Raw genomic sequence first — 55,672 nt, forward strand, 5'->3', positions numbered from 1 at the left:
TGTCGACGGGGTACCTGTCACGGCTGGAGTCCGGTGAACGCCGGCCCACCCCGCGCGCCGTCACCTACCTCGCCCAGCGGCTCGGCGTCGATGTGTCCGCGCTGAGCGAGCCGTTGGGCGGCGGTTCCCTCGGTCACGCGCTCGCCGCCGCATCCTCGGCGCCACCCGGCGCGGACAGCACCGTCGGCCTGCTCCGCGCGCTGCGGGACGACGAGCGCGCCGAACCCACCGACCGCTGGCACGCGCTGTGGCTGCTCAGCCGCGTCGACAACAGCAACGGCGACCACGAGAGGGAGCGCGGCCGACTCCGCGAGCTCATCGAGTTGAGCGAGTTCCTGGCGGCACCGGAACTGCGGGCGAGGACGAACATCCAGTACGCGCGCTGCCTTCGGGCCCTGGGCGACCTGCGCACGGCGGAGTCGGCGGCCGTGACCGCGCTGGCGATCGCCCGCGAGGAAGACCTGCAGGTGGCCGACACCATGGCCGCGCTCGTGGTGCTGATCGGCGTCGAGACCGAAATGGGCCGACTCGACGCGGCCGACCGGTACGTCCACGAACTGGAGCGGGACCTGCTTCCCGCGGCCACGGCCTCCCAGACGGCCGAGGCCCTGTGGGCCGCGTCCCTGGTCAGTCACCGCCAAGGTGACCACGCCACCGCACAGAACCGCCTGGAGACGGCACTGAGCCTGCTCCGGAGCCGGGACGACCTGGCCTTGTGGACACGCCTTCGCACCGCTGCGACCGCCGCCGCGCTCGAGATGTCACCACCTCGGCTGGAGGCGGCCCGGCGCTGGCTGGACGAGGCCGAGGCGGCCATCGAACTGACCGGCACACCCTTACAGGTGCAGGAGTTGCGCGCGTTACGCGCCCATCTGGCCTTCCACCAGGGAGAACTGGACGAGGCCCGGGCGCTGTGCCGCGCCCTGCTGTCCGACGACGGACTGCGACTGCCCTACCGGGACCGGGCACGGCTGCTCGTCCTCGAAGGCCGGCTGACCATCCTGGACGGGCGCGTCGACGAGGGCATCACGACCCTGGAACAGCTCGGTCACCAGGCCGCGGGCTCGAGGAACCTGGACCTGGCAGCCCACGTCTGGCAGTCCCTGGCGACGACGCTGGCCCAGGTGTGCGTACCGGCGGCGCGCGGCGCGGTGGAATCCGTCCGCAGCCGTCCGTGACCGGTCGCGCCTTGGCGCGTGCGTCCCGGTGCGTCGGCTCCGGATCCGCGGTGATGGGGGCCGGGTCGCCGGGCCGATGCCGGAGGTGACGCCTCCGCACGTGACGAGGCCGCCGTCGTCGAGGGCCCCGGCCCGCGGCCACGCGTCCGCCCTGCGCCCGCAGGTCGTCCAGGGCGATGTGGTGCATGCTGCAGGGGCGCCCGGCGGTGAGACCGGCGGCGGACAGGCGAGGAGCCGGCCGAGCGGGTGATCGACTCCAACTGGGACTGCCCCTGGCCGCTGAACTGGCAAAGGAACTGAGCCGTGCTCCGCGACCTGGTCGCGGAGGATGGTCCCGATGTCCTTGACGAGATCCACCCCGACGTCACAGTCAACGGCGATGATCTCGGCACATGGCTCGAGCGGCAGCAGCGCGGCTGGAACCTCCTCACCGAGGCGCAGCAGGAACGCCTCGCCCGGCTGGGCCCGAGACCCGCCCAGCACCCCGTCCCTTCCTCAGCCGGGGCAGGCACGGCCAAGCGCACGGGAAAGCCCTCAGCGGCCTTCCAATGCGGCATCACAGCCCTCACCCATTCGCCTGCCGGCTCCTGGCAGACAGGCCCGGAGAGAATGCCGGCGTGGTCGGCAGGGCGGATCCGGCCGGGCCCGAACTTCTGCGCGTCCATGCCCGGCAGCATCCCAGCCATCACCGACACCCACGCCCCCGCATCGAGGCGGGGACGGGGTGGTGTCGGATAGAGCAGTGAGGACATCGGCCCCCGGCTCGCCCGGCAACGCATCCGATGGCAGCATCGCGCCGGCGGGCAACACGAGCGCCTGGCCACCTCCGTACGCTGCCGGTCACGGCTCCCCGCCCCGGGGCGTTACAGACGATCCGGTCGGCTGACCCGCTTGTAAGTGAGCGTTTGGTTCTCGGTTGTCCGTTTGGTTTGTGGTTCAGGTGCCGCGCCAGTTGGGGGTGGCTTCGCCGGTGAGGCGGCGGCTCATGAGGTCGATGGCCGCTATTTGGATCATGGCTTCGGAGCGGGCGGGCAGGGTTTCGTAGTCGCGGGCCAGGCGGCGGTGGTGCATGAGCCAGCCCAGGGTGCGTTCGATGACCCAGCGGCGGGGCTGGACGGTGAAGGTGCGGCTGGGGGCGGTGCGGTGGACGACTTCGAGGTCGATGCCGCGGGTGGCGGCGTGCTCGACGACGGTGTTCTTGTAGCCGGCGTCGGCCCAGGCCTTGGTGATGCTGCGGTGGTGGGTGGCGAGGTGGTCGAGCAGGTGGCCGCCTGCGGTGGAGTCGTGGACGCCGGCGGCGGTGACGAGCACGGTCAGAAGCAGGCCGAGGGTGTCGGTGGCGAGGTGGCGTTTGCGTACGGCGATCTTCTTGGCCGCGTCGAAGCCCTGGTCGGCGAGGTGGACGGTGGCGGAGGTCTTGACGGTCTGGGAGCCGGCAGGCAGGCGCTGGGCTCGGTGTTGCGGCCTTCGGCCTCGCGGGCCAGGCGGCACAGCAGGCCGGTGAGCCGGTCGAAGACGCCGTCGGCTTCCCACTTGGCGAAGTAGCCGTAGACGCTCTGCCAGGGCGGGAAGTCGTGGGGGAGGTAGCGCCAGGGGATGCCGGTGCGGTCGACGTAGAGGATGGCGTCCATCAGGTCGCGCAGGTCGTGGGTGGGGCGGCGGATGCCGGCCCGGGCCGCTCGCCAGGCTTCCAGGGTGGGGCGGATCAGCTCCCACCGGGCGTCGGACAGGTCGCTGGGATAGCGTCGTCGCGGCTGCATACTGCCGGGATACGGCAGGGCTTCGTCGGTGGGCAGGGCGCACGGGATGTGGTGGAGGCATCGGGGCGAGCTGGGGCATCGCTAAATGAGACGGCGCACTCCCGGGCAAAGGATCACGCCCGGCGGGTGACCACTCAGCGCTGTTGGTGGCATATCAACGCAAACCGGGTACAGTCCACCGAAGAGTCGATCGGTGAAACCGCAGCAAAGCCTGCGATATGCGAACCAAACGCTCACTTAGGTCTTGCTCCGCGCCGCCGGCGCCAACCTGGCGGCCGCCCACACCGGCGGACGGGGCGACGTCACGCAGGGACGCCGAGCGGCGGATGCTCGAGCACGCGGGGCTTGTACTCGACCAGTTGGATGCGGCCGTCGAAGGTACGGTGCTCGATCATCTCGAGGGCAACGTCCGGATAACCGTCGTAGATGCGTTCTTCGCCCGTGGCCCCGGTGATCACCGGGAACATCACGACCCGGAAGCGGTCGACGAGTCCGGCACGCAGCAGGGACCGGCACAGGCTGAGGCTGCCGATCGTGCTGAGGAGCCCCGAGCCACTCGACTTCATGGCGCGGACCGCCTCGACGGCGTCGTCGCGGACGAGCGTGGAGTTGGCCCACGTCAGTGGCTCCTCGAGTGAGGAGGAGAACACCACCTTGGGCGCTTGCGTGAGCTCGTCGACGGACGCCTCTTCCTCGGGCCTGAACTCGTTTTGGCCATTCGGGACCTCGCCTGCGGCGAAGCCCGACATCAGGCGGTAGGTGTTCGCTCCCATCAGGTAGGTGGCCTCGGGCTGCTCGCCGAGCCATGCGAGGTACTCCGGACCCTCGAGGCCCCAGAACCCGGGCCATCCCTCTCCCGATGCGTAGCCGTCGAGGGTGGTGATGAAGTCGATGAGAAGCTCCGACATGGCGGTGTCCTTTCCTGGGGTGCCACGAGCTTGGACCGGCCGGAAGCCACAAACTCATCGGCCGCGCTGCGGAGTGACGAGAAAACCCATGACGCTGCAGCCGGTCAGGTCGGCGGAGCGGCACTGCTTCGGAGGGCGTGGAGTCCTACATGATTGCACTATGCACGCAGTCGGGTAATGATCTCCACGCGATTCCGGAACCTGAAGCCGCCCTGAGGGGCGCGGAGGCGGGGGTTGTAGGTGGTACGGGCCAAAAACAGGCCCAACGGGGTGCTCAGCGCCTGCCCGACGGGGGTGTCGGTGCCCATCTGTGCGATCACGGCAGCCCAGCGGCCGGCGGTGGTGTGGTCGCCGCCTGCGTCGCGGTGCAGACAGACGGCCGCCTGCCGCGGGTCCAGCGGCTGCAGGTGGATGCCAGCGGCGCCGTTGAGCCGCACGGGGACGCCGGGTCACCGCACGGCATCGCGGTAGGTACCCGGCCGGCCGGCACCAGAGGCTGTTTGGCAGGCAGGGCCCGGTCGAGGGCATCCAGAGCCGTCGGGTGCAGGGCAGGGGGAGTTCGTCGAAACCGTCCGGCAGCGGCAGGATGAGCCGGGCATCCAGCAGGGCCCGGGCCAGATCGACCGCCTCTGCCCCGGCCACGGCCGTCGGGATGGAGCCGCGCAGGCCGGGGTGGTCTCGGCGCAGTTGCTCGGCCAGCCAGTCCTCCAGTGGTCGGCGGGGATCCCGGGAGGCCAGGGAGAACAACACCGGTACCGGTCCACCGACGATCCGCTGTGCGTCCAGGTCCTGCAGCAGGCGGACGAGGAGCATCGTCTTGCCGGACCCGGGTTCACCCAGGACCACCAGGCGACGGGTGGGCACACGCCGGGCGAACGCCTCGCCGATCTGCGCATCCGAGCCCGCCAGACCCGCGGCATCCGCAGGCCACCGGGCGGGGTCTCCCGATGGGCCTCCGGGTCAGGCCCGGGCCACCTGGGTCAGCAGGCTCCAGGGCTCTACCGGATCGGCGTCGGCGGCGCACCAGGCGACCGGCAGCGGATAGGGGTCGTTCATCCGGCGAACCGCCGCCTCCTCATCCCACTGCTTGCGCACCGCCTGCGCCAACCGGTCGGCGACCGTGCCGAGATCCATGGCGGTGGTCTCGGCCCGATCGTGGGAGAAGGCTTTCCAGACCAGGTAGGCCGGGGCCAGGGCGGGCGGCAGCGCGACGACTGTCGCGGCCCGGCTGGAAGTACCAGGCCGCCGCCAGTGCCCCGCCCACCCCCAGAGCCCACAGCAGCAGGTACCGCACTTTGACACTTCCCCGGTCCCCGGCCCATTCCCCCACGGTTCACAGTCGGCCATCCTCCCGCGCCTCGTCCCACAAGGTTGCCGTTCCCGGCCAGGACTGCCCGCCGACGGGCCACAGCCGTGTGGAAGGCCAGGGCGCCGGTGAGGATCAGACGAACCGACCGGTTCGGACGGTGGATGCCAGGGGCGAACGCCACAGCGATCAGGACGGCGGCACCACCGGCGACGGTCGGCACGAACCGCCCACCGCCTCCCCCGCCGCCGCACCCCGGAGCACCACCATGGCCACGAGGAACGTCGGCCAGAGCAGTGACATCACGCCGAGCACCCACAGCGCCCGGGCCAGAGGGACGATGCCGGCCCACTGCAGGCGCTGCACCGGTAGGGCGCGCCCAGCCCGGAGTGGCTCGTAGGGATTCCCTGCGCGGTGGTGCCGCCCTGTTCACCGGCGAGGAGACCACGGCGGGTAGCCGGCCGGGAACCGAGGAGAGCACAGACTCCTTGTGGGCCCCGGCTCCCCACCGCACCACCGCCCCGGTCTGCCACCGCGAACTCACCAGTTCTTGTACCGCACCTCTCCGAGACCGCAGAAGGTGCAAGCGCTGCTCAGGAAGTCCTCCGTGCGGCGGAACTCCTCGTCGGCCAGGTGCCACCGCAGCCATGCGGTGATGATGTGCCGGCCGTTGCGGGTGGCGTAGATGTGGTCGGTGCCGTCCAGGACGTTGAACCACACCGGTACACCGGTGTTGGTGTAGTCACGCTCCATGTTCGCGGTGGCGAAGTCCTCGTCGCCGCCGATGTACAGGGCCGGGTTGCGCAGACTGTCCGGGCCGTTGCCGTCGAAGGAGCCGCCGGCCACGTGGATGGTGGTCTCCAGCCGCGGTTCGTCGGCGACGTCGAACGTTCCGATCGACCCGCGGGAGTGGCCGCCGAAGGCCACCTCGGAGGTGTCGAGGTTCTGGTGGAGCGGGCTGGCGGGCCGGGCGTTCTGGTCCTCCAGCCAGTCGAGGGCGTCGACCATGTAGTCGCCGCTGCTGGAGGAGACCTCGCTGTAGACGACGAAGCCGTGCGAGGCCCACTGGCGCAGCATGTCCTCGTAGTCGGCGGGGTCGGATCCCGCTCCCGGGCCCCAGACGAAGACCGGATGGTCCACCCCGTTGCGGCCGGTGTCCGCCGGGTACACCAGCCACCCGTCGCCGCCGGGGCCGGCGGACCTGTCGACGGTCACCGCGTAGGGGCCGGGCTCGGTGACGTCGTCCACCGGGGGCAGCGACCCGGCCGGAGGATCGGTCGGGCCCCCGCCACTCTCGGCCTCGACGAGTACGTCGCCGACGGTCAGCGTCTCCAGAACACTGTCGGCGTCCAGTGAGAACCGCAGCCGCAGGGAGCGGCCGTCGACCGATGCCGGCAGGCGGAACGACGCGGTACCCGAGGCGGTGCGCGTCGATTCCAGTGCGGTGAACGGGCCGCCGTCGACCGAGTAGGCCGCGGTGAAGGTCTCGCCGAGGTCCAGTCCGGACGCCGTCCTGGTGTACGACACCGTCACGCTGCTGTAGTCGGTCAGATCGACGGGTGCGGATGTCATGGACGGGTCGGAGAACAGCGATCCGCTCATCCGGGCGCCGTACGCGCCGGTCCGGACGGAACCGGAGGCGGTGAAGGTGCCGAGTCCGCCGGAGAAGTCCTCGCTGTACACCGCGGTGGCGGCGGAGGCGGGAGGCGCGGTGGCGCCGACGGCTCCCACGGAGGTGATGCCGACGGCCACCGCGCCCCACACCCGCAGGCGTCTGCTGAAGCGATTCATGTCCGAGATCCCTTCCGGCCGCCTCATCGGTTACGCCGGCGCGCCGTCGCACCGGTCTCCCCGGTGGTGCGTCTGCTCCCGACCACCGAAGACCGTTCCACAAGCGGCCTGTACGGATTCAAGTCGGGGTCCGGGCAGAGGGCATCAGCGAAATCACCGGCGGCGGTACCGGCCCGGTGTCCGTTCTGCCGGAGATCGCCGCCCTCGGGGGCCGAAGGGCCAACGGCCATTCGCAGGACCGTCGGCCCGGCCCTGCCGCCGACGAACTGTCTGCGCCCGGAGCGGACCGGGCGACGGGCTCTGGCGTCATCGGTCACGTCGCGATGGCGCACTGACTGCCGCGAGTGGGAGCGCGAGGTTTCCCGGCACCGGTGGATGGCGTCATGCCTGACTGGCGGGGGGGTGGGCCGCAGGGTGTTCGGAGGGGCGTTCCCGGTCGGCGGGGCGACGGGCGAGGGGGCGTAGCCGGCGGCATGTCCCGTATGGGCCTGGCGCATATGACAACGATGCGCAAACTGCGTCCCCGGGCCAGCCCGGTGCCATTCGGCGTTCATCTGCCCTCCCGAGTGTTCCCCTCGGCAACCGCCGAGGCCTGGAACAACTCAGGAGCGCCCATGGGTACCGGACACCACCACGATCACTCCCACCCGCATCACCACCACGGTGGAGAGGCCGCGCCCGGACCGCTGCCCGCGGCCATGGACCCGTCCGTGCCCGACGGCGAGTTGACCCCCGAGCAGCTGTCGCGGCGCGGCATCCTGCGCCGGGCGGGTCTGCTCGGGGCCGGCATCGCCGGCGCGAACGTCCTCCCCGGGGTGGCCGCCCCCGCCGCTGCCGCTGCCTCCGGTGAGGGCAGGAGCAACGGCAAGCTGCTCTGGCTGGCCGGCGACCACCACATCCACACCCAGTACAGCTCTGACGGCATGTACCGGGTGGCCGACCAGGTGCGCAACGGCGCCCGCCACGGCCTGGACTGGATGGTCATCACCGACCACGGCAACGCCAACCACGTCCGCATCGGCGTGGAGAAGGTCAATCCCGACATCAGGCGGGCCCGCGCCGAGTTCTCCGACTCCCTGGTCTTCCAAGGGCTGGAGTGGAACATCCCCGGAGCCGAGCACGGCACTGTCTTCGTCCACCCCGGGGCCGGCGAGGTCTCGGTCCTCAAGCAGTTCGAGGCCGACTACGACGGCGGTGTCACCGGCACCAGCGGCAGCAGTCCGCAGAACGAGGCCCTGGCCATCGCCGGCCTGGACTTCCTGGCCCGGCAGGTACGCCGCAGGAAGATCAAGGACGCGCTGATGCTCGCCAATCACCCGGCCCGGCGCGGCGTGGACTCCCCGCACGAGATACGCGGCTGGCGCGACGCCCAGCCCGCCATCGCGATCGGCATGGAGGGGGCTCCCGGCCACCAGGCCGCCGGCATCCCCGCCCCGCACGGCCCCGGCAGCGCCCGCGGCTACTACGGCGGGGCCCCCGGCGCCGACTCATGGCCCGGCTACCCGGCGGAAAGCTACCGCACCTGGGGCGGGTTCGACTGGATGACCGCCACGGTCGGCGGCCTGTGGGACAGTCTGCTGGCCGAGGGCAAGCCCTGGTGGATCACGGCCAACTCCGACTCCCACGTCAACTGGGGCGATCTGTCCAGGCGCCCGGCGGACACCGACTTCAACACCAACGGCCACCACGGCGATCCGGTGTACTCCGGCGGGCCCAACCTGACCGCCGGTGACTTCTGGCCCGGCCAGTACAGCCGCACCCATGTCGGCGCCCGCAACTTCTCCTACGCGGCGGTGATGGAGGGCCTGCGCGAGGGCCGGGTGTGGGTGGACCACGGTGGTCTGATCTCCGGTCTGGACGCGCGGCTGCGCAGCGGCGGCAAGTCCGTCACCCTGGGCGGGATGCTCCAGGTCAGGCGCGGTGCCCGGGTGGAGCTGGTCGTCGACATCGCGCTGGCCAACGGCGCCAACTGGGCACAGTTCACGCCCGTCCTGGCCCGAGTGGACGTCATCCGGGGCGCGGTGACCGGTCCGGCCTCCGACCCGGACACCCTCAGCGCCCCGAACACCCGGGTGGTCGAGTCCTTCGAGGTGGGCAGGTCCACCGGCAGTGTGCGGCTCACCTACGACCTGGGCAGGGTGAGCAGCCCGCTGTACGTGCGGCTGCGCGGCACCGACGGCAACCGCAGCCAGCCCGGCCTGGGCGGCCCGGAGGTGGACCCGCACGGCCCGGCACTGGACGTGGTGGGCGATGCCGACCCGTGGCTGGACCTGTGGTTCTACTCCAACCCCATGTGGGTGATCCCCACGTGACCGGAACCGTCCCGACCGGCGTTCCGACCGGCACCGTGATCGGTCTGGACCCCGGCCCCGGCGGCCTGCGCGAGGCCGACCACCTGCTGCACGCCCTGGCGCGGCACCTGCCGCTGCCGGAGACCGCCTTCGCCTGCACCCACCGGGTGCCGGACGCGCCCGGCCGGGTCTCGCTGTCCCTGGCGCTGCCGGACGCGGCGGCGGCCGAGGCGGCCCTGGACCGCCTCGCCGCGGCCGGCGGCTCCCTCGGTGCACTGCCCGCGGATGTACGCGCCGTGCTGGGAAGCCGTCGGCTGCCGCTCCCGGACACCACGGACGGGTACGGAGCGGCGCCGGAGGGCTGGACCGCCGCTCGCGCCGCCGCGGCGGAGGGCACCGCCCGTACCGGGGGGCGGGCGGTGGTCTTCCCCGGATCGGCCGGGCTGCCGACGGTGCTCACCGTCGGAGAACTGCTGGAGCGAAGCGCCGTCACCGCGGTCGAGGTGCTCGGCGGCACCCCGGCCGATCCGACGGTCGAGCTGGACACCCGGAGCCATCTGCGCCCGGAATGGCGGGCCGGTGTGCTGGTGCTGAAGCTGGTGCCGGCCCGCGGGGGTTACCTCCCCTTCGACCTGCCCGACCCACACCCGTGCTGCGCCGTGCACGGCTGATGCCGGACGAGTCGTTCCCGTGCGCACGGTGCCGCTTGACGTCGTGCTCCGGCACCGTGCGCACGGGTCACCGTGCACGCCCAGCGCCGTGTATTCGGACGTCGCTCACCGGTGCGGCCCCGGGCGTTGCCCGCCCGGCCACGGCGCCGGTCGAGAGCCGCTCTCCCCGGCCGCGGTGGAGTCGGATCGGTCAAACGAGGACCCGCCTGCGCGCGCCCCGATGGGATCGCGCTCAGCACCCCGCTGTCTACCGGACACGGGAAGACCGGCAACGATGCGGAGCTCATCGGGGTGCTTACGAGTTGGTGCGTGATAGCGACTGAGGCGTGCTGGCCTGCTTGAAGGGCCTTGTTCAGGCTTGCGCGGTGCGGTCGAGACGAGGCCGGCGATGGCGCGGTAGGTCTCGGGCAGGCGGTCGCGGCGGTGGGTGCGGGCGGCCGGAGGCGGAGGCGGGAGGCCCTTCGACGGGCGACCCGCCGCTCCCGCAACGGCTGCGGGAGCGGCGGGCGTGTAACGGCTCAGCAGCTGTTGGAGACGTTGCCCGTCTCGTTCCCCTTGAGGAGGCCGCCCCAGATGTACCTGCCGTCCGCGAGGCGCACCCACTTGTTGTGGTAGACGCCGTTGGCGTTGACGTAACCGCCGTACAACCAGCACACCGCGGTGAGGTTCTGGTTCGCCGCGACGGTGTAGGCGATGGCGTAGTCCGTGGACGGCCCGTACCGGACATTGCCCTGGATCCAGGTGGTGACGGTCTGGGCTTGGACGCCGACGCTCTGGGACGTCGACCGGTCCGCCGGCTGGGCTTCCGCCGCGACGGCCGGGGCGGCCATGCCTGCTGCCGCCATGATCCCCACCGCTGCTGTGGCCACGAGCTTGGCCATCGAGCTCAAACTCTTCCTCTGCATTCCCGTCTCTCCCTGATCGGTCATAGGAAAGCCGCCCGAGACAGACGCGTCCCTTGTGGCTTCATCGTTGCTTGACATGAGGGGCCGCTCCAGCTCTTCAGGTTCCTTCGAAACGTCCCCGTGCCTGTCCACCGGAAACGCCACCTCACGTAAGGCGCTCCAGCGCCTTCATTCCAATCCCCCTTCGGCCTGCCCCGCGCAGAGTCGGGTCCGATTCGACGGTGGTCGGTTCGGCTGACCGGGCGCCCCTAGACATTCGCACGGCGAGGCAGCGGATGTCAGGCGGCAAACGATGAGAATTACGGCGCGTTTGATAAGCTGCTCTCCATGACCGCAGGTGAGGTGGCAGATGAGTCAGCCAAAGCGGGTGTGACACCATCGGCGGAACCCAGCACTCACCAACTGCGATTATTTCTGGCCCTGAGCGAAGAGTTGCATTTCGGCCACGCCGCAGCGCGCTTGTTCATCACACAACCCGCTCTGAGCCAGCAGATTCGCAACCTCGAAAAACGCCTCGGAGTTGACCTTTTCGAACGCACCAGCCGGACGGTCGCTCTCACCTCGGCCGGCCGGGCATTGCTGCCCGACGTCAAAGCGGCCGTCGAGGCGATGGCGCGTTTACGCCGGGCCGCGGACGCGCAGGGACGTCACCTGTCCGGCCAGTTGAGGGTGGGCACCATCGGGGCGGAGGCAGCCATGCCGCACACGCGTGCCGTTCTCCAGGCACTGCGCCGTCAGCACCCCCGGCTGGAGATACAGATTCTCAGCCTCAACTTCGCCGCCCATCTGGCCGCTCTGTACCGGCAGGAAGCCGACGTCGTCTTCCTGCGGCCGCCAGTGCCGGACGATATCGAGTTGCACCACCTCGCGACCGAACCCCGGGTGGCCTGCCTGCCGAGCAGTGATCCCCTGGCGGCCCTCCCCCGGCTCGCCCTCGCCCAGCTCAACGGATACCCGGTGGTGGACGTCCCCCCTCAGATACCGCGGGTGTGGTGGAACTTCTGGGCAGTGGACCCGCGTCCCGACGGCACTCCCGTACGGTACGGGCCAATCGCCGCGGACATGGAAGCACTGCTGCACACCGTGGCGCAGGGAGAGGCCATGTCCTTCCTGCCTGCTGCCGCCCGTGACTTCTTTCGCCGCCCCGGAGTCAGCTACATCGACGTCGACGGCCTCCCTCCCTGCACCTCAGCCCTGGCGTGGGTGGCCCAAAATCGCGACAACCCCGTCGTCGCTGCCGTACGGCAGGCCGCACGGTCGCTCCCGCAAGACCACGCCCGGCCGTGACCGCCGCCGGTCGGGGTGTCTCCGCACCGTGCCCAAGTACGGCCCTTGGGCGGCCGTTCCTGCTCGGGGACGGGAAGGGCAGGCCCGCACGGCCCCCGGCTGGCTGCGACAGGTCTGTCCCCGCTGGTGGTGGCCGAGGCTCGGTGCACTGCGGATGGACCCGGTAGCGGCCGGTGGGGAGTGCCGGCCGCTACCGCCAGTGAGAGTCTCCTTCCCGCACAGTTCCGTGTCTCCGCGTCCGCGGGGACACGGAACTCCACCGTGGCGGAGGCCTTGGCGGCTGGGCCTCAGGCAGGGTTGATCTTCCACATCTGGACGGTCGCGGGGGTGCCGCCCTGCCGGCGGGTGACGTTGACATGGACGTCGGCCGCGGCCAGGCCGCGGTGGGGGCCCAGCGCGTAGTCGGGGTCGTTCGCGGGGACGATGGTGTGGATGTAGGAGCGGCTGCTGGTCTCACCGATCCACCAGGACTGCCGCGAGTCCGCGCCGGCACAGCGCCTGACCCACACGGCCCCTTCACCGCTGCTGCCCGGGGTCTTCTCGTTGGACAGGCAGAACTGCGGGGTGCGGCCGTACGGCTCGCTCGGGGAGATGCTGTAGCTTCCGTCCGCGCGGGCGGTGAGGCGCCAGATGCTGCCGGCGCCGTTGTTGGCCATCGGGTCACGGTCCCAGATCTGGACACGCTGGTTCTCGGCCACCGTCTGGTGGTCGGTGGACAGATACCAGTTGCTGGCGTAGTTGCTGATGATCACATCCTGGCCTACCGGGGGTGCGGCGTGGGCCGGTGATACCGACAGCCCCGTGGTGGTCATGGCGGCCACCGCAGCGGTCAGCAGAATCCGAAGACGCCCTCGGAGCAGCAAGATCTTCTCCGTCCCTTCCCTGATCGACATCGGCGGCTGCCTGGTGCAGCCCCCGCGGTGACCAGCCTGCCTCCGCCATCGCAGCCCCGGTCAGAGCGCGGACGACCGCGCGGGGAGCACATTCGTGCCACCCTCCGCACACGGAGGCGCGCGTCCGGGGCGACCAATCCCGCCGGTCGAGTGAAAACCAGCTTCCAAGCCCGTCAACCACCCCGGCACCCGGATTCTCAGCGCCTGCCGAGTGGTTGCCCTACCACGGCAATCAGGCCCACCACGCCGAGAGACACGGCGAGTTGGAGGCCACCTTCGTCACCGTCCGCTTTACCTTGTGCCGGGGCGGCGGGCGGGGCGAGGACGCAGGGCAGGTGGGCGTGCAGGTACCGAACCTCGGTATTGCGGCCTTGGGTGCGGATGCGACGAGCGAGGATTTCGACGAGGGCTCAGGCACGGCGCTTTCCGCCCGCGCAGCCGATCGTGGTGCTGCCGGCCCGGCCACCCGAGACGACGTCCAGGGTCGCGAGGTCAGAGACGAGCAGCAGCGGCTCGCGCACTCCGGCGTTGGACACGTAGGGCCCGAGGCCGATGCGTTCGATGCGTTCGGTGACCGGCGCGGCGGCCGCCAGGGCCACGAACGGGGAGTCTGCCGTCCCCCTGGTGGCCGGGGCTTGAGGGCCGGGCCCGGCGGGGCCGCCCCTCAAGCCCGGCGAGACAGGTGACTTCGCGGAGCGGATCGCCGGCCAGGGTGTGCCGGTTCCCGGTCATCCAGAGCGCCTGGCAGGCAGTGGCCTCGGCGGCGAGGGGTGATCAGGACACTCCGGAGTCGTTCGTCAACTGTCCGGCCTGGCTGGCTCCTTGCGTCTCCGTCCGGGGTTGACGCGCGCCCGCGGTGTCGGACCGGAGGTTCGCGTTGCCGTGGTGCGATCGTCTGTCGGTCGCCCAGACGACCAGCGCGCAGGCCGCGAACCCGGCCCCGAGGAGGCTGGATCCGGTCCAGCTGCCGGCGGCGAAGACGGCGGTGGTCCCGGCCGCACCGAGAGCGGAGCCGAGTGAGTAGAAGACCATGTAGCCCCCGATGACGCTGCTGACGCGGTCCGGATGCGCGGTGGTGAGCAGGTGCTGGTTGCTCACGTGTACGGCCTGGACCGCGAAGTCGAGGGCCACGATGCCGGCGATGAGGAGCCACAGCGACCACGGCAGTTGCGCGATCGCCGCCCATGAGAGGACCAGCAGGGCGAGCGCGAGACCGGTGACCGGGACCGCCCGTCCCGCGTCCGCCCACCGCCCGGCACGTGCCGCGCCGAGCGCGCCGGCCAGTCCGGCGATGCCGAACAGTCCGACCTGGCTCTCGCTCAGCTGCCACGGTGTGTCCGCCAGCGGCAGGGACAGTCCGCTCCACAGGGTTCCGAAGGACGCGAACAGGAAGAACGCGATGAGCCCGCGTGTCAGGAAGAGGCGCTGCCCGAACAGTCCGCCGAGCGAGGCGACGACCTGCCGGTACTCCGTGGGCGGGCCGGGGCGTTCCTCCGGCGGCAGTGCGGCGAGGACGAGGGCCGCCAACCCGAGTGACAGCACCGCGAGCACGGCATAGACGCTCCGCCAGCCCCACACGTCGGCGAGCGCACCGGTGACGACCCGCGCGCCCAGGATGCCGACCACGACGCCCGAGGTCACGACACCGATGTTCCGTCCGCGTTCGGCGGGCTCCGAGACCGACGCGGCGTAGGCCACCGTGGTCTGCACCACGACCGCGAACACCCCGGCCGTCGCGAGCCCGGCGAAGGCCGCCCACGCGGCTGACGCCGAGGCTGTCAGGAGCATCCCCCCTGCGGTGATCGCCAGGTGCACGGCGATGAGTCGGCGCCTGTCGACCACGTCGCCGAGCGGCACCAGCAGCACCAGTCCTGCCAGGTAGCCGAACTGTCCGGTCGCGACGATCCACCCGGTGAGTTCTTCCGGCAAACCGAGGTCGCGTCCCATCGGCTCCAGGACCGGTTGTGCGGCGTAGACGCTCGCCACAGCGACACCACACACCAGCGCGAGCAGCAGCCGCCGCCATGCGTTCATTGCGCCCCAAACTCAATTAGTAGCAAAATGAAACTGATTTGACGGTACGGCATGCTGGTTTCAATCCGCAACCTATGGGAGGTGGCATGTCACGCAGCACCGGGCGCGCACCGGACACCGGCTGGACCGACCCCGACTGCCCCGTCGCCCGCACGCTCGACCTCGTCGGCGACCGGTGGAGCCTTCTCGTCATCCGCGACGCGATGGACGGAGCACGATCGTTCACCGAGTTCCGGCGACGCACCGGCATCGCCCGCAACATCCTCACCGACCGCCTCCGCAAGCTCACCGCTCACGGACTCCTCGCCCAGCACACCGCACCGTCGGGCCGCCGCCAGGAGTACGTACTCACCGACGCCGGCCGTGCCCTCTTCCCCGTCATCCTTGCTCTGCGCCAGTGGGGGGAACGCCACGCCTTCGCCCCCGGGGAGGCCCACTCCACCCTCGTCGACCGGCACGGCGCCCCGGTACCGGAATTCACACCGATCACCACCGACGGCACCCCCCTCGACGCCGACACCACCCACGTGCAGAAGGCCCGGTAGAAGCCCCCGGCCCCTCCAGATCTCGCGGACACCGCACCCTCCACACACCCGCCCGGGAGACGGCGGTCTCGGGAGAGCCGGCCGCAGCGGCGCAGCCACCGGCCGAATCGCCGACCCGGCATGCCGCCGCGCGACGGACGGCGGCGCTCACCGGGAACGGGGCGCCCGCCGCGGCTGCGAGCCGGCAGGCGGCTTCGGGTTCCGCGCCCCCGGCGGTGCCGCCCATCTCCTCACTGACCAGTCCAGCACAACGACGGTCCCCAGACCGGCCGGGGTGAGGTTCCACAGCCGCTCGCCGCCCTTCCCCATCCGGATGGCCTTGCCGACCGACTTCGCCAGGCCTGCGACCGCGAGGTCCTTGCACGCGTTGCGCGCGGTCTGCAGATCCGCGGTCCCCGGGCACACCATCTGCCGCAACCGGGCGGCGGTGGCCATTCACCACCCCCAGCGCCGCCGACACCCGCTGCCGCATCTCCTCCGTTGTCCGGGCACGCTTCGGCTGCCTCCTGGGGCGTCAGGCGCGTTGAACGGGGGGCACTCGCTCCGTTGCGAGGGAAGCCACCTGGTAGCCGGGCGGAGTTACTCACCGGAACGGGGGCAGATGATCTTGGTCAGCTCGTTCTCCCACTCATCGAGGGTGTCTGCCGGGGCGGTTGTGGCCGCCTGTTCTGCCAGTGGTGCGCCGGCGTCGAGGAAGGCGATGGCGTCTTCGCGTGCCATCGACAGCAGCGCCGTTCCTTCGGCGGAGCGCAGCCGGACGAAGATCCGCCTGCGGTGGTCGGCGGGGTGCGGCTCGTCAGGTCCGGGCCATACGATCACGTCGCCGATGCCGACGCTGTGGTGCAGGCCGTCGGCCAGCAGTTCGCGGGCGAAGAGCCATGTCCTTTCCTCGTCGGTGCCTGCGTTGAAGACGGCTGTGATCGCGTACCTGTCCGCGGCTCGGTAGATCAGGCGGACCGGAAGCCGTTTGCCGCGGTCGTCTTCTTCCTCGTGCAGGCGCAGCCACAGCTGCGCGTGCTTTTCGGGTCCGCCGCCGCCCTGCTCGCTCCACAGCAGGATCCCGCCGTCGGTGCTGGAGGGCGGCGGTTCCTGCGGGAGACGGGCGGTTCTCGGCAGGGTGTCGACAGCGCCGTCCGCGGCGGCGCGGTGCCCTGTGCCGCGCGGAGGGCGGCCCGCGGCGGTGGGTACCAGCAAGGCACTGCTGGGCCGGGGAGCGTAGGCGTCCATATCCGGCAGCGGAGGTGGCTGGGCCGGAATGGCACGGCGGTGTGCCGGGGCCAGGTCCACCGCGAGTTCGGCGGCTACCAGCAGGTGAGCCGGAGAGAACGCGGGGTGCGCCGCCCGGCCGTGTCCTCGTGGAAGCTTTTCGACTATCGGGTTCACCTTCCGGTAAGCGAGGTCTCCTGCCGCGGCGTCCGGGCATGCCTGCTGGGCCAGCTCGCTCATGATGCGGTGTGCTGCGTCGATCTCCCACGCGTCTGCTGCGCGGCCTGGGCGGAGGAGTCGCGGGCAGGCGTGGTCGCACGGTAGCGGTGGTGCCACCCGGAGAAGGTCGGTCAGGCGTGCGGAGGGCAGCCGGCTGCTCCCGCTCTTCTCGGCACGGCCGGGCGGCAGGCCGGCCTCCGCGACCGCGCTGGCCGATGTCCCGATCTCCTGGCCGGCGGGTGGCTGTGCCACCAGCCGGCGCCAGGCCGTGGAGAGCCCCAGGACGCTGGGCCGTATCCCGGCCGACGGCCAGGGCCACAGGGCGCTTCCGGCTGCGATGGCCGTGGCGGGCCCGTGGCCGCAGCCGTTGGCGAGCACGGCAATAGCGGGGTCGTCTGCGATGGGAGCAGAGCCCGTCGACGCCTGGGAGGCCGCCGTTGTGAAGCCTCCGCCCATGGCCGGCGCAGTGGGGCAGAGGCCCGGGTACTCGGCCACCGGGTGGAAGGCGGTCCGCCCACCATGGGTTCGCCTGCTGCTCATCACCAGCCACAGCGCAGCAGCCACCAGCGCGGTGTTGCCTGAGTCCGCAGTGTGCGGCTTGCCGAGGTGCTCGATGGCCCGGGAGTCCGTGTAGGTGCGCAGAAAGTCCAGCGCAAGCCTGGCAGCGATGCCGCGCGGCCGCGGCGGGTTGAGGCGTGCGGTCAGCAACCGGGCGGCCAACGAGCAGTCCCCGGGCGCAGCCACACCCTGGTCCGGCAGAAGACCGTGGCCGTCCGCCCGGAGCAGGCGCCACAGGCCAGGCAGCGGCACGCGGCCTGATCCGGCCGCCTCGGCGAGCGTGTCCGCCTCCGGTGTGCTGCCGGTGCCCTCGGACGGGGCCTGCTCCTGGGAGGTGCCGCTGTCGTTCCCGGGTGCGGCTGGGTCCTCGTCGGCATCGCTGTCGCAGGTGGTTTCCCAGGCGGCGGCGTGCAGCCGGCGCCTGGCCTCCTCGGGGATGGCCGCGCCGAGGGCGTGTACGTGGGGCGCGCCCAGACTGGAGGCGGCCATGAGGGCCGCGAACTCGGCGTCGTCAGCGGTGGTGGTGTGCATCGCCTCGTCCTTGTGAACACTCATCGTGCTCCCCCCTCCTCCGGTCGGCTCCGGTGGAAGCCGCCGGCGGAAACCTTGGTGCGTGCGCGGGCCAGGCGCCTCTCGAGTGCCTTGGGTGTCAGGCCGACCTGCTGTGCGGCCTCGGTCTGGGTGTAGCCCAGGGCCATCCATACGAGGGCCTCGCGCAGCTGCTCGTCGGGCAGCAGCGGGCGCAGCCGGCGGATGTCGTCGTAGAGGGCGGCGGCGTGGACGGGGTCGGTGGCACGCTGGTCGGGGATGTCGCGCTGGGCGTGGAGGAGGCCGTCGCCGTTGTCGGGACGGCGGTCCAGTTCGGCCTGGCCCATGCGGTGGGTTTTGCACCAGCGGGTGTAGACGGCGGGGAAGGTGAGGATGCCGGCACCGACGAAGTAGGTCGTCAGGCTGGCGCCGCCGTGCGGCGTCCACTTGCCGCGGATCAGGCCGTGCTCGCGGAACAGGGCGCTGCCCTTGATGACGGTGTCGGTGACGACCTGGGTGCGGTCCTCGTACTTCCACGTCCAGGTGGTGGGCAGCATGTCCGGCGGTATGGGGCGGCCCATGTCGGCTGCGCGGTCGAAGATACGGCCGGTGGCACTCCAGGTGCTCAACGTGCGCCACCCGTACTCCATCAGTTCCTCGGTGAAGGTTCGGTAGTGGGGGCCTGAGAAGTCCCGGCGGCGCAAGAACTCCACCAGGGCGGCATCGGCTTCGCGGCGCTGAACGCGGGCCGACGCGCCCTCCGCACCGGCGAGGTCCTCTTCCAGGGTGTACAGGAAGCCGTTCGTCTCGGCGGTCGCCTGCCTGCTGTGCGGCGTAACGCCGCGGGGAGCACGCCCCTCACAGATTCCGTCCGGCACACTTCGCTCCCTCGCCTCGCCCCTCCGACGGGCCCCGAACCCGCCGCCCGTCTCACAACGAGGTCATAGACGCGCCGTGCGGTTCTCCCCCCTCCCCACCTCCACTCAACAGATGTGACGTGCATCACGCGGGGGATGGCGGGGGGTGGTCCTCTACACCCACACCAAGCGGCCACCGCAACCGCGGCGGCCACCCGTCACCTCACCGGAGGACACCATGACCGCGCATCCCTTCCCGGAGCAGGACCACGGCCACACCGGCGGCCAGGCCACCGGCCGCCCCTCCCCCGCACCGGGCGTCCCCGCCGGCCACGCCCCGCAGGCCGTGCCCCACCAGCACACCCCGGTCGGCTCGCATCCCCCACAGCCTCCTGCCCCCGGCGGGGGACAACCCCTGCTGTGTCTGCGCAGCGCCCTCATCCTGCTGCTCGGCACCCTCGCCGCCACCGGTACCGCCGTGCTGACCTACCTCGCCCAGCACAACACCGCCACCGCGCTCTTGGCCGGCGGCGCCGCCTTCGCCGGCGCCGTCCTGTTCTTCCACACCATCATCGCCACCTGACACCCGGCGGCGCCCCGCACACCCCGGGGCGCCGCCCCACCCCAGGCCACGGCAAACCGCTCCCCCACCCACCATGGGCACGGCCACCACCCTGGCTGTCCCCACCGCCCCGTCTTCGCTCACCACGGAGCGAGTGGACGTGCGGGCGCCGTCACCTGCTGGTTCGTGTGCGTGGGATGTGGCGGTTCAGGCGGGGTGGGCTTCTTCCCATGGCGCGGGCCCATGCGCGTACCGCCTGGGAGTCGATGCGCCGCCCGCTGCCGGGGGGCGATGCCGGCGCGGGAGCGGGCCGGGCGGGGGCCGGAGCGAAGGAGACGCCCCGTCGGGGAGGTCGTCGGGGAAGACGGGGACCTGGGCATGTCCGCCGAGGACGGCGGTGAGGAAGTCGGTGAGGGTGCCGTCGAAGGTGTACCAGTCGCGGTCGCGGGGCTGGTTGACGGTGATACACCAGGTATCGGGGGCGGTTCGGGGTGTGGTGATCCAGAACAGGTGGTTGCCGTTGTCGGTCACTCCGGCGGCGAACAGCGCCTGGGGGTCGTGAGGGACGGGGAACTGGTCCTGGTCGCGGTCCTGGGTGAGCTGGTCGCGCAGGATGGCGGGCATGGGGCCGGTGAGGCCGGCCCATGGGGTGGGGGGCGTGGGGGTGGTAGATGCGGAGGAAGTCGCAGAACGCGCCGGGTCCGTAGGCGGAGGCCAGATGTTTGTAGTCGCCGGGCAGGCGCAGGCCGAGGGTGGCCTCGACGGCCGGCCAGTCCACGGCCGGGGGTGTGGCAGGCGGGGGGGCAGAGCCGGGTCAGGTCGTCGGGGCCGGTCATGGCCGGCGTCCTTGGCGGTGTCGCTGCTGCTGTGCGTGGGCGGGGTTGTCCAGGGTGGTGCCACGATCGTTTTTCCTTTTTGACCGTGGGCTTCGAGCCGGATGCACTCCGGTACGGAGTCCCTCTGGTGGTCGCTGTACTCGAGGTGGACGTCGCAGGTGACGATCTTTCCGTCTTTTTCGACCGCGTCGTGGATCGCTTGGAGGAGATCTTCGCCGCGCCGGATGAGCAGACCGTCACCGTTCCGGGGACCGAGGCGGCCGCGCTGATCGTCCCGAGCCTGGCCGGATCGCTGACCGCCGTCCTTGACCTGCGGAAACTGTTGGCCAGACGGATCGAGGAACTCCTGGAGGTCCGCCCTCTTCCCAAGACCCTGACCTCGGTGCCGGGGTCGGTGTCAGGACCGGGGCCCGCATTCTGACCGAGGTCGGCGGCGGCAGCACCTTCCCGACCGCCGGCCACCTCGCCGCCTACGCCGGTCCCGCCCCGGCAACCCGCAGCTCGGACTCCTCAATCCGTGACGAGCAATCCTCCGGGAGGGGAAGACAGGGCCGTCTACCCCGCCAGGGGGCTGGTCTCCTGTTCTTGGGAGACGCGGCCGCGGTGGCGGGCCCAGGTGGCCAGGGCGGTTCCGGCGGCCAGGGAGCTGGCGAAGCCTGCGGCCATGTCGGCGATGGTGTCGTCGTAGTGCGCGGCGATCTGCGCGCCGAGCACGTCCTTGCCGAACCACTCGTACAGCTCCCACAGCAGTGCCACGGTGCAGCCCAGCGCGGTGGTCAGCAGGGGAACCGAGGTGGTCCGCAGTTCGCGCGCCTTCAGCGGAGGCAGCAGGCGCCATCGGATCAGCAGCAGGTGCAAGGTCGCGGCCACCACGCCGGGGACCACCGCGTGCAGGAGCGTGTCGTACCAGGGGGCGAGCTCGTACCAGTTGGCCGGGGAGGACCAGGCGGCCACCGTCAACACCGCGCACACCAGCAGGTCCACCGGAGCGCGCAGCCCGGCCAGTCGGGGCACCAGCAGGGCCAGGAACAGCAGGGTGAAGCGGAACACCCCTTCTAGGGACAGGAAGGCTGCGGCGATCGCGGAGATCGCGGCCCCGGCTCTGATCAGGTCGGCGCCGATGCGGCAGGTGCGGCCGAGGACGGTCCTCGCTGTGGTCTTCTGGTCGGTTGTGGCGGTCGGCATGGGTGGGCGGGTTTCCCGTCCGCGTGGAGCCAACCACGCCTCTGCGGGAGGCGGGCGGGGTTTCATCGCGGGAAACCGGGTACCGGACGCTCTCACGCCGCATGGCCCGCTGGGAGGCGGAGCCGGCGGTGTCCTCGTACACCCATGTTTCCCCGGGAGAAGGGACAGTGCGTGCCGGCACGACTGGGACGGACCGAAGGGCGGGCCGGCGCGCGGACCGAGAGGCGGTCCGAGAGGCGCAGTGCCGTGGTCTGGTCGGTGGTGCTGGTGGCCGGGCTGGGGTTCGTCCTGCTGCTGTTGCTGGTCCGCGCCCGGTGGGCGCCGTTGCGGCGCACCGATCAGGCCGTGGCCGACGCCCTGAACTCGGTGGTGGCCGAGGGCGCGGTGCTCGCCCGGGCCATGGGAGTGCTCACCGATTTGGGCGGCACACCGATGCTGCTGTGGCTGCTGGGCGTCGGTGTGCTGTGGCTGGTGCTGCGCCGCCAGGGGTGGGTCGCCTTGTACGTGGCGGCCACCGCGCTCGGCGCGATGGGCCTCAACGCGCTGGTCAAGGAGCTGGTGGGCCGGGCGCGGCCGGTGGTGGAGGAGTCGCTGTCCGTCCAGTCGGGCATGAGCTTTCCCAGTGGGCATGCGCTGGGGTCGACGGTGTCCTACGGGGTGTTGCTGCTGGTGTTCCTGCCCGTGGTGGGTCGCCGGGCGCGCCCCGTGTTCGCCGCGGTGATGGTGTCGGCCGTCCTCGTGGTGGGTCTGACCCGGATGGCGCTGGGGGTGCACTACCTCAGCGACGTGGTGGCCGGGTGGCTGCTGGGCCTGGTGTGGCTGGGTCTGACCGCCATCGCCTTCCGGCAGTGGCGATGGGGGGCTCTGCCGGGGGCGCGCGGGACGCCTCCTCTGTCGGCCGGGCTGGAGCCCGCGCCCTCGGGGGGCCTGCGGCCGGTGCCGCGGCGGCACTCCCCCGCGCTGCCTCGGCCCGCGCACGCGCTGGTGGAGTTGCTGGTGGCCTGGGTCCTGATCGCCGCTTTCTTGTACGGCCTGGGCTACTTGTTGGTGGAGGCGGGATCGGACCCCGGGCCACCGGGCTGGGACCGTGCGGTGGCGCTGTGGGCAGCCGACCTGCGCACCCCGTGGCTGGATACCGTGGCCGGCCGGGTGGAGGTCCTCGGCGGCACACCGGGCATCATCACCGGGGCACTGGTGATCGCTCCGCTGGGGGTCGCCGTGACCCGTGACTGGCGGCCCGTGGCCGTGGTGGGTCTCGGGCTCGCCGGTGAACTCACCCTGTACCTGGCCCTGACCATTGCCGTCGCCCGGGAACGCCCGGAGGTCGCCCAGCTCAACACCGGTCTGCGGCCGATGGCGAGTTTCCCGTCCGGGCATGTGGCCGCCACCGTCACGCTCACCTTGTGCGCCGCGATCACCGCCTTCCGGGTGACCCGGGGGCGGTGGTGGCGGCTGGCTGCCGCGGCCCTGGTGGTGCTGGCCCCGGCGGCTGTGGCGTTCCAGCGTCTGTACGCCGGAGTGCACCACCTCAGCGACGTCCTGGCCTCCGTCCTGCTGGCCGCGCTCTGGATGGCGGCGTGCTGGTGGGTGACCCGGCCGCCGTCGGTGACGCCGTTGTGCGCTGTTCCCGAGGAGACGGCCGGGGCGCGATGAGGGCCTGTAAGACGTTCGGCTCTGCCTCACCTTCGGTGGTGACGGTGAGTGCTCACCTGTGATCATTGAGCGTGCATGCTGCGAGCGCGCTCGTGGGAACGGTGTTCTCGGGGTTGCCGGAGCCGTACGACGAGACGGTGGGGAGCCGGCTACCGTGCGACTGCCGCGCGATCGGGTGTGTTCACACCAGGAGCGCGGGGAGCCCCGTCGGGGCAGGGTGACCAAACGGGTCCCCTGCCCCCACGGGGCTCGGTCGGCCGGGCGGCGGGTTACCGGCGCCCGGTCAAGGGCGGTGCCGTGTGCGGCGCTCTCCGGCTCAGCCGAAGTTCACGTCGCTGCACCACATGTAGGCCTGGTCGAGGTGCGAGGCCTGCCAGATCACGAACAGGATGTGGTGTCCGGTGTAGCCGGAGGTGTTGACGTTGAACCTGATGTCCTGCGCCGGGGCGAAGCGGCCGGTCTGCGTGATGAAGTCGAGGTTGCCCCAGCCCAGGGTCTGGGTCTTGGGGTTGAAGCCCTGCTTGCTCACGTAGACCCTGAAGTAGTCGGCACCGTGGGACGCCTGGTCGTGCAGCTGGATCGTGAAGTTGTTGCTGACGTTGGTCGTCTTCCACGCCCCGGGCTTGTTCAGGCTGGCGTTCCTCGAGAGGTTGTTGCTGCAGAGCGTCCCGTCGGGGGTCCGCGCCTGGAACTGGCCACCGAGGCCGTCGCGGAGCGCGCTCATCCAGTTCCACATGGTGTCGGGGTTGGCCTGGAATGCCTGGTAACACATGGGGTCTTCGGTCTGCATGGCCGGGCTCGTGTGGTTGCTGCCCCACGTCTTCCAGCACTGGTAAGCGCGGGTGGCGGGGTTGACGATGGTGCCGTGAGCCTGGGCGGGGGCCGACCAGGTCAGTGCGCCGACGACCACGGCGAACAGCATGACGAGCGTCTGGAGGGGCCGGCGGAGGGACGACCGCGAACGCCCGTTTAACGGACTCTGCTTGCGCATGTGGGGGGAACTCCTTCCAGTTGCAACGCTGCGATGGGAGCGCTCCCAACGGTACGTCTTCTGAGTGAAATGTCAATGAAACGAACGGAGTTGATTACAGGAGTGGGCGGCGAGCAGGGAATCTGCCGTGAGCCGGGAGCCGGAACCGTTCACGTGTTCCGGACAGGGCTGCCCCGCGGTGAGCGGGCGGCATGGGCTGCGGCTCGGCCGTCGCCGGTTCCCCACTGATGGTGGTTCTCCCGCCGAGCCCTCCGCCCTCACCCACGTAGCGGCCACCGGCTCGACGATCCGCCGGTAGTCCACCGCGAGCACCTCCGCGGTCGCCGCCTCGTGCCAGTGCGACACGACAGTCCCCGCGCCAAGGGCCTCTTCGGCCACCGCCGATACCGCCCCGCGCACCCGCAGCGGGCACTCCCGCCACGTCCGGAGCGGCCAAGGGCCACGATGAGCTCCTCCCGGTCGATCACCCGGCCCTCCAACACCGCTTCCACCTCGGCGAATCCGACCCCGATTCGTTCCGCCCGAGAGCGAAGCCCCTCCGCCCGCACCCGGGCAGCCGCCTTCCGCTCCTCCGGCAATCCCGACCATCGAATGCGTCGGCCGACTCGACTTCACCGAGCCGGAGTTGAGCCAGCGACCCCTGCCACGGCGACACCGGGAACACGCCTGACCAGAGAAGCCCAGCCACCACATCCGGAGAGACATCGGCTTACCATGACGCCGCGTCAGCTCGCGGTCTTGCAGATCCGGACCGGCAGGGGAGACTGCCTTTACGACCGGGCCCGCCCGATCCCCGGCAGCACGCCAAGCAGATCGGTCCACCGTCACTCCACCGAGATGAGGCTTCATGAACCGAAACCGAGCCACCGTCGGCGCGGTCGCCGTGACCCTGTTAACCGCCGGCCTCGCCGTCGGCCCGGCAGCCGCCGCCACCGCCGCCGAGGCGAAGGCCCGCGTCGGAGCCGACTGGGCAACTCAGTCGATCGTCTTCACCGCCGCTGCAGGACAGACCAACAACCTCAACATATTCTCCATGTACACCAGCGACGGGATCCGGCGGATCGGCTTCAGCGACGTGGTCCCGCTCGAACCGGGCGACCACTGTGCGTACTCCAGAGCCGAGGACACCACCTCCGTCGTCTGCGAACTGCCAGCCGACAGTCCCCGGCCCGACAGGATCGACGTCTTCCTCGGCGACGGCAACGACACGATCGCCGCCTTCACCCCCGGGATCGGCACCGTCAGCGGCGGCCCCGGCGACGACGAACTGCACGCCCACACCGCACGCACGGTGCTGGGCGACGCGGGGAACGACATGGTCATGGGACCCGCAGCCCTGCACGGCGGCGACGGCATGGACCACCTGATGGGTGACGGCGGCAACCAGCGGATGTGGGGCGGCCGGGGCGACGACATGATCGAGGGCTACGGCGGTGACGACATCGTGCACGCCGGCCCCGGCGACGACCACGCCATGGGCGGGGACGGCCGCGACATCGTCCTCGGCGGCCCCGGCGACGACACACTGGACGGCGAAGGCGGCGACGACCTCGTCTGCGGTGGCCCCGGAGAGGACACCCTCGAAGGCGGACCCGGCCGCAACATCGTCCTCCCGTAAGAGCCTGTCCCATGTGGTGGTCGGCTCGTTGGGAGCGTCGGGAGTGCTGCGCAGCGGGTCGGGGACGAAGTTCTCGGCGGCTCCGACGAAGTCGACGGGGAAGGAGCGGACGGGGCCGGCACCCTGCTCCTTCCAGGCCTTGGCGGCGAGCGCGGTGACGGCCGAGGAGTCCAGTCCACCGGACAGGAGACCGCACAGCGGGACGTCGGAGATGAGCTGCCGGGACACGACGTCCTCGAGGAGTTCCCGGACGGTGCGCACGGTCCGGTCAAGGGAGTCCGTGTGCTCCACGGCCTCGAGCGCCCAGTACCGGTGCTTGCTCGGCCCCTGGCGGCGCACGCGGCCAGGGGCCCGGGGCGGAACTCCGACATGCCCGTGAAGACGGCGTGTTCGGGGGCCTTGGCCATGTCCGGTGTCTCGCGGACCCCGTCGGCGTTCACACGGCGGGGGATCTCCGGATTGGCCAGGACCGCCTCGGGTTCGGAACCGAGAAGGACGCCGTTGGGGGTGGGGTGGTGGAGCGGCTTGACGTCCAGGCGGTCGCGGACCGGGACCGGTTCCTCATCCGCTCAACCGACGGTTCCGCACATGTACGTCGTCCTCTCCCTGGTGTGGTCGCTCGCGGCCCTCGGGTCCGACCAACCCCGAGGGCCGCGCACCGTGCGACCGGGCGAGTTCCGGTATGTTTCGGGCGCCCGGGGCCCTTGTGGCGGTCAGGTGCCGTCCGGCCATGTCAGGCGCCGGGCGAAGTGGGCCCCCACGGCCACGACCATGAGGGTGGCGGTGATGCCGCCGAGAGTCATGACCGTGGACGGGGAGGTGCGGTCCAGGGCGAAGCCGCCCACCAGCGCACCGAGCGAGATCGTCGCCTGGAAGGACGCGGTGAACAGCACCGAGGCCGCCTCGGGCGCACCGGGGGCCGCCTTGGCGAACCAGGTCTGGGAGGAGACGGGAACCGCGCCGTACCCGACGCCCCAGACGACCAGCAGGGCCACGACGCCGAGTTCCCAGCGCCCCAGGACCGGCAGCAGCAGGGCAGCGACCGCGATCATGCCCGCGGCGGCACCGAAGACGGCCCGGGGGCGGCGGGCGACCATCGCTCCGCCCAGGAAGTTCCCGGCGATGCCCGCGGCGCCGTAGATCAGCAGGAAGACGGTGATCACCTGGGGGCCGATACCGGTGACCTGCTCCAGGAACGGCGTCACGTAGGTGTAGGTGCCGAAGTGCGCCAGCACGACCAGGAAGGTCAGCAGCAGCGCGAAGCGCGTGTTGACGCTGCCGAACATGCCCCGCAGCACGCTCAGGCGGGTCGCCCGGTCCGGCGGCAGCGGTGGCATGACCAGCATCAGCATGACCAGCACACCGACCGTCAGGACGCCCATGACGACGAACGCCGTGCGCCATCCGGCCAGATCGCCGATGAAGGTGCCGGCCGGCACGCCGAGCACCGAGCCCAGCGGCACCGCGGAGAAGATCACCGCTGTGGCGCGGCCGACCGACTCCGCGGGCACCAGGCGTTCGGCCAGCCCCGCACCGATCGACCAGAAGCCGCCGATGACGATGCCGACGACGGTCCGGGAGAGCAGAACGAGCCAGTAGTCCGACGCCACGGCGGCCAGGAAGTTCGCCACGGCCAGCAGGAACATGAACACGCACAGCATCAGACGGCGGTCGATGCGCGCGGCCGCCACGGTGACCACCGGTGCGGAGACGGCCGCGAGGAAACCGGGCATGGTCATCATCAGACCCGCCATCCCGTCCGAGACGGTGAAGCTCGATCCGATCATGGTGAGCAGGCCGATCGGCAGGATCTCGGTTGTGACGATCGAGAAGATTCCCAGCATCACCGAGACCACGGCCAGCCATCCGACCAGCGGGGATCGGGCCGGCAGATCGGTTCCGCCGGGGCGGCGCGTGACGGCGGTGTTTGTCGGGGCCATGGGTTCCGTCCTGTGAAGGGCCTGTCGTTGCGCGGTCAGTCCAGCAGGCCCCGGGCGGCGAGGGCTGGCGGATTCGCGACATCACCCTTGCGGTACGAGGACGGTGTCACGCACCTGCCGAACCGCCGTCGGATCGTCACCGCCGGTCAGAGGAGCCGGTTCCGGAACTTCACAGCAGCGGCCCGTACCGGGCGGGCAAACCCCAGCCATGGGCGACTTCGGCAAGTCGGCCGCCGCCGCACTCCGGAGCGGTTCCAGGGGAAGGCGCACCCGCCCGCCCTCTCCGAGCCCGTCGGCGAGGACCGTATCCTCACCGACGTCCTGTCGTGGGTGACACAGCGCCTGGACAGCCAGGTGACGGTGGACGACATGGCGCAGCGCGTCCAGCCGGCTCGGCGCCGGCTGGAGACCACACGTCTGAGCGTGGAGCGGATCGCCGTTCGGACCGGCATGGGCACGGCCGCGACCCTGCGCCGGCACTTCGGCCGCACCGCACGGCGGGGGTCCGCCCGAGTCCCGCCGGCGCTGGTTCCGCGCCCGGGGAGAGGCGGGAGGAGCCGGACCGGCGGGCGTCCCCGCCGCCCCAGGACAGTGATGCCCGCCGTCCGGGGAACGGGCCGGGACGCCGCGGGCGTCCACCAGATCAACCAGATCAAACCGGCCGGATCACGGCCGGTCCCACGTCCGAGTCCGTCGTCGATGAGGAGCACACCCTGTGAACACCGCGGACACCTCCGCTCCGGCCGTTCCCCCGGAAGCCTTCTACCGCGATCTGGGACACGGCCGGTATGCGAGCGGTCCGGCCACCGCGGGGCCCTGGAGCCCCGATTGGCAGCACGGCGGGCCACCCTCGGCGCTGCTGGGAAGAGCGATGGAACGGCACGAGCCGCGGCCGGGCTTCCGGCTCGCCCGGATGACGGTGGAACTACCGCGTCCGGTGCCCGTCGCCGACCTCCACGTCAGCGTCCGGACCGTGCGCTCGGGCCGCCACGCGGAGCTGCTGGAAGGGGAGATCGGCTCCGGCGGGGAAACGGTGATGCTGGCCCGTGCGTGGCGGATGGCCGCCGGTCCGCCGGACACGCCGTCCTTGCGCTCAGCGCCCCCCCGCGCCGCCCCTGCCCGAAGCCCAGCCGGCGCACACCATGGCAGGCGCATACCTGGCGGGCTACGTCGCCGCCATGGAATGGCGTTTCGAGCCGGGCACCGGATTCGACACCCCGGGGCCCGGCACGGCCTGGGTGCGTCAGCTCGTCCCACTGCTGGCCGGATGCGAGGACACACCGCTCACCCGTGCGCTGACCGTGGCGGACAGCAGTTGGGCGGTCGCCTTCGAGCTGGACCACCACCGCCGGCTCGTCATCAACACCGATGTCACGCTCGCCCTGCACCGCGACCCGGTGGGCGAGTGGCTGTGCCTGCGGTCGGCCACGGACGCCAGTCCGCACGGATCGGGGCTGGCCGTGGGGCGCCTGGACGACACGGCCGGCGACTGCGGTCGCGTGGTGCAGACGCTGCTGGTCGGCCGGCGCCGGTGAACACCGACCGCACGCGGAAGCCGCCGGTCCTCGGAGTGCGCGAGGACCGGCGGTCGGGGGTGATCCGGGGAACGCGCAGCGGTTCGAGGGAACGGCGCCTGGAGCCCGTCACTCGGGCCAGTGGGCCAGGAGCTTACGGGGACCGCGGAAGGGCACGTCGGCCGGGAGGTCGAAGTCCTGGTCCTGGACCATGCGCATCCCGGACGCCCGCTGGGCCAGGAGATCGAGGGCGATCCGCGCCTCCGTCTGCGCGAGCGCGGCACCGACGCAGCAATCGCCGTCCGACTCCACTCACGGCCGGCCGGACAGGCCCTGGCAGGGGGGCTCCGACGGGGTACCGGGAGGGAGATCCTCGCGCTCCTCCTCGGTGAAGGCGCGGCCGACGTTCGCGCAGAGGTGGCCGAACCACGCGTCCGGGCGCACGTCGAACGCGGAGCGCAGCCCCTCGCTCTCCATGACGAGCCGCGTGCCTCGCAGAACCGAGGAGGAGTCGGTGTGGTGGGGAATGGTGCCGATACGGGGCCCTGGTCGACACCGCGCTGCGCGAGACCGAAGCCGGCGTCGCGGAGCCGGACCCCGACCCGGAGGTGCTCCAGACCGCCATGTGGCAGGCCGCCCGCCACGGCCTGAACGAGGACCTCATCAGCCCCGGAGGCCGGCGCGTCCGCGCCGGCGACGCCGTGAGCCGGCTCCTGGCACACATCGGTCCCGCCCTCGACACGGCCGGCGACACCCGTGAAATCACCTCACTCGTCCACCGCCTGCTGCAGCAGGGCACCGGCGCGGACCGCCAGCGCCAGAGCCTGGCGGAAGGGGGGATCGACGCCGTCATCGCCATGGTGATCGATGCCAGCGCCATGCCGTGAGGGGCATGCCTGTGCGGGGCGCGGGATTTCCGTGCGGGAGGGATTCCTCGGAACCCACTCACCCGGTCCGGAGCCGGCGGTGGTTCAGTGGAACGCGAAAAGCCGTGCTCCTCACGCAAGGGGGACGCGGCTTGGATGCTCCTTCAGGGCGCCGGCCCGACGGAAGACGGCGACCTGCTCGCGCACGATCACGAGGGTGGGTACCGACCTGGTCTCGAACGCCTGCGCCAGGTCTCGCCGTGCCTCAGCGTCGGCCTTGGCGGACACGACGCCCTCGTGCTCGCCCGAGACCTGCTCGAAGACCGGCCCGGACTTGCGGCAAGGTTCACACCGTTCGGCCCGGAAGTCGATGACCACGAGGTCGTTTCCGGAGATGGCCTCGTTGAGGTTGTCCGCGCTCGGCTCGATGGTGCTCACGAGTGCCACTCCTGCATGTGATCGGAGGTATCGGGTTGCGCTCAGGACGCTGTGCGGCCGTCGGGCACACCGCGACGTCGCGGTGTGCCCGACGGCCGTCTGCCGTGCGGGCGGCGTCGCGCTCCATGCGCACGGGGTTCCCGCGAGTCAGCGAGCGGCGACGCTCTCCGCGACCCCGGTCTCCGGGGCTGCCTCGGCGTCGGGCTGGAGGGGTGCGGTGTTCTTCGGGCCGCGCAGAACGACGTAGAGGAGCAGCGCGGCCATGACGGCGGCGCCGATCCACATGGCCTGCTGCCAGCCGTCGACGAAGGACTGCTGTGCGGCGCGGACCAGATCCCGGGAGTGGCTGCCGGTGGTGGGTGCGACCTCGATGGCGTTGGCGATTCCCTCGCGGGCAGTGTCCGCGGCCCCGTCGGGGACGCCCTCGAGCTTGCCGTCGATGGCGCTGCGGTAGCCGTTCGCCAGGAGCGCGCCGAGCATGGCGACGCCCAGAGCGGTGCCGAACTCGCGGGTGACGTCGTTGAGTGCGGAGGCGACGCCCTGCTTGGCGCGGGGCAGTGAGCTGGTGATGGCCTGGGTGGAGGGCGTCATCGACAGCCCCATGCCGATGCCCATGGCGAGCATGCCGGCCAGGATGGACGGGTAGCCGCCGTCGACGGACACGAACAGCGCCATCAGCGCCAGACCGAGGGCGGCCAGGGCGACGCCGACAGTCATGGTGGAGCGGACGCCGATCCCGGCGGCCATCTTCGGGGCCAGGCCGGAGGCCGTCATCATCACGACGGCCATCGGCATCATCGCCGCCGTGGACAGCAGCCCCGACCAGCCGAGCACTGCCTGGAAGAACGGGAAGAGGACGACGGCGATACCGGCCTGGACGCCGAAGACGACGAGCAGGGTGATCGAGCCGGAGGCCAGGCCGCGTTCCCGGAAGAGGCGTACGTCCAGCAGGAATGCGTCGCGGCGGTGCAGTTCCCAGGCCACGAAGGTGATGGCGGCGGCGACGCCGACAGCCAGGCTGATCAGGGTGACGGGGGCGGTCCAGCCGCGTTCGGGGCCTTCCTGCAGGGCGAAGATGAGACCGATCACGGCGACGGCGGAGACCGGCGCGCCGATGGTGTCGAAGGAACGGGTGGAGCGTTCGCGGGAGTTGGGCACCGACTTCAGAGTCATCGCCAGCGCGACGGCGACCAGGACCACGGGCAGCACGAACAGCCGGCGCCAGTCGGCGGTGTCGGCCAGCAGAGCGGAGAGGAACATGCCCAGGATGCCGCCGCCCCCGGCGACACCGGTCCACACGCCGATCGCCTTGCCGCGCTCCTCCTCGGGGAAGGTGGAGGTGATGACCGCGAGGGTGATCGGCATGATCATCGCGGCGCTGATTCCGGCGGCCACGCGGGCGCCGATCATCACCGCGGCCGACGGGGCGAGTCCCGCGACGACGCTGGCGGCGCCGAAGACGACCAGTCCGGTGATCAGCATGGGCTTGCGGCCCAGACGGTCACCGATCGCGCCGAGCGGCAGCAGCAGCGCGGCCAGGGCGAGGGTGTAGATGTTGATGATCCACAGAACGGTGGTGTGCGAGGCGCCGAACTCGACGGCCATGTGGGTCTGGGCGACGTTCAGCCCGGACACCGATGCGATGACAGCCATCAACGCGATCGAGACGGCGATCAGGATCGCGCGCAACTGACGCGCATCCGGTGTTCCCGCGCCGCCGGCCGACGCGGTCGCCGCCTGGGGAGGCTGATTGGTACTCATGGTTCCCTTCCCGAAAGGGCATGCGGAATCAGCGCCGGGACAGGACCGGTCGCCGGATTGGTGGGACGGGGAGTCGGTGAGACGGGGATTTGCACACCGCGCGGACCGCTGGACGGCGGTCGCGCGGTTCTTCGGCAGCGGGGCTCAGGTGTCAGCCGGTGGTCTTCCGCACGGCGGCGAGCGCGGCGTCGGTGTCCGCGGCGGCCAGAACGGCGTTGATGTGGGAGCCGGCCAGGGCGCCGGCCGCGGCAGAGGCACCGACCTGGGCGGTGAGGTCGGTGGCGTTGCCGGCCACCCACACGCCGGGGGTCTCGGTGGTGCCGGCCGTGGCGGAGGCGATCCGGCGGCCCATGTTGTCGGGCAGGTCTTCCATCGGCAGCTTCAGGCCTTCCAGGCCCTCGGTCCGGGCCTGCATCCGTGTGGCCACAGCCAGAATCCGCCGCCCTGCGAAAGTGCCGTCGGCCAGGCGGACGCCTGCGAGGGCGCCCTCGTCGTCGTTGACGACTTCCTTGACGTCGGTCTCGATGATGCGGATGTCGCGGGCGGCGAAGCGGGCGCGGGTCTCGGAGTCCAGGCCGGTGCCGCGAGTGAAGTAGACGAGGTCGTCCGTCAACTGGCGGAACAGCCAGACGTGGTGGACGGAGGCGGGGCCGGTGGCGAGGATGCCGATCGGCTCGTCGCGGACCTCCCAGCCGTGGCAGTAGGGGCAGTGCACCACGCTGCGGCCCCAGTGCCCGGCCAGGCCGGGCACCTCGGGCAGCACGTCGCGCAGGCCGGTGGCCACCAGTACCCGGCGCGCCGTCAGCGTGCGGCCACCGGTCAGGGTGACGGTGAACCGCAGGTCGCCGTCCGCTGAGGGGGCGGTGGGTTCGGCCGTGGCCACTTGCCCGAAGACGATTCGGCCGCCGTACTCGCGTACCTGCCGGCGTCCTCGCTCGAGGATCCCGGAGGGCGGGGTACCGTCCAGGACGATGAAGCCGTGCATGGCGGCGGCGGGGGCGTTGCGCGGGGTGCCGCTGTCGATCACGACGACCGAGCGGCGCGAGCGGGCCAGCATCAGCGCGCCGTTCAGGCCCGCGGCGCCGCCGCCGATCACCACTACGTCCACGGTCTCGGTGGGCAGTGCGTCGCTCTCGTAGTGGGAAGTCTGCGCAGACATGTCGCGCCCTCTCATCGTACGTGGCCCTCGTGCTGGGCCATCTGTTTGCGACGTTAAGCCCACGTTGCATTCAAGGCATACCATGTTGCCTATGGCGCAAGAAGATGGGCAGCTGGACAGCCTCGTACGCAAACGGATCCGCGCCCTGCGCGTAGCGCAGGGCTGGTCGCTGGAGGAACTGGCCGCGCGTGCCAACCTCAGCCAGTCCTCACTGAGCCGCATCGAGAACGGTCAGCGCCGCCTCGCCCTGGACCAGCTGGTCACCCTCGCCCGCGCACTGGACACCACCTTGGACCAGCTCGTGGAGAACGCCGCCGACGACGTCGTCATCAGCCCGATGATCGACGGCACACACGGCCTGATGCGCTGGCCCATAAAGGGCGACCCCGGTATGAGCGTGGTGCGTCAGCGGATGACCGACCCGCCGCCCGACAACCCGGCCCGCATGCGCGCCCACCCCGGCCGCGAATGGCTGGTGGTGCTGTCCGGCACCGCCGTCCTCATGCTCGGCCACCGGCGCTTCCGCATCGAGACCAACCAGGCCGCGGAGTTCCCCACCATGATGCCGCACGCCATCGGCGCCGAGGGCGGCCCATGCGAGATCATGGGCATCTTCGACCGCGACGCCCGCCGCGGCCACCGGAAGGAAGCCGGCGCCGACGGCTCCGAAGCCGACTGCGGAGGCACCCGGGGCCCCTGCGAATAGCGGGCCATGGTCGCGCCGACGGCCCACGGCGCGGTGGGCGATATTGCGTGGCGGGCAGCGCATCAGGCCACCTTCTTGCGCATTACGCAAGGACCCGTGCGGCAAGCGCATGACCGGCTTACGGTGATGCCATGGCCCGAACGCATCAGCACACCCCCCGCCACGGCGGAAACGGTCACCACCCCGACCACGACCACGGCGGCCACCAAGAGCACAGCGACGGCGGTCAGGCGGAGATCCTCGACCTGGACGCCGAGGTGCTCGCCGAGCACATGGCGTCCATCACCGCCTGGCTGCCGCTGAAGAGCGAGCCGCGCCGGATCGTGGACCTGGGCTGCGGCACCGGCGCGGGAACCTTCGCGCTTCTCGAACGCTTCCCCGACGCGCACGTCACCGCCGTCGACACCTCGGCCGGTCACCTCCGACTCCTGCGTGAGAAGGCATGCGCCCGCGGTGCCGAGGGGCGCGTACGGACCGTGCGGGCCGACCTCGACACCGACCACTGGCCCGACCTCGGCACGCCGGACCTGGTGTGGGCCTCGGCCTCGATGCACCACATGGCCAACCCCGGCCACACCCTGCGGAGCGTGCGCGAACTGCTCGCCCCCGACGGCCTGTTCGCCGTCGTCGAACTCGCGGGCTTCCCCCGCTTCCTGCCCGCCCACGCCCCGGAGAACCGGCCCGGCCTCGAAGAGCGCGCACATGCCGCGACCGACGGCTTCCACGCCGAGCACGTTCCGCACCGCGGCGCCGACTGGGGCCCGATACTGACAGCCGCCGGCTTCACCGTCGAGGACGAGCGCACCGTCACCATCAACATCGAAGGTGAGCGCAGCGAAGCGATCGGCCGCTACGCCTACGGCAGCCTGCGGCGCATCCGCGGCGTCGCCGCACCCGCCCTCGGCCCCGAGGACCTCGCCGCACTCGACGAGCTCCTGGACACCGAAAGCCCGAACTGCCTTCTGCGCCGCGCAGATCTCGCCGTACGCACCGAGCGCACCGTCTGGGCCGCCCGCCGCGCCTGACACACGGCGCAACCCGCGGTTGCCTGCCGAGCAGCCCCGGCACCCGATCGCTCCACCGAAGCGGAAGACCTGACCGTGACGGCCGAGGCCCCGCGGCACTACGGGTTCTTCCGGCGGATGATCCGCAGCCAACTGGGCCTGGGGCCCTCCTCCGGCTTCCGCCGGCTTGTGGCGCCCTACCTGAGCCGCCCCCCTGGCCCCTGACGGCAGGGACCGGGACCGCGGTGACGCCTCCGTGACGCCGATGGCAGTTCCGGGGAGGCCGCTCGGCTCCGCACGGACTTGGCGGCTTCCTGCTCAGTCGCGTTCTCACTGGTCGTCGATGCATCTTCCATGATCGGGAGTCACACCGAACGTCTTACAGTCCCGTCCCGACTCCGCGCGCGCCCCGGCCGGCGGGGAGCGCGGAATCTCAGGAAGGGGAGGGCCCGAGCCGGTCCGCCAGCGCGGCAAGGGCCTGTGTGCCCACCAGGTCCCCCGGCAGCAGCGGCACGTCGAGCAGGGGAACGTCCGGGACCCGCTGCCGCAGCCGGGCGAGGTGCTCGTCCTCCAGCCTCCGGCGGCGGTCGAGCAGCTCACCGGCGTCCGCCGGAGAACGGCGGTTGGCGACGAGTGCGGCCACGTCGACACCGAGGCCGGTGAGCTTCTCGTACACCTCCATGGTCTCGGCGATCGGGAGCAGTTCGGCGGTCAGCACGAGCACGAATCCGGTCCGCGCCGGGTCCGTCACCACCTCGCGCAGCCGGGAGAAGCGGTTGCGCCGGCGCAGCAGGATGCGGCGCAGCTCGGCGTCGCGGTCGGTCTCCCCGCCGCCGCCGAGACCGCGCACCGCGGCGCCGAACCGCTCGGACCGGTCGCGGTTGGCGAGCAGGGTCTCGGTCCAGGAGGTGAGCTGCTCGGGCAGCGCGAGCAGCCGCAGTGTGTGGCCGGACGGCGCGGTGTCGAAGACGACCAGGTCGTAGGCCTCCTCCCCGAGTTCCACCGCCTCGGCGATCCGCTCCAGCACCGCCGACTCGTGGGTGCCGGGCGCCTGCCGGGCCAGTTGGAGGTGCCGGGCGGCCGGTGCGTGCATCCGCTCGGGGAGCAGCCGCCGCATCGTCTCGGCGACCGCGGACAGGTGCTGCTCGACCGTGCGCTCCGGGTCGATCTCCAGCCCGTCGACACAACCGGCCGTCCCCGCCCCGGGGACGAGGTCCCCGGGGCCGGCGAGGCGCACGGGCTCGTCGCCCACGGGACGGCCCCAGAGGTGGCCGAGGTTGTGGGCGGGGTCGGTGGAGACCAGCAGCACGCGGGCGCCCGACCGGGCACGGCCGAGGGCGAGCGCCGCGGCGACGGACGTCTTGCCGACCCCGCCCTTGCCGCCGACGAAGACGACCCTGCGCGAGGTGATGAGGTCTAGCAGCACCCGACGTGCTCCAGTGGCGAGCGGTCCATGCCCATACGGCGGTGCCAGGCGTGGAAGTCCTCGTAGAGGGCGGGCATCAGTTCGGCGGTGTAGTAAGCCGCCGGGTCCGGTACGCCCAGTGCCTCCGCGAGGACCACCATCCGGAAGAGATCGTCCTCCTCGCGCCGGGCGCGGGCGAGGGTACGCCGGTAGGGACCGGCGTAGAACTCCTCCAGCCCGGCCCGGAACGAGGCCCAGCGGGACGTCACTTCGTCAGCCCGGCCTTCTCCGTCACATCGGCGTCGAGAGCCTCCGGCGGCTCCCGGGACGCCCGCCGCATCGCGACGACCGCCTCGAAGGCGACCCACAGGGCGGCGACGATGATGACGAGGTCGATGATCAGCAGCAGCCAGTCCTGGGCCTCGTAGAAGTCGCCGAGCTGCACGACCGCGGCCCAGAACGCCATGACGAACACGACCGCGAGCGGGATCAGCGCAGGCGCCGGGTTGCGCCGCTTGCGGATCAGCATGACGGCGACGATGGACAGCGTCAGGGAGGCCAGCAGCTGGTTGCTGGTTCCGAACAGCGGCCAGATGCGGAGGCCGCCCTCGCCCCCGGCGCCCTGGCTGAAGGTGAGTCCCGCGCCGACGGCGAGCGTGATGAGGGTGCCGGCGACGTTGTTGATCCTCACCTTCGCGACCTCGCCGGCCTCCTGGACGACGAAGCGCAGCAGACGCACGCCGGTGTCCATGGTGGTGGCGGCGAACAGGATCGCCATGGTGGCCAGGACCGTGGAGCTCAGCGACACGGGCAGGCCCAGGCCGCTGTTGAGGATCGCGCCGCCGCCTTCGACGAACGCCGCGACGCCGCCCTGGCCGAAGGCGCTGTAAACGGCCTCCCAGTCGGCCAGGGTGCGGTAGCCCGCGACGGCGGCGATGATCGCGCCGAGCGCGAGCAGGCCCTCGCCGACCGCGCCGAAGTAGCCGACGAAACGGGCGTCGGTCTCCTTGTCCAGCTGTTTCGAGCTGGTGCCGGAGGAGACCATGCCGTGGAAGCCGGAGATCGCGCCGCACGCGATGGTGACGAAGAGCAGCGGCACGAGGTCCGGGGTGCCCGCGGGCACGGCGTCGTTGAAGGCCGGGGCGACGATCGTCGGAGTGCTCAGCAGCACCGAGGCGAACAGGATGCCGAGGCCGACGAAGAGCTGGACGCCGTTGATGTAGTCACGGGGCTGGAGCAGCACCCACACGGGCAGCAGGGAGGCTATGCCGGCGTAGACGAAGAGGGCGATGATCCAGAACGTCGCCGGGGACATGCCCAGGATCGGGTCGGGCAGCTCCACCGGGACGGCGTCGCCGAGGAGGATCAGGCCGTAGAGCGCCGCGACGCCGACCACGGTGACCAGGCCGAGGCTCATCTTGTAGCGGTAGACCGCCTGGCCGACCAGCAGCGCCACCGCGACCGCGCCCCAGGCGGGGATCACCGCCGAGGGTGTGGAGATCAGCAGGTTCTTGATCACCACCGCGAAGGCCGCGACCACCATCAGGAGCAGCAGGAAGATCACGACGAGGAAGAGGTTGGCGCCCCGGCCGCCGATGTAGCGGCCGGAGAGCGTGCCGATCGAGCGGCCCTTGTTGCGCGCCGAGGCCCACAGGGCACCCAGGTCGTGCATGCCCGCGAAGAAGACCGTGCCGAGGGTGACCCACAGGAACGCGGGCAGCCAACCCCAGATGACGGCGACCGCGGGGCCGACGATGGGCGCCGCGCCCGCGACCGAGGTGAAGTGGTGTCCCCACAAAACGAACTTGTTGGTCGGGACGTAGTCCACGCCGTCCTGCAGTTCGTGCGCGGGCGTCTGGAAGGACGCGTCGAGCTTGTAGACCCGGTTGCCCAGGAATCTCGAGTACAGGACATATCCGCCCGCGAACATCGCGAGGCCGATCAGGAGCAGGGGAAGTGCGTTCATACGAGAGTCCCTCTGAGTTCTGGAAGACGGGACGCCGGTCTACACGAAGCGTGCGCCTGGCAGGCAGACGGCAAAGACGGTGGAGCGTGGCCCTCCTCTGCCGGGGCAGGCCGACGGCCGGGACGGGGGAACCGGCTGTGTGCGCCCCTTTCACACAGCTTGGCGGCGAACCCGGACGCGGTGCGCCGCGCCTGGACGGCGACTGTGCCGCAGCCCTCGGTGAGCAGCTCGCCGGGACGAAGGCCGGCCTCGACCGACTCGGGGACACTGCTTCCGCCGTGCACGCCGTGGTGGGTGCCGCCGACGCCGACTTCGATGCCGGACTTACCGATGTTGACCGAAAACGCTCCCTTCATAGCCCGTTCATGCTAGGCGACCGATCAGGCGATGAGGAGTCCCTGGGGACCGGCGACGACCAGCACACTGGGCGGGCGCCGCACCCTCCGTCCACCCCGTTTGTCCAGTTGGCGCATGTTGGCCGATTCGGCACAAGGTGAACCGCCGATCTTGAACCGGTGGCGTCGTGAGGGATTGATGGTCCTTGATCTCTGCGGTACGCGATACCCACAAGGCGGCGGCCTGACCGCCGAACGGCAGCGGTTCCGGGAACGGCAAGGGCGACTCGAGGACGACGAAGGCCACGGCGGACGGCTGCTTCCGCTGCTCCTTCGCAGACACGTCCACCGCCCCGGCGGTCGCCTCCGCGGCGGGACCACGTCGACGTGAAGCAACCCTCGGGAAGGTCGTCCGTCCTCCAGCGAACGCAGAAGGCCCAGGAGAGCCCCCCGGCCCGGGTCTTCCCCGACCTCCGCCGTTTCCCGGCCGGCAGGCCGGTCAGCCGCTGCGTCCCTTCGCGCTCACGCTGCGCGCCGCGGACGGGACCGCGCGGGTCAGAAGACGACCCGGCCGGCCGGGCCTCCGCACGACGGCCGCGCCGCGGCAGTCGCTCCCCACGGGCCGTTTCGGGATCGTTCCACGGCCCTGGCCAGGGCTCCGGGAAGCGTAGGCCCGGCCCTTCCCCTCTTGTACGGCGCTCCGTCAACCGGGATGGTTGTCCAGGACCTGACATGTCGATCAGGTTCCTCCGGGGCCCGTGAGGGCCTCGGGGTCAGGCCTCTGACGAGCTTCGAGACAAGGAGACACATGGCGAACGGAACGGGAGCGGTGCTGCGCAGGATCGCCGCGGCGGCGGGCGCGGTTCTGGCGGTCGCGGGCATCTCGCTGGCCTGGGCGGCCCCGGCCTCGGCCGCGGACTACTACTACGAACTCCCCTACCCGGCCGGCGAGGCCTACCAGGTCACCCAGGGGCCGGAGGGCACGTACTCGCACTACGGCCCGTACAACGAGTACGCCTGGGACTTCGGGCTCCCGGCGAACTACGAGGTCTCCGCCGCGCAGGCCGGCACGGTCCTCGTCTCGGACTGGTCACCGTACTGGCAGAACGGCATCGAGGTGATCATCCGGCACTCCAACGGCCGGTGCACCCACTACGCGCACCTGAACCGGGCGATCTACAACACCGGCGACTGGGTGCCGCAGGGCCGGGTCATCGGCTGGTCCGGCAGCACGGGGGCGTCCTCCGGCCCCCACCTGCACTTCCAGGTGATCGACTGCAACACCCGCGTGGGCATCCCCGCCACGCTCCAGGGCTGGACGCCCCCCACCGGCTCCTGGCCGGTGAGCGTGAACAGCCGCGCCTGACCTCCCGCCCGGTCCCGGCGCATTCCCGCCGCGCCGGTGCAGGCGGCCGACGGGGTGCCGCCGCACCCCGTCCCCGTCCCCTGGCGCGCTCACGCCCGGCACCGGGAGCGACCGGCCGCGGGTTGCGCGGCCGGGTCCGAAGGCGCTCCGTCCCGGCCGGCGGCCTTTCCCGGGCCCGGCGGCGGAGCCCGGGAAAGGCCGCCGGTGCCCGGTGCAGCTTCCTGAAACAAGAGGGGGAAAGGCGTGTCCGGCGTCTGTAGGGTTCTCGATACGGCGGTTTTGTGGTCGAACTCTGTGGCGGCAGGGGCCATATGTGAGGGAATGATGCACGAGCGCGAGTTCAGGGCCTTTGTTTCGATCGCGGAAACCGGACGCATGGATGTCGCGGCGCGGCAGCTGGGATATTCCCAGCCGGCGATCACCTATCAGATCCAGTGTCTGGAACGGTCCCTCGGTTTCAAGCTGTTCACCCGGCACCCCAGCGGTGCGCGGCTGACCGGCGACGGGCACATGATCCTGCCCTCGGTGCGGGCGGTGCTGATGCTGATCGACAGCATCCGTGATCCGCGCGGCGGCCACACCGGCGAGCACGAGGCCGAAGCCGAGGCCGGGGAAGCTCCCGGAGGGACCGCCGTGCCGATGGTCCGGCAGCGCACCGCCTAGTACCGCCGCCGGGAACCCCCTGTACCGGAGCCCGTTCCCGGGCCGCCTCGAACGCCGAACACGCTTGGAGAGAAGACGATGAGCAGCAACCCCTTCGAGGACAACGACGCCCAGTACTACGTACTGGTCAACGAGGAGGGTCAGCACTCGCTGTGGCCCGCCTTCGCCGAGGTTCCCGCGGGCTGGACGGTGGTGCACGGGCAGGACGGCAGGCAGGCATGCCTGGACTACGTCAACGAGAACTGGACCGACATGCGCCCGCTCAGCCTCGCGCGCCGGATGGAAGGCGCCCGGTAGGACCCCGCGGCGGAAAGGACGATCATGTACACGGAATCCGCCGCTGCCGCGGTACACCGGCCGCAGCCACGGCCGCACGCCGACCGGGTGCTGGTGTGCCTGAGCTACTGCGGCGGTGGGACCGCGCCGTTCCGGCAGTGGGCCAGGACTTTGCCGGACGACGTGGAACTGGCACTGATCTGCTATCCCGGTCGGGAGTCGCGGTTCGGCACGCCGTTCGCACGTGACTGGACCGCCCTCCGCGACGACGTGGTGCGGGCCGTCCGCAGCCTCGCCGGCCGTCCCTACATCCTGTTCGGCCACAGTATGGGGTCGTGGCTGGCCTTCGAGACCGCGGCACAGCTGGAACGCCTCGGTGTCGCGCCGCCCTCGGCCCTTGTCGTCTCCGGAGGCGTGGCGCCGCACAAGCGCCGGGAGGTACGCAGCCACGTGCCGCGCTCGGACGACAGCGACGAAGCCCTCGTCCGGTGGATGCGGGAGTTCGGGCAGATGACCGCGGTGGTCGCCAACGAGCCGGAGCTCGTCAAGCTCGCGGTGGAGCTGCTCCGGGCGGATCTCGTGGTGTCGGAGTCCTACCGGTTCGCCGAGGGCTCCCGGGTCTCGGTGCCGCTGCGTGTGCTCTACGGGGCCGAGGACTGCGAGCCCTTCGATTACGTCGAGCGGCACTGGAGGTCCCTGACGGACGGCGCCTTCGAGGCGGTCGAGTTGCCCGGCGGGCACTTCTACACCCCGGACGTGTGGTCCAGGCTGCCGGAGTGGTGCTCCCTCCCCGTCCCCTGCCCCGCCCGCTAGCCGGGACCGAACGCCGAAGCCTCCGGCATGGCGTCCTCCAAGGAGGCGCCGGCCGGAGGCTTCGGCGTTCGGTCCCCGTTTCCCGGAAAGGTCCGGAGCCGGTCACAGGATCCGGACCGTTCCGGTCGGCGCCTCAGGAATCGCCGCGCAGGACACGTCTGCGGTCGTACAGGACCAGCAGGAGGGTCATCCCCATCATCACGCCCAGGACCGCGCCGACCTCCCTGGCCAGCGCGCCCGTCAGCGGGTACTCCGGGGCGGGCTGCTGCATGTCCGTGAGGGTGAGGAGGTTGTAGATGCTGTAGGAGAACAGCATGCCCGACGATACCCATGCCGCCGCCATGGGAGGCAGGAACCTCCGTGACCCGCGCCGGGTGGTCAGCACCAGGATGCCCCACGCCCCCGCGAAGGCCCACACCCCGGTACTCAACGACAGCAGGCGCCACCACACGTCGCGGTTGTCCAGCATGGCCGGGTCGAGGCCGAGGGTGCCGCCGGCCGCCCAGAACACCTTGACACAGCCGAGCAGGACGCAACCGACCGCGACGAGCCCGGCCAGGATCGTCTGCAGCGGCCGGGTGCTTCCCGGCGGTTCCCCGCAGTCGGTCGGACCGCCCAGCGCCTCCGGCCACCGCGCCTTGGCATACCCCGCCAGGGCGAGCGGCAGACCGACACCCACTCCGACCAGCGAGATCATCACCAGGATCTGCTCGTAGATCCAGAAGTCGGGGGAGCCCGCCTCCTGGTCCCGGCTCATCGCGGCCGGGCCGAGCACCGGTGCCAGCAGCAGCATGGGGACGAGCAGGCCGGTTCCCACCCACACGGGCAGGGCCACCAGCCATGCGGGCAGCCGTTCGCCCCAGGGCCTGGAGAACGCCATCGCCAGCAGGATGCCGACGGCGGCGAGGAAGGCGGTCGCCGCGTTGATCGCCCGCCAGTCGGCGCCGCCCATTTGTTCGGTCGGAATGAAGAGACCGAAAGCCCAGACGATTTTAATCAGCAGATACGGTGTCACCGCCACGGCGGCTCCATAACCGGATATTCTGCGTATTTTCGTCAATCGATCGGTCGGCCGCTCTGCCGTGACTGTCATGCCGGTATGATATCCGGGCCGCAGCAGACCGGTCAAAATCATCCGCGCATATCAGCGAATATCCGCTGTTCAATGGAATTCGGATTGAACGGGGGCGTCGAGGGCTATCGCGGTGAGATGCCCGGATTCCGAGACCGACACCACCAGTCCGGTCCCCCCGGTCCGGGCGAGCGCGATCAGCTCCAGCAGGCCCGAGACCGCGCAGTGCCGTGCCCGGCTGACCGCCCCGGCGGGGTCCCGCACCGAGCCGCCCGCCTCGGCGAGGGACTCGACGACGGCGTCGCGGACCGCACCGCCGAACTCCGCGGCGGCGGCCGGTCCGCTGACCACCAGGCGCACGTTCCGCGCCCCGCCCGCCAGAGCGGCGACCCGTCCGCAGCTCGCGGCGAGGGCAGCCGGGTCCCGGTCGCCGTCGGCGCCCCGGGGGACGAACCGGGAGATCCCGCCGGTGATCCCGGCGAGGACGCCGACGCCCTCGCCGGAGACCGGAGCCGGGTCTCTCGACAGCACGACAGCGGCGGCGGCGTCGTACCGGTCGCGTCCGTCGTCCCCGGCCGGCACCTGGTCGGCCGCCGCGGCCACCACCCGGTCGGCCCGGCCTGTGCGCAGCGCGGTCACGGCGAACTGCACGGCCTCCAGGCCCGCGGTGACCGGATTGGTGAGCGTGACCGAGAACGCGCGGGCGCCGGTGCTGATGGCCAGCTGGCTGCCGGGAGTGTTCATCGAGAACGCGGGCACCTCGGCGGGGCTGATCCCCTGGACGCCCGTGGTGGCGAGGGTGTCGTCCATCCTCCGGTGCACCCCGGCGATCGCGTACTGGGTGCCGGTGACCACGCCGAAGCGCTCGGCGGGGGCCCCGGTGAGCGGCGGCTCGTCGTGGCGCCTGCCGAGTGCCTGGTTGCCCGCCGCCAGCAGGTACCGGGTGGCCGGGCTGAGGTACTTCCAGCCCCGCCGGCCGAGGTGGGCGGCGGGATCGAACCACGCGGCGGCACCGGTGCCGTCCCCCTCGGCGGGCCGGGGCTCCTCGGCGACGGCGCCCGCCGCGGTGATCAGCACGGTCATCCGACGGCCCTCCAGGCGAGCACGGCGTTGTTGCCCCCGAAGCCGGTACCGCTCACCAGCACAGACGGCCGGGTGAGCGGGGCGGGTTCTCCCAGCGGAACCCTCAGCGGGCAATCGGGGTCGAGCGTGGCGACGTGGGCGTTGGGGGGAACCACCCCATGCCGCAGGATCAGGGCCGCGATCACACAGCCGAACACCCCGGCCGCGCCCGCGGTGTGGCCCATCACGGCCTTCGGCGCGTACCCGGCCACCTCGGCGGCGCCGCCGCCGACGGCCGCCACGGCCCGTCCGACCGCGGCGGACTCCACGGAGTCGTTGCCCGCCACCCCGGCGCGGTGCAGTACGACGGCGCCGGGGGCCTCGGTGGCGCCGGCGAGCGCCCGGACGGCCGAGCGGCACAGTTGCTCGCCGGACGGCTCGGGGGCCATCGGGTGGTGGGCGTCGCAGCTCCAGCCGTGGCCGGCGAGTGCGGCCCGCGCGGCGGCGCCCCGGTGCCGGGCGGATTCGGCGGACTCCAGCACCACGGCGGCGGCGCCCTCGCCGGTGACCATGCCCGCGCGATCGGCGTCGAAGGGCCTGCAGCACTCCGGGTCCACCAGCCCGAACCGCTGCAGTGTACCGATCGCGACCCGTGAGAAGGCGTCCCCGCCGCAGGCGATGACGGTGTCGGCCTGGCCGGTCTCGATCAGCTCGGCGCCCCAGCCGACCGCGTAGGCCCCCGCCGAGCAGGCGGTGGAGAGGGTCTGGCTGGGGCCACCGATGCCGAACCGGCCGGCGAGCACGGCGGCGACGCGGTGGGTGGCGAGATGCCGGTCGGACGCCTCGCGTGTCTCCGCCAGGTCGATGTCGCCGAGCGAGGTGCCGACGGTCAGGCCGGCGTCGCGCAGGTCCTCGGCCGTCAGGCCGGCGTCCCCGACGGCCTCCGCGACGGCGGCCGCCACCAGTGCGCTGGTCCGCCCGGCCGGTTCGCCGCCGGACGCCGCCGCGTCCGGGAGGACGGGGCCCGGGTCGGGTGCCGCGTACAGGTAGGGCCGGGTCGACAGCCCGCAGGCGTCCGGCGCGGGCACCGGCCGCCGGTCCGCGCGGAGCAGACCGTCCCACAGGGCGGCGGTTCCGCTGCCGAAACAGCTCACCGCCCCCAGTCCCGTGACAACGACCGTCACCGGTGCACCTCGCTCCTCCGGGTAGCGCGACACAATTGCCGACGCCGGTCAGGATGCATTCGTAAAGGCCGAGGCCCGTAGCCCTTGCAAGTACCTGCAGCAATCGGGCGGGCACCTCCTCGCCTTCGGCGCACTGCCATAACATCGGCGAAGATCGACGCGGTGTCGCGTTCTTCAGGAAGAAACAGACGCGGAATACCGGAGGGTAAACCGCGCGAACGGCCCGAGGAAAGGGAATTCCGGTGAGTGCCGAAACCACACTGGACGTGTCGGAACTTCGGGAGCTGGTGGCGGACACGCTGGACGTCGAGCCGTCGGAGCTGACCGACGAGGTGCTCCTCATCGAGGAGCTGGAAGTCGACTCGGTGGTGGCGCTGGAACTCGCGGTCACGCTCGAGCAGCGGTACCGGATAAAGATTCCCGAGGAGGAGCTCGGCACGGTCCGCAGGTTCCCCGACATCCAGGACCTGCTGAACCGGAAGCTGCGCGGTTGATGGACGCGCAGACGGCCCGCGCCGCGGACGCCGCTTCCTATTTCCTGATCGAGAGCAAGGGGAACTGGGCCGGCCCCAACGCGGGCACCTTCCTCCTGGACGCCGCGGCGCTCGCCGAAGCCGGCCACCGGGTGCGGGTCTTCCTCGTCGAGGACGGCGTGCTCAGCGCCGTGGGCACCGACACACCCGAGATCGAGCGGCTGGCCGCGGCCGGCGTCGAGATCCTCGTGGACGACTTCTCCGCGGCGCAGCGCGCGCTCGGCGCGACGAAGCTGTCGCCGCACGTGAGGCTGGCCGGCATGGACGTCGCCGCCGCGGCGCTGACCCAGGACGGCTGCCGGGGGGTGTGGCACTGATGGCGACCACGATGGAACGCCGCATGTGGGACCTGCTGTTGATCCTGACGGCGGCCCCGCACTCGAGCGACGTGGTGACCTCGGCGCTGCGGCTCTCCCAGGCGGTGCTCGACAACGGCGGTTCGGTACGGGTCTGGGCGTGCGGCTACGCCACGATGATGACCCAGGACACCTTCGGCGACACCAAGCTGCCGAACACCCGCGACCCCGAGGGCCACTACCCCTCGCCCTCGGCGATCGTCCAGCGGATGATCGCCGACGGCCAGGGCCGCTTCGCCTGGATCGGGTGCACCGCGTGCACCGAGGAGCGCGGCGCCACCCACCACATACCGCAGGTGCGGCACCGGTCCCCGCTCAGGCTGGCGGCCACCGTCGCCGGGGCCAAGCAGACTCTCTACCTCGGAGGGGCCTGATGACCACCACCCGCACCGAACGCGGCCCGAGCGTGCTGTGCGTCCTCGACCGCGCCTACCGCGGCGCGGTCGAGGCACAGTTCTTCCACGCCCTGTACGGCCTGCTCGACCTGCACGGCCAGTTCGAACGGATGGACGTCGCGCTGCGCGGCGCGGCGGTGACCATGGCCGTCGAGGAGGACGTCTACCGGCCGTCGGTGCGGTTGGGCACGATGGTGCTCGACACGCTGCCGGACTACCGGGGCTCGGTGCGCGATCTGGTCGCCGAGGGCTTCGGCGTCTTCGTGGACGAGGCCGCCGTGACGGCGCTCGGCTTCGCCCCGGAACAGCTCGTCGCGGGGACCACCTGCCTCGACTCGGCCGAGCTGGCGGTGCGCTGGCCGCAGTACGACCAGGTGTGGTTCGTGTGACCGGCGCCCTCCCCCCGCGGGCCGGGCGACCGGGCGGCGGACCGCCGCACCACGACCGGCACACCTTCTCGACCCCGCTGCGCGCGGTGGACCGGATCGAGGTGCTGTCCGACGGGCCGGACCTCCGGTTCCTGCTGTACAAGACCGTCGACCCCGAGGACCCGTACATGGTCGGGCACTTCCCGGGGCTGACGTTGCTGCCCGCGGTGTTCGTGCTGGAGGCCCTCCGCCAGGCGACGACCACCCTCGTCGGCGCGGACGAGCCGTTGAACCTGGTCGAGGTCCGCTCCGGGCGCTGGCTGGCGCCGATGCAGGGCGGCGACGAGATCCGCCTGGACGTCACGGCGAAGGCCACCGACGACGGACGGTGGCTGGTGACCGCCGACGGCACCCGCCACGACGGCACACCGGTCGCGGCGGTGAAGGCGGTGCTCGGCGACCGCGACGCCGGCGAGTTGCCGATACCTGCGGGCGGGCCGCTCCTCCCGGCCCCCGGTCCGTCCGGACCGGACTACACCGAGATCCTGGACCGGCTGCCGGTGCGTCACCCGATGCTCCTGGTGGACCGGGTGGAGGCGTTCGACCCCGGCCGGCGGATCACCACCGTCAAGGCGGTCTCCGGCTCGGAGCCCTGCTACCAGGGAATGGCCGACGGCCTGCCCCTGTCGCGCTACATGTACCCCAGGGCCCTGATGCTGGAGTCCTTCGGCCAGTCCTCGGTGCTGCTGTGGCTGTCCACCGACACCGCGGAGGGCGTGCCGGTGGCCGCGGCGTTCCGCGACTGCCGCTTCACCGGCGAGGTGCGTCCCGGTGCCGTGCTGCGCCACGTGGCCCGCATCGACCGGCTGATGTCCAACAACGTCTTCGTGTCCGGGCAGACCTGGGACGGCGACCGGTGCGTGATGACGGTCGGCGCCCTCATCGGTTCCAGCAGGCCCCGTGAGAAGGTCGACCGCACGATGGCCGGCGCGCCCTGACCCGCGACCGGTGTCCGACGGGTCCGCCCCGAACCGCTGAAGCGGTTCGGGGCGGACCCGTCGGACACCGGTCAGGAGGACGCGTACACGCCGATGATCTCGTTGACCGCCTCGGCCACCCGCTTGCTGCGCAGGATGTCGGTGTGGTCGACGGCAACCTCGACGGACCGCTCGGCCAGCGCGGCCCCTTCGGTGGGCTCGCGGGAACTCACCGCGGTCGCGGTGCGCCAGGCGGCGGTCGGGTCGATCTGCCGCGCCGCGTTCAGGTAGGACACGAACGACCGGAACACCGCGACGAACTCGTCCAGCAGCTCCGTGTCGAGCTCCTCGCGGGCGAACGCCGCACCGGCCCGCTCCATGAAGATCCGGACCAGCTCGTCGCCGTAGGCGGCGAAGTCCGGAGCGCCGGCCTGCGCCGCGACGCCCTCCCGCTGGGCGGCGGCCACCTCCTCGGGCGACAGCACCGAGGCGAACTGGTTCATCATGGCGGCGAAGTCCCGGTACAGGCCGGCCGGTGACGGCACCTCCGGATCGAACATCACGAACCGGGGCGCCTCGGCCTGCCGGGCGGCGATCCTGGCGGCGAGCTCACCGGCGAACACGCTGCCGGCGCAGTAGCCGAGCACCGCCCGCACCGTACGGCCGCTGCCGGCGACCTCGTCGGCCCACAGCGCGAGGTAGTCCTCCGCCGACATCCCGGCGGCGGTGTGCGGCTGCCTGGTCTCCCACACGGTGAACTCCGGGGAGAGGAGCGGGGCGAGGTCCGAGAAACTCGAGTCGGACCGGCCCGTGGTGGCGAAGTCGACGGCGAGCACGAGCCCGGCCTCCCGACCGGCGTTGAGCACTTTCCATCCGCTGGGCTTTGTCATGTGAGCTGTCCACTCCGGTCGGCGCTGGGATAGGGGTACGGAACGGGAGAGGCCGCGGGTCCGGTGCCCACACGGGAGGGCACCGGACCCGCGGCCCGTGGGGGGACGGGGCGGGGCGGTGGCCCTCAGCCGTCCGAGATCAGGATGGCCTTCGACGGACAGATGTCCTCGGCGAGCTTCTGGGCGTCCGCGGCCTCGGCGTCCGAAGGCGAGTCGTTCAGCACAACCACCAGACCGGCGTCGTCCTGGTCGAACACCGACGGGGCGTTCAGCGCGCACAGTCCGGCGCCGATGCAGCGGTCGCGATCCACGTGGACCTTCATCCGGTCACCAGCCGACCGTGAGCTTGTGGACCGGCGGCAGCCCGTCGACGAGTTCGATGGGCTCGTCGCTCTCGACCAGGTGCAGCTCGGGGAAGCGGTGGATCAGGCTGGTCAGGCACAGCTCCAGCATCAGGCGCGCGACGTGCTGGCCCAGGCACTGGTGGACGCCGTAGCCGAAGGCCAGGTGGTCCCGCGCGTCGCGGTGGATGTCGAAGGTGTCCGGGTCGGAGTACTTGGCCGGGTCCCGGTCGCCCAGGCCCTTGAGCACCAGGATGCCCTCGCCCTCCTTGATGGTCACGCCGTCGATCTCCACGTCGGCGAGCGCCACCCGGGCGATGATCTCGTCCACCAGGCTGAAGTAGCGCAGCACCTCGTCCACCGTCTTGGGCATCAGCCCCGGGGTGTCCGCCCGCAGCGCGGCGAGCTGCTCGGGGTGGTCGAGCAGTGCCTGGATGCCGAGCGCGATGCGGTTCACGATGAACTCGTAACCCGCGAGCAGCAGCATCTTGGTCATCAGGGTCAGACCGTGGTGGTCGAACTCGTCGGTCCGGCCCGCCCGGCTGATGAAGTTGCCGAGCATGTCGTCGGTGGGGTTGTCCTGCTTCTCGGTGACGAGGGTCGCGAAGTACTTCATCAACTCCTCGTTGGCGGCCAGCTTCTCGTCCATGGTGTACGAGTGGCGGGTGCCCACCATGATCGCCGCGTTGCGGGTGAAGGTGTCCCGCTCGGACTCGGGGATGCCGGCCAGCTCGCAGATCACCTGGGCGGGAAGCGGCAGCGCCAGCGCCTGGACCAGGTCGACGGGGCCGCCCTCGGCCTCCATCCGGTCCAGGTATTCGTCGACCAGCTCCTGCACCCGGGGCCGCAGCTTCTCCACGGCCTTGATGGTGAAGTCCGGCAGTGCCATCTGGCGGACGCGGGTGTGGCGCGGAGGGTCCATGGTCACCAGGAGGTTCTTGGCGTCCCTGGCGATCATGTCGAGCAGTTCCTGCGGCGCGGGGAACCGGATGGGGAACGTGGGGTGCGGCTCCACGCTGAACCGGTCGTCGGCCAGCAGTCGCTGGATGTGATCGTGCTGCGCGACCAGCCACGCCTTGCTGCCCGACGGCATCGTGACCTGCGTCAGCGGACGGCCTTCCGGCAGCTGGTCGTACTCGGGCAGCAGCGGATTGGGCCAGCCGCGAGGGGCGACGGGGCAGGTCGCCCCCCTCTCCACGGCGTCGGTCATGGCGTTACCCCTTGTCTGTCTGTGGTCTCTGACCCTGCTGGGGCCGATGCTATGGACCGGCTCTCGTTCACCGGAGCCACTTGCCACTTGCTGCAGTCCGGTCGATTCAAAGAATTTGAATTCCTATGATCCTGGGGTCGTTTCCGGAAAATGCATCTGCGCGCGACAGGGATTGCCCGATCGTGTATTCGTTTAGCTGGAACGTCGATGAACCTCAGTCCGCGAAGGCCGGAGTGCGCCGAAACAGCGCGGCGCCTGCCTTCCCCAGCAGGTGAGCCGGCCGACTCGCACTGGTGGCAGGACGACCGAAGTCGTCCGTCCTGCCGACCGTTGGCACCCTGACCGGACACCCAGATCGGCCTGGCCCGAAGAAACAGAGGACAGATGTCTGACTCGTCAGCCACGGTTCTGCCACTGACCGCCGGCCAGGCCGGAATCTGGTACGCGCAGAGCCTGAGCGGCCCGAACGCGACATTCCACGCGGCCCTGTGCCTGGAAATAGCGGGAGCCGTCGACCCGCAGCTGTTCGTGTCCGCCATGCGCCGGGTCGTCACCGAGGCCGAGGCGCTGCGCGCCCGGTTCGCCGACGACGGGACCGGCCCGGTGCAGGTGGTCGAGCCGGTCGCCGACTGGTCGGCACAGCCGTTGCACGTCCTGGACTTCAGCGCCGAGGACCGGCCGGAACAGGAGGCCGAGGCGTGGATGTGGTCGGACGCGAACACCCCGGTGGACGTGTTCGAGGGCCCGCTGTACCGGTTCGCGCTCATCAAGGTCGCCGCCGACCGCTTCTTCTTCTACCACCGTTACCACCACCTGGTGATGGACGGCTTCGGCGCGAACCTCGTCGCGGCCCGCCTCGCCGAGGTCTACACGCGGCTCGTCGCCGGTGAGGACCCCACCGCCGGCGCGTTCCCGCCGCTGCGCGAGCTGATCGACGACGAGTCGGCCTACCGGCGGTCCGCCGGCTTCGAGACCGACCGGGACTTCTGGACCGAGCGGTTCGCCGACAAGCCGACCGCCGCCAGCCTCGGCGATCGCCCGACCGGACTGCCGACCAGCCTGGTGCGGGGAACCCGGCACGTCACGCCCGGCACGGGCGCCCGGATCCGCGACGCGGCCCGTGCCGTCCGCGTCGGCTGGCCGGCCGCCGTGCTGGCCGCCGTCGGCGCGTACACCGGCCGGATCACCGGCAGCAGCGACGTGGTGATCGCGCTGTCGGTCGCCGCCCGCTCGACGACCGTGGCGCGCACCGTGCCCGGCATGGTCTCCAACGTGGTCGGTGTGCGGCTGACGGTGCGTCCGGACATGACGGCGAACGAGCTCGTCCGGCACGCGCACCAGCGCATGCGCGAGGCGTCCCGGCACAAGCGCTACCGCTACGAGGACCTGCGGCGCGACCTCAAACTCCTGGGCTCGGACGGCCGGTTGATCGGGCCTCGGGTCAACCTGAGCGTCGTCGCGCCGAACCTGTGCTTCGCGGAGCTGCCGGCGACCGTGCGGCCGATGATCGCCGGGCACGACGACGACTTCTCCCTGATCGTGTACGCCCAGCAGGACGGCGGCTTCCAGCTCGACGTGTCGGCGAACCCGGACGTGTACGCCCCCGACGCGGTCGAGCGGCACCACCGCCTGATCACCCGGCTGCTCGGCGAGCTCGCCGAGCACCCCGACCGCCCGATCGGCAGCCTGGACATCGTCGAGCCCGAGATGCTGACGCGCCTGATCGACGTGTGGGGCGGCGCGGCGTCCACGTTCGAACCGGTCGGGAAGGCGACCCTGCCCGAGCGGTTCGCCGCGGCGGTCGCCTCGCATCCGGACAACACGGCGGTGGTGTGCCCCGACGATGCCGGCACCCGGTCGCTGACCTACCGGGAACTGGACGTGCGGTCCAACCGGCTGGCCCGGCTGCTGATCGACCGCGGCGTGCGGCGCGGACAGCTCGTCGCGCTGGCGGTGCCGCGCTCGACGGACACGATCGTGTCGCTGCTGGCGACGCTGAAGGCGGGCGCCGCCTACCTGCCGATCGATCCGGAGTACCCCGCGGACCGGGTGTCCTACATGCTCGGCGATGCCAAGCCCGCCGCGGTGATCACCGCCCAGCGCGACGCCTTCGCCCAACTGGCCGTGGACGTGCCGGAGATCGGGCTGGACGACCCGGAGACCGAGGCCGAACTCGCCGCACTGCCGGCCGCCCCGGTCGAGGACGACGAACGCGGCGGTCCGATCCTGCCCGATCAGGTCGCCTACGTCATCTACACCTCCGGCTCCACCGGCCGGCCCAAGGGCGTCATGGTCGCCCACCAGAACGTGATCCGGCTGTTCGGTTCGACCGACCGGTGGACCGGCTTCGGACCGGACGACGTGTGGGCGCTGTTCCACTCCTACGCCTTCGACTTCTCGGTGTGGGAGATCTGGGGTCCGCTGCTGTACGGCGGCACGCTCGTGGTGGTGCCGTTCGCGGTGAGCCGTTCGCCCGAGGACCTCCTGCGGCTGCTGGTCCGGGAGCGGGTCACCGTGCTCAACCAGACGCCGTCGGCCTTCTACCAGCTGATCCAGGCCGACCGGGACCACCCGGAGGTCGGCGGCGAGCTCGCCCTGCGGTTCGTGATCTTCGGTGGTGAGGCGCTGGAGATCGGCCGACTGGCCGACTGGTACGAGCGGCACGCCGAGGACAGTCCGCGGCTGGTCAACATGTACGGCATCACCGAGACCACGGTGCACACCACCGAGCTGGCGCTCACGGCGGCCGACGCGACGGCCGGCACCGGCAGCATGATCGGCCTGGGCATCGACGACCTGCGTGTCTACGTCCTCGACACCGCGCTGCGCCCGTCCCCGCCCGGGGTGCTCGGTGAGCTGTACGTCAGCGGGCCCGCCGTCGCAGACGGCTACCTGGGGCGCCCGGACCTGACCTCCACCCGGTTCGTCGCCGACCCCTTCGGGCCGCCGGGACAGCGCATGTACCGGTCCGGTGACATGGTCCGCTGGGCCCCGGACGGCAGCCCGAACCTGGAGTACCTGGGGCGGGCCGACCACCAGGTCAAGATCCGCGGCTTCCGCATCGAGCTGGGCGAGATCGAGTCCGCCGTGCTGCGCCATCCCGACGTCCGGCAGGCGGCGGTCACCGTCCGCGAGGACGCCTCCGGTGACAAGCGGCTGGTGGCCTACGTCGTCGGCGGCCCCGACGGCCACGGCGGCCGGGTCGCACTGGAGACGGCGGAGCTGCGCAAGCACGCCGCCGCCGCGCTGCCCGACCACATGGTCCCGTCGTGGTTCGTCCAGTTGGACGCGCTGCCCCTGACCACGAACGGGAAGCTCGACACCAGGGCCCTGCCCGCTCCGGACCTCGCCGCCGCCGGCGGCCGGGCGCCCCGCACTCCGGAGGAGGAGATCTTCTGCGGTCTCTTCGCGGAGATCCTGGGCGTCCCGTCGGTCTCCATGGACGACAACTTCTTCGATCTGGGCGGTCACTCGCTGCTGGCGACCCGGCTGGTGAGCCGGATCCGCGCGGCGTTCGGCGTCGAACTCGCCATCCGCACCGTCTTCGAGGCGCCGACACCGGCCGCGCTGATCGCCTGGCTGGCCGGCAACGGCAACGTCCCCAGGGCCCGGCGCCCGCTGACCGTGATGGACAGGCCGGAGGAGATCCCCCTGTCCTTCGCCCAGCTGCGGCTGTGGTTCGTCGACAAGATCGACGGCGGCGCCGGCACCTACAACATCCCGCTCGTGGTGCGGCTCAACGGCTCCCTGGACCGCGAGGCGCTGCAGGCCGCGATCGGCGACGTGGTCGCCCGGCACGAGAGCCTGCGCACCGTCTTCCCCGACACCGGCGGCACGCCGCGCCAGCACATCCTGTCCGCCGAGGAGGCGACACCGGTCATGAGCGTGACCGACATCGCCGCCGACCGGCTGGCCGACGCCATGGCCGAACGCGCCGGCATCGGGTTCGACCTGGCCGCCGAGGCACCCATCCGCGCACACCTGTTCGCCGTGTCCGAGGAAGAGCACGCGTTGCTCATGCCGGTGCACCACATCGCCGGCGACGGCTGGTCCCTGGTGCCGCTCACCCGCGACCTCCAGACCGCCTACACCGCCCGCTGCCGGGGGAAGGCCCCCGACTGGGCGCCGCTGCCGGTGCAGTACGCGGACTACACGCTGTGGCAGCGCGAGATCCTGGGCGACGAGGACGACCCGGACTCGGCCATCTCCGGCCAGCTCGCGTACTGGAAGCGGTACCTGGCCGGGCTGCCGGAGGAGGTCACCCTGCCCACCGACCGGCCCCGGCCGGCCGTCGCCTCCTACCGCGGCGAGACGCTGCGCTTCGAACTCTCCAACCGGCAGTACCAGCAGTTGACGCGGTGCTCGCGCGAGTACGACGTGAGCCCGTTCATGGTGGTGCAGACCGCGTTGGCGGCGCTGCTGAGCAAGCTCGGCGCCGGGGAGGACATCCCGCTGGGCATCTCGATCGCGGGACGCACCGACGAGGCGCTGGACGACCTGGTCGGCTTCCTGGTCAACACCCTGGTGCTGCGCACCGACCTCACCGGCGACCCGCTCTTCGCCGACCTGCTGGGCAGGGCCCGCACGGACGGCCTGGCCGCCTTCGCCAACCAGGACCTGCCCTTCGAACGACTGGTGGAGGCCCTCAACCCGGAGCGCTCGGCCGGCCGGCACCCGGTGATCCAGATCGGGCTCGGTTTCCAGAACAACGAGACCCCGGTGCTGGACCTGCCCGGCCTCGACGCGTGGATCGAACCCGCGATCACCCACACCGCCAAGCTGGACCTGCTCTTCGACTTCCGCGAGGTGCGGGGCGAGGACGAGAACGGCGGCCACATGGCGTGCGCCGTCGAGTACGCGACCGACCTGTACGACCGGTCGACCGTCGAGCTGCTCATCAGCCGCCTGGTCCGGCTGCTGGACCAGGCGACCGGACGGCCGGACAGCAGGCTGAGCGAACTGGACGTGCTCGACGCCGACGAACGGCGGCGCATCCTCGTCGACTGGAACGACACCGGCCGCGCCGTGCGCGTCGACACGCTGCCCGCGCTCTTCACCGCGCAGGCCGAGCGCACCCCCGACGCCGTCGCGGTGGTCGCGGGCGACGACGAACTGCGGTACACCGAGCTGAGCGAGCGGGTCAACCGGCTGGCCAGGCACCTGGTCGGCCGAGGGGTCGGCGCGGAGGACCGCGTCCTGCTGGTCATGCCGAAGTCGGTGGACCTCGTCGTGGCGCAGCTCGCCGTGGTCACCGCGGGTGCGGCGTTCGTGCCGGTCGACCCCGGCTATC

52 protein-coding genes and 5 pseudogenes (2 of these 57 only partly in view) are annotated in these 55,672 nt (G+C 71.5%); 24 read left to right on the forward strand and 33 right to left on the reverse strand.

Annotated elements, in window-relative coordinates:
* Positions 1-1,178, forward strand: the 3' portion of a protein-coding gene (locus BMY40_RS23570; protein WP_093662796.1) for a helix-turn-helix domain-containing protein. It extends 88 nt beyond the left edge of the window; only the last 1,178 of its 1,266 coding nucleotides appear in the window; its start codon lies beyond the left edge, outside the window; the stop codon is at positions 1,176-1,178.
* Between the two features lie 936 nt (positions 1,179-2,114).
* On the opposite strand, the pseudogene BMY40_RS23585 reads toward BMY40_RS23570, so the two are convergent.
* From BMY40_RS23585 to BMY40_RS23600, 7 genes and pseudogenes are all read right to left on the reverse strand, one after another.
* A pseudogene (locus tag BMY40_RS23585) lies at positions 2,115-2,938 on the reverse strand (IS5 family transposase).
* A gap of 302 nt (positions 2,939-3,240) precedes the next feature.
* A complete protein-coding gene (locus tag BMY40_RS23590; RefSeq protein ID WP_093662798.1) occupies positions 3,241-3,846 on the reverse strand; it encodes a dihydrofolate reductase family protein in 606 nt (201 codons plus the stop codon).
* Between the two features lie 158 nt (positions 3,847-4,004).
* A complete protein-coding gene (locus tag BMY40_RS28745) occupies positions 4,005-4,283 on the reverse strand; it encodes a hypothetical protein (protein WP_245770290.1) in 279 nt (92 codons plus the stop codon).
* A gap of 124 nt (positions 4,284-4,407) precedes the next feature.
* A pseudogene (locus tag BMY40_RS28750) lies at positions 4,408-4,710 on the reverse strand (NACHT domain-containing protein); the annotation flags it as partial.
* A gap of 96 nt (positions 4,711-4,806) precedes the next feature.
* Positions 4,807-4,980 (reverse strand): hypothetical protein, encoded by a 174-nt coding sequence (locus tag BMY40_RS28755; protein WP_245770280.1) that lies wholly within the window; start codon positions 4,978-4,980, stop codon positions 4,807-4,809.
* Positions 4,981-5,341: 361 nt separating this feature from the next.
* Positions 5,342-5,518, reverse strand: coding sequence for a hypothetical protein (locus BMY40_RS28115; RefSeq protein ID WP_177214107.1), 177 nt, complete (start codon positions 5,516-5,518; stop codon positions 5,342-5,344).
* 174 nt (positions 5,519-5,692) lie between these two features.
* Positions 5,693-6,943, reverse strand: coding sequence for a poly(ethylene terephthalate) hydrolase family protein (locus BMY40_RS23600; RefSeq protein WP_093662799.1), 1,251 nt, complete (start codon positions 6,941-6,943; stop codon positions 5,693-5,695).
* Between the two features lie 614 nt (positions 6,944-7,557).
* Between BMY40_RS23600 and BMY40_RS23605 the strand changes: the two genes are divergently transcribed.
* A complete protein-coding gene (locus BMY40_RS23605; RefSeq protein ID WP_093662800.1) occupies positions 7,558-9,255 on the forward strand; it encodes a PHP domain-containing protein in 1,698 nt (565 codons plus the stop codon).
* Entirely contained in the window at positions 9,252-9,905 is a 654-nt protein-coding gene (locus BMY40_RS23610; protein WP_245770281.1) for a hypothetical protein, read from the forward strand. Before BMY40_RS23605 ends, BMY40_RS23610 begins: the two co-directional genes overlap by 4 nt.
* A gap of 518 nt (positions 9,906-10,423) precedes the next feature.
* Here the strand turns inward: BMY40_RS23610 and BMY40_RS23615 are convergent.
* Positions 10,424-10,810 carry a hypothetical protein gene (locus BMY40_RS23615; RefSeq protein WP_218158312.1) on the reverse strand — a complete coding sequence of 129 codons (387 nt, stop codon included), beginning with the start codon at positions 10,808-10,810 and terminating at the stop codon, positions 10,424-10,426.
* A gap of 327 nt (positions 10,811-11,137) precedes the next feature.
* Here BMY40_RS23615 and BMY40_RS23620 point away from each other — a divergent pair, with 327 nt between their 5' ends.
* Positions 11,138-12,097, forward strand: coding sequence for a LysR family transcriptional regulator (locus BMY40_RS23620; protein WP_093662802.1), 960 nt, complete (start codon positions 11,138-11,140; stop codon positions 12,095-12,097).
* A gap of 287 nt (positions 12,098-12,384) precedes the next feature.
* Here the strand turns inward: BMY40_RS23620 and BMY40_RS23625 are convergent, their stop codons facing one another.
* The 3 genes from BMY40_RS23625 to BMY40_RS23635 all read right to left on the reverse strand — a co-directional run bounded on the left by BMY40_RS23625 (position 12,385) and on the right by BMY40_RS23635 (position 15,024).
* Positions 12,385-12,909, reverse strand: coding sequence for an RICIN domain-containing protein (locus tag BMY40_RS23625; protein ID WP_143071815.1), 525 nt, complete (start codon positions 12,907-12,909; stop codon positions 12,385-12,387).
* 491 nt (positions 12,910-13,400) lie between these two features.
* Positions 13,401-13,589, reverse strand: a complete 189-nt coding sequence (locus BMY40_RS28760) for an LLM class flavin-dependent oxidoreductase (RefSeq protein WP_245770282.1) — start codon at positions 13,587-13,589, stop codon at positions 13,401-13,403.
* A gap of 175 nt (positions 13,590-13,764) precedes the next feature.
* Positions 13,765-15,024 (reverse strand): MFS transporter, encoded by a 1,260-nt coding sequence (locus BMY40_RS23635; RefSeq protein ID WP_093662804.1) that lies wholly within the window; start codon positions 15,022-15,024, stop codon positions 13,765-13,767.
* An 86-nt stretch (positions 15,025-15,110) separates the two neighbouring features.
* Here BMY40_RS23635 and BMY40_RS23640 point away from each other — a divergent pair, with 86 nt between their 5' ends.
* Entirely contained in the window at positions 15,111-15,569 is a 459-nt protein-coding gene (locus BMY40_RS23640; protein WP_093662805.1) for a winged helix-turn-helix transcriptional regulator, read from the forward strand.
* 147 nt (positions 15,570-15,716) lie between these two features.
* Here the strand turns inward: BMY40_RS23640 and BMY40_RS23645 are convergent, their stop codons facing one another.
* From BMY40_RS23645 to BMY40_RS23655, 3 genes are all read right to left on the reverse strand, one after another.
* The gene (locus tag BMY40_RS23645) at positions 15,717-16,004 is read right to left on the reverse strand and encodes a hypothetical protein (RefSeq protein ID WP_093662806.1); all 288 of its coding nucleotides are present in this window, start codon (positions 16,002-16,004) and stop codon (positions 15,717-15,719) included.
* Positions 16,005-16,148: 144 nt separating this feature from the next.
* The gene (locus tag BMY40_RS28985; RefSeq protein WP_093662807.1) at positions 16,149-18,107 is read right to left on the reverse strand and encodes an SsgA family sporulation/cell division regulator; all 1,959 of its coding nucleotides are present in this window, start codon (positions 18,105-18,107) and stop codon (positions 16,149-16,151) included.
* Entirely contained in the window at positions 18,104-18,958 is an 855-nt protein-coding gene (locus BMY40_RS23655) for an ECF-type sigma factor (RefSeq protein ID WP_107436788.1), read from the reverse strand. Before BMY40_RS23655 ends, BMY40_RS28985 begins: the two co-directional genes overlap by 4 nt.
* A gap of 217 nt (positions 18,959-19,175) precedes the next feature.
* Here BMY40_RS23655 and BMY40_RS23660 point away from each other — a divergent pair, with 217 nt between their 5' ends.
* Positions 19,176-19,520, forward strand: coding sequence for a hypothetical protein (locus BMY40_RS23660; protein ID WP_245770283.1), 345 nt, complete (start codon positions 19,176-19,178; stop codon positions 19,518-19,520).
* A gap of 186 nt (positions 19,521-19,706) precedes the next feature.
* Here the strand turns inward: BMY40_RS23660 and BMY40_RS23665 are convergent, their stop codons facing one another.
* Positions 19,707-20,123 (reverse strand): hypothetical protein, encoded by a 417-nt coding sequence (locus tag BMY40_RS23665; protein WP_093662808.1) that lies wholly within the window; start codon positions 20,121-20,123, stop codon positions 19,707-19,709.
* Positions 20,124-20,519: 396 nt separating this feature from the next.
* Between BMY40_RS23665 and BMY40_RS23670 the strand changes: the two are divergent.
* Positions 20,520-20,879, forward strand: a pseudogene (locus BMY40_RS23670) (transposase); the annotation flags it as partial.
* Positions 20,880-20,890: 11 nt separating this feature from the next.
* On the opposite strand, the gene BMY40_RS28120 reads toward BMY40_RS23670, so the two are convergent.
* Positions 20,891-21,520 (reverse strand): DUF2238 domain-containing protein, encoded by a 630-nt coding sequence (locus tag BMY40_RS28120; protein WP_177214105.1) that lies wholly within the window; start codon positions 21,518-21,520, stop codon positions 20,891-20,893.
* A 246-nt stretch (positions 21,521-21,766) separates the two neighbouring features.
* Between BMY40_RS28120 and BMY40_RS23675 the strand changes: the two genes are divergently transcribed.
* Positions 21,767-23,173: a phosphatase PAP2 family protein gene (locus BMY40_RS23675; RefSeq protein ID WP_177214108.1), complete on the forward strand. Its 1,407-nt coding sequence runs from the start codon at positions 21,767-21,769 to the stop codon at positions 23,171-23,173.
* A 316-nt stretch (positions 23,174-23,489) separates the two neighbouring features.
* Here BMY40_RS23675 and BMY40_RS23680 read toward each other — a convergent pair whose 3' ends face one another.
* Complete coding sequence (locus BMY40_RS23680) at positions 23,490-24,164, reverse strand: lytic polysaccharide monooxygenase auxiliary activity family 9 protein (RefSeq protein WP_459076274.1); 675 nt, start codon at positions 24,162-24,164, stop codon at positions 23,490-23,492.
* A gap of 847 nt (positions 24,165-25,011) precedes the next feature.
* Between BMY40_RS23680 and BMY40_RS23690 the strand changes: the two genes are divergently transcribed.
* Entirely contained in the window at positions 25,012-25,782 is a 771-nt protein-coding gene (locus tag BMY40_RS23690) for a calcium-binding protein (protein ID WP_093662811.1), read from the forward strand.
* Positions 25,783-25,812: 30 nt separating this feature from the next.
* Here BMY40_RS23690 and BMY40_RS29190 read toward each other — a convergent pair.
* Together BMY40_RS29190 and BMY40_RS23700 are read right to left on the reverse strand one after the other, a co-directional pair.
* A pseudogene (locus tag BMY40_RS29190) lies at positions 25,813-26,345 on the reverse strand (asparagine synthase-related protein); the annotation flags it as partial.
* A 150-nt stretch (positions 26,346-26,495) separates the two neighbouring features.
* On the reverse strand, positions 26,496-27,722 hold the full coding sequence (locus tag BMY40_RS23700) for an MFS transporter (protein WP_093662812.1): 1,227 nt from the start codon (positions 27,720-27,722) through the stop codon (positions 26,496-26,498).
* 715 nt (positions 27,723-28,437) lie between these two features.
* On the opposite strand from BMY40_RS23700, the pseudogene BMY40_RS28990 reads away from it, so the two are divergent.
* Together BMY40_RS28990 and BMY40_RS28995 are read left to right on the forward strand one after the other, a co-directional pair.
* A pseudogene (locus BMY40_RS28990) lies at positions 28,438-28,722 on the forward strand (acyl-CoA thioesterase domain-containing protein); the annotation flags it as partial.
* 142 nt (positions 28,723-28,864) lie between these two features.
* The gene (locus tag BMY40_RS28995) at positions 28,865-29,257 is read left to right on the forward strand and encodes an acyl-CoA thioesterase domain-containing protein (RefSeq protein WP_281250799.1); all 393 of its coding nucleotides are present in this window, start codon (positions 28,865-28,867) and stop codon (positions 29,255-29,257) included.
* A gap of 108 nt (positions 29,258-29,365) precedes the next feature.
* On the opposite strand, the gene BMY40_RS23710 is transcribed toward BMY40_RS28995, so the two are convergent.
* Both BMY40_RS23710 and BMY40_RS28125 read right to left on the reverse strand, forming a co-directional pair.
* Positions 29,366-29,548, reverse strand: coding sequence for a hypothetical protein (locus BMY40_RS23710; protein ID WP_093662813.1), 183 nt, complete (start codon positions 29,546-29,548; stop codon positions 29,366-29,368).
* Positions 29,549-29,713 (reverse strand): hypothetical protein, encoded by a 165-nt coding sequence (locus BMY40_RS28125; protein WP_177214109.1) that lies wholly within the window; start codon positions 29,711-29,713, stop codon positions 29,549-29,551.
* A 68-nt stretch (positions 29,714-29,781) separates the two neighbouring features.
* Between BMY40_RS28125 and BMY40_RS23715 the strand changes: the two genes are divergently transcribed.
* Positions 29,782-30,123, forward strand: a complete 342-nt coding sequence (locus BMY40_RS23715) for a glutamate-cysteine ligase family protein (RefSeq protein WP_483883295.1) — start codon at positions 29,782-29,784, stop codon at positions 30,121-30,123.
* A gap of 111 nt (positions 30,124-30,234) precedes the next feature.
* On the opposite strand, the gene BMY40_RS23720 is transcribed toward BMY40_RS23715, so the two are convergent.
* The 3 genes from BMY40_RS23720 to BMY40_RS23730 form a co-directional block, all read right to left on the reverse strand.
* Complete coding sequence (locus BMY40_RS23720; protein ID WP_177214110.1) at positions 30,235-30,540, reverse strand: thioredoxin family protein; 306 nt, start codon at positions 30,538-30,540, stop codon at positions 30,235-30,237.
* Positions 30,541-30,687: 147 nt separating this feature from the next.
* Entirely contained in the window at positions 30,688-32,301 is a 1,614-nt protein-coding gene (locus BMY40_RS23725; RefSeq protein ID WP_093662816.1) for an MFS transporter, read from the reverse strand.
* A gap of 151 nt (positions 32,302-32,452) precedes the next feature.
* Positions 32,453-33,460, reverse strand: a complete 1,008-nt coding sequence (locus BMY40_RS23730; RefSeq protein WP_093662817.1) for an NAD(P)/FAD-dependent oxidoreductase — start codon at positions 33,458-33,460, stop codon at positions 32,453-32,455.
* A 91-nt stretch (positions 33,461-33,551) separates the two neighbouring features.
* Here BMY40_RS23730 and BMY40_RS23735 point away from each other — a divergent pair, with 91 nt between their 5' ends.
* Both BMY40_RS23735 and BMY40_RS23740 read left to right on the forward strand, forming a co-directional pair.
* Positions 33,552-34,166, forward strand: coding sequence for an XRE family transcriptional regulator (locus BMY40_RS23735; RefSeq protein ID WP_093662818.1), 615 nt, complete (start codon positions 33,552-33,554; stop codon positions 34,164-34,166).
* Positions 34,167-34,297: 131 nt separating this feature from the next.
* Complete coding sequence (locus tag BMY40_RS23740; RefSeq protein WP_093662819.1) at positions 34,298-35,191, forward strand: class I SAM-dependent methyltransferase; 894 nt, start codon at positions 34,298-34,300, stop codon at positions 35,189-35,191.
* 412 nt (positions 35,192-35,603) lie between these two features.
* On the opposite strand, the gene BMY40_RS23745 is transcribed toward BMY40_RS23740, so the two are convergent.
* From BMY40_RS23745 to BMY40_RS23755, 3 genes are read right to left on the reverse strand one after another with little or no spacing between them, the layout of a single operon-like run.
* Positions 35,604-36,596, reverse strand: a complete 993-nt coding sequence (locus BMY40_RS23745; RefSeq protein ID WP_093662820.1) for an ArsA family ATPase — start codon at positions 36,594-36,596, stop codon at positions 35,604-35,606.
* Positions 36,587-36,844, reverse strand: a complete 258-nt coding sequence (locus BMY40_RS23750) for a cory-CC-star protein (RefSeq protein WP_093662821.1) — start codon at positions 36,842-36,844, stop codon at positions 36,587-36,589. Before BMY40_RS23750 ends, BMY40_RS23745 begins: the two co-directional genes overlap by 10 nt.
* Positions 36,841-38,541: a carbon starvation CstA family protein gene (locus tag BMY40_RS23755; RefSeq protein WP_093662822.1), complete on the reverse strand. Its 1,701-nt coding sequence runs from the start codon at positions 38,539-38,541 to the stop codon at positions 36,841-36,843. Before BMY40_RS23755 ends, BMY40_RS23750 begins: the two co-directional genes overlap by 4 nt.
* A 1,143-nt stretch (positions 38,542-39,684) precedes the next feature.
* On the opposite strand from BMY40_RS23755, the gene BMY40_RS23760 reads away from it, so the two are divergent.
* The 4 genes from BMY40_RS23760 (at position 39,685) to BMY40_RS23775 (ending at position 41,994) form a co-directional block, all read left to right on the forward strand.
* The gene (locus BMY40_RS23760) at positions 39,685-40,242 is read left to right on the forward strand and encodes a M23 family metallopeptidase (protein WP_093662823.1); all 558 of its coding nucleotides are present in this window, start codon (positions 39,685-39,687) and stop codon (positions 40,240-40,242) included.
* Positions 40,243-40,563: 321 nt separating this feature from the next.
* Positions 40,564-40,905: a helix-turn-helix domain-containing protein gene (locus BMY40_RS23765; RefSeq protein ID WP_245770284.1), complete on the forward strand. Its 342-nt coding sequence runs from the start codon at positions 40,564-40,566 to the stop codon at positions 40,903-40,905.
* Between the two features lie 78 nt (positions 40,906-40,983).
* Positions 40,984-41,202, forward strand: a complete 219-nt coding sequence (locus tag BMY40_RS23770; RefSeq protein WP_093662825.1) for an MbtH family protein — start codon at positions 40,984-40,986, stop codon at positions 41,200-41,202.
* 24 nt (positions 41,203-41,226) lie between these two features.
* A complete protein-coding gene (locus BMY40_RS23775) occupies positions 41,227-41,994 on the forward strand; it encodes a thioesterase II family protein (RefSeq protein ID WP_093662826.1) in 768 nt (255 codons plus the stop codon).
* A gap of 133 nt (positions 41,995-42,127) precedes the next feature.
* On the opposite strand, the gene BMY40_RS23780 is transcribed toward BMY40_RS23775, so the two are convergent.
* The 3 genes from BMY40_RS23780 to BMY40_RS23790 form a co-directional block, all read right to left on the reverse strand.
* Positions 42,128-43,015, reverse strand: coding sequence for a hypothetical protein (locus BMY40_RS23780; protein ID WP_218158313.1), 888 nt, complete (start codon positions 43,013-43,015; stop codon positions 42,128-42,130).
* A gap of 141 nt (positions 43,016-43,156) precedes the next feature.
* Positions 43,157-44,149: a beta-ketoacyl synthase N-terminal-like domain-containing protein gene (locus BMY40_RS23785; protein WP_093662828.1), complete on the reverse strand. Its 993-nt coding sequence runs from the start codon at positions 44,147-44,149 to the stop codon at positions 43,157-43,159.
* Positions 44,146-45,312, reverse strand: coding sequence for a beta-ketoacyl synthase N-terminal-like domain-containing protein (locus tag BMY40_RS23790; RefSeq protein WP_143071817.1), 1,167 nt, complete (start codon positions 45,310-45,312; stop codon positions 44,146-44,148). Before BMY40_RS23790 ends, BMY40_RS23785 begins: the two co-directional genes overlap by 4 nt.
* A gap of 242 nt (positions 45,313-45,554) precedes the next feature.
* On the opposite strand from BMY40_RS23790, the gene BMY40_RS23795 reads away from it, so the two are divergent.
* From BMY40_RS23795 to BMY40_RS23815, 5 genes are read left to right on the forward strand one after another with little or no spacing between them, the layout of a single operon-like run.
* On the forward strand, positions 45,555-45,806 hold the full coding sequence (locus tag BMY40_RS23795) for an acyl carrier protein (RefSeq protein WP_177214111.1): 252 nt from the start codon (positions 45,555-45,557) through the stop codon (positions 45,804-45,806).
* Positions 45,806-46,162, forward strand: coding sequence for a DsrE family protein (locus BMY40_RS23800; protein ID WP_093662831.1), 357 nt, complete (start codon positions 45,806-45,808; stop codon positions 46,160-46,162). The genes BMY40_RS23795 and BMY40_RS23800 overlap by 1 nt, the downstream gene beginning before the upstream one ends.
* Positions 46,162-46,575: a hypothetical protein gene (locus tag BMY40_RS23805; RefSeq protein WP_143071818.1), complete on the forward strand. Its 414-nt coding sequence runs from the start codon at positions 46,162-46,164 to the stop codon at positions 46,573-46,575. Before BMY40_RS23800 ends, BMY40_RS23805 begins: the two co-directional genes overlap by 1 nt.
* Positions 46,575-46,985: a hypothetical protein gene (locus BMY40_RS28130; RefSeq protein WP_093662833.1), complete on the forward strand. Its 411-nt coding sequence runs from the start codon at positions 46,575-46,577 to the stop codon at positions 46,983-46,985. Before BMY40_RS23805 ends, BMY40_RS28130 begins: the two co-directional genes overlap by 1 nt.
* Positions 46,982-47,962: an ApeI family dehydratase gene (locus tag BMY40_RS23815; protein WP_093662834.1), complete on the forward strand. Its 981-nt coding sequence runs from the start codon at positions 46,982-46,984 to the stop codon at positions 47,960-47,962. The genes BMY40_RS28130 and BMY40_RS23815 overlap by 4 nt, the downstream gene beginning before the upstream one ends.
* 71 nt (positions 47,963-48,033) lie before the next feature.
* Here BMY40_RS23815 and BMY40_RS23820 read toward each other — a convergent pair whose 3' ends face one another.
* From BMY40_RS23820 to BMY40_RS23830, 3 genes are all read right to left on the reverse strand, one after another.
* Positions 48,034-48,831, reverse strand: a complete 798-nt coding sequence (locus BMY40_RS23820) for a hypothetical protein (RefSeq protein WP_143071819.1) — start codon at positions 48,829-48,831, stop codon at positions 48,034-48,036.
* A gap of 125 nt (positions 48,832-48,956) precedes the next feature.
* Positions 48,957-49,142, reverse strand: coding sequence for a ferredoxin (locus BMY40_RS23825; protein ID WP_342745088.1), 186 nt, complete (start codon positions 49,140-49,142; stop codon positions 48,957-48,959).
* Between the two features lie 16 nt (positions 49,143-49,158).
* Positions 49,159-50,382: a cytochrome P450 gene (locus BMY40_RS23830; protein WP_093662837.1), complete on the reverse strand. Its 1,224-nt coding sequence runs from the start codon at positions 50,380-50,382 to the stop codon at positions 49,159-49,161.
* 384 nt (positions 50,383-50,766) lie between these two features.
* Here BMY40_RS23830 and BMY40_RS23835 point away from each other — a divergent pair, with 384 nt between their 5' ends.
* On the forward strand, positions 50,767-55,672 hold the 5' portion of the coding sequence (locus tag BMY40_RS23835; RefSeq protein WP_093662838.1) for a non-ribosomal peptide synthetase. 2,795 nt of this gene lie beyond the right edge of the window; the window shows 4,906 of its 7,701 coding nt (coding positions 1-4,906); the start codon lies at positions 50,767-50,769; the stop codon falls past the right edge of the window.

Origin of the sequence: Streptomyces radiopugnans (assembly GCF_900110735.1) — a bacterium.
GTDB classification, from domain to species: Bacteria; Actinomycetota; Actinomycetes; order Streptomycetales; family Streptomycetaceae; genus Streptomyces; species Streptomyces radiopugnans.

Excerpts from the sequence above, each read along its gene's own strand:
- BMY40_RS23590 (WP_093662798.1), bottom strand. The coding sequence starts at position 3,846 with ATGTCGGAGCTTCTCATCGACTTCATCACCACCCTCGACGGCTACGCA.
- BMY40_RS28755 (WP_245770280.1), bottom strand. The coding sequence starts at position 4,980 with ATGGATCTCGGCACGGTCGCCGACCGGTTGGCGCAGGCGGTGCGCAAG.
- BMY40_RS23600 (WP_093662799.1), bottom strand. The coding sequence starts at position 6,943 with ATGAATCGCTTCAGCAGACGCCTGCGGGTGTGGGGCGCGGTGGCCGTC.
- BMY40_RS23605 (WP_093662800.1), top strand. The coding sequence starts at position 7,558 with ATGGGTACCGGACACCACCACGATCACTCCCACCCGCATCACCACCAC.
- BMY40_RS23615 (WP_218158312.1), bottom strand. The coding sequence starts at position 10,810 with ATGCAGAGGAAGAGTTTGAGCTCGATGGCCAAGCTCGTGGCCACAGCA.
- BMY40_RS23620 (WP_093662802.1), top strand. The coding sequence starts at position 11,138 with ATGACCGCAGGTGAGGTGGCAGATGAGTCAGCCAAAGCGGGTGTGACA.
- BMY40_RS23625 (WP_143071815.1), bottom strand. The coding sequence starts at position 12,909 with ATGACCACCACGGGGCTGTCGGTATCACCGGCCCACGCCGCACCCCCG.
- BMY40_RS23635 (WP_093662804.1), bottom strand. The coding sequence starts at position 15,024 with ATGAACGCATGGCGGCGGCTGCTGCTCGCGCTGGTGTGTGGTGTCGCT.
- BMY40_RS23640 (WP_093662805.1), top strand. The coding sequence starts at position 15,111 with ATGTCACGCAGCACCGGGCGCGCACCGGACACCGGCTGGACCGACCCC.
- BMY40_RS23645 (WP_093662806.1), bottom strand. The coding sequence starts at position 16,004 with ATGGCCACCGCCGCCCGGTTGCGGCAGATGGTGTGCCCGGGGACCGCG.
- BMY40_RS28985 (WP_093662807.1), bottom strand. The coding sequence starts at position 18,107 with ATGAGTGTTCACAAGGACGAGGCGATGCACACCACCACCGCTGACGAC.
- BMY40_RS23660 (WP_245770283.1), top strand. The coding sequence starts at position 19,176 with ATGACCGCGCATCCCTTCCCGGAGCAGGACCACGGCCACACCGGCGGC.
- BMY40_RS23665 (WP_093662808.1), bottom strand. The coding sequence starts at position 20,123 with ATGCCCGCCATCCTGCGCGACCAGCTCACCCAGGACCGCGACCAGGAC.
- BMY40_RS28120 (WP_177214105.1), bottom strand. The coding sequence starts at position 21,520 with ATGCCGACCGCCACAACCGACCAGAAGACCACAGCGAGGACCGTCCTC.
- BMY40_RS23680 (WP_459076274.1), bottom strand. The coding sequence starts at position 24,164 with ATGCGCAAGCAGAGTCCGTTAAACGGGCGTTCGCGGTCGTCCCTCCGC.
- BMY40_RS23690 (WP_093662811.1), top strand. The coding sequence starts at position 25,012 with ATGAACCGAAACCGAGCCACCGTCGGCGCGGTCGCCGTGACCCTGTTA.
- BMY40_RS23700 (WP_093662812.1), bottom strand. The coding sequence starts at position 27,722 with ATGGCCCCGACAAACACCGCCGTCACGCGCCGCCCCGGCGGAACCGAT.
- BMY40_RS28995 (WP_281250799.1), top strand. The coding sequence starts at position 28,865 with ATGGCAGGCGCATACCTGGCGGGCTACGTCGCCGCCATGGAATGGCGT.
- BMY40_RS28125 (WP_177214109.1), bottom strand. The coding sequence starts at position 29,713 with ATGGAGAGCGAGGGGCTGCGCTCCGCGTTCGACGTGCGCCCGGACGCG.
- BMY40_RS23725 (WP_093662816.1), bottom strand. The coding sequence starts at position 32,301 with ATGAGTACCAATCAGCCTCCCCAGGCGGCGACCGCGTCGGCCGGCGGC.
- BMY40_RS23730 (WP_093662817.1), bottom strand. The coding sequence starts at position 33,460 with ATGTCTGCGCAGACTTCCCACTACGAGAGCGACGCACTGCCCACCGAG.
- BMY40_RS23735 (WP_093662818.1), top strand. The coding sequence starts at position 33,552 with ATGGCGCAAGAAGATGGGCAGCTGGACAGCCTCGTACGCAAACGGATC.
- BMY40_RS23740 (WP_093662819.1), top strand. The coding sequence starts at position 34,298 with ATGGCCCGAACGCATCAGCACACCCCCCGCCACGGCGGAAACGGTCAC.
- BMY40_RS23755 (WP_093662822.1), bottom strand. The coding sequence starts at position 38,541 with ATGAACGCACTTCCCCTGCTCCTGATCGGCCTCGCGATGTTCGCGGGC.
- BMY40_RS23760 (WP_093662823.1), top strand. The coding sequence starts at position 39,685 with ATGGCGAACGGAACGGGAGCGGTGCTGCGCAGGATCGCCGCGGCGGCG.
- BMY40_RS23765 (WP_245770284.1), top strand. The coding sequence starts at position 40,564 with ATGATGCACGAGCGCGAGTTCAGGGCCTTTGTTTCGATCGCGGAAACC.
- BMY40_RS23770 (WP_093662825.1), top strand. The coding sequence starts at position 40,984 with ATGAGCAGCAACCCCTTCGAGGACAACGACGCCCAGTACTACGTACTG.
- BMY40_RS23775 (WP_093662826.1), top strand. The coding sequence starts at position 41,227 with ATGTACACGGAATCCGCCGCTGCCGCGGTACACCGGCCGCAGCCACGG.
- BMY40_RS23785 (WP_093662828.1), bottom strand. The coding sequence starts at position 44,149 with ATGACCGTGCTGATCACCGCGGCGGGCGCCGTCGCCGAGGAGCCCCGG.
- BMY40_RS23800 (WP_093662831.1), top strand. The coding sequence starts at position 45,806 with ATGGACGCGCAGACGGCCCGCGCCGCGGACGCCGCTTCCTATTTCCTG.
- BMY40_RS23805 (WP_143071818.1), top strand. The coding sequence starts at position 46,162 with ATGGCGACCACGATGGAACGCCGCATGTGGGACCTGCTGTTGATCCTG.
- BMY40_RS28130 (WP_093662833.1), top strand. The coding sequence starts at position 46,575 with ATGACCACCACCCGCACCGAACGCGGCCCGAGCGTGCTGTGCGTCCTC.
- BMY40_RS23820 (WP_143071819.1), bottom strand. The coding sequence starts at position 48,831 with ATGACAAAGCCCAGCGGATGGAAAGTGCTCAACGCCGGTCGGGAGGCC.
- BMY40_RS23830 (WP_093662837.1), bottom strand. The coding sequence starts at position 50,382 with ATGACCGACGCCGTGGAGAGGGGGGCGACCTGCCCCGTCGCCCCTCGC.